The sequence below is a fragment of the Agreia sp. PsM10 genome, from assembly GCF_030433855.1.
GTDB lineage: Bacteria > Actinomycetota > Actinomycetes > Actinomycetales > Microbacteriaceae > Agreia.
The window spans coordinates 115344-170511 of the sequence record NZ_JARUXC010000002.1 but is presented as its reverse complement, the minus strand read 5'-3'; the positions used below and the strand labels follow the sequence as shown (position 1 = coordinate 170511).

Here is a 55168-nt window from a genome sequence, read left to right as displayed (position 1 = left end):
GAGGTCGTCGATGAGGCTCTTGTCGATCTTCAGGATGTCCATGGGGAAGCGCACGAGCGCGCCCACCGACGAGTCGTCGGACCCGTAGTCGTCGAGGGCGATGATCACGCCGGCATCCTGCATCACCTCGGCCTCGCGTCGCAGGTCGTCGGTGACCGAGCGCAGGGACCGCTCGTTCAGCTCGATGCAGAGCGACACGTTCGGGTGCGACTTCGCGACCTCGCGGATGAACGGGCCGAGGTGCTCCTCGCCGATCTGCCCCAGCTCGAGGTTCACGGTCATGCAGGCGATGCTCGGCTCGAGGGCGTGGAACTTCTCCGCCGCATCCATGGCCTTCACGATGATCTGCCTCGTGAGCTCGTCCATCAGGCCGAGGCTCTTGGCGCGGGCGACGAGAGACGACGGCGAGATGGGGCCGAGCTCGGGATCGATGTAGCGCACGAGGGCTTCGAACGCCCAGATGCGGCCCTGGTCGATGCTCACGATGGGCTGGAAGGCGAGCGTGAGCCTGTCCTCCGTGATGGCGCGGGCGACGATGTCGTTGGTTCGTGTGGAGCGATGCGACGCGATGCTCACGCTGCTGCCCTCGGCCGGTCCGCCCTGACGCCTCGAGCGCTTGACCTGCAGCATGCTGCGGTCGGCGTCGACGACGAGCAGCTGCGCATCGATCTCGCGGTGTCCCGAGAAGGCGAGGCCGGCGCTGACGACGGGCCGGAACTCCTGGCCGTCGAGGGTCAGCGGTCGTCCGATGTCATGGATGATGCCGTCGGCGAGCTCCTTGCTCTGCGCCACGGTCTGCAGCTCCGTGAGGATCGCGACGAACTCGTCGCCGCCGATGCGCGAGACGAAGTCGCGGCCTCCCACCGAGCTGCGCAGACGATCGGCCACGGCCTTCAGCAGCTCGTCGCCCGTGTGGTGGCCTCGCGAGTCGTTGAGCTTCTTGAAGTTGTCGAGGTCGATGAAGAGCACGGCGATGCCCGAGTGGTACGACCGGTTCTCGTTCGCCTCGATCAGCGCGGCCTGGAAGGCGCCGTAGTTGGGCAGTCCGGTGAGGGGATCGCTGTTCGCCCGGCGCTCGAGACTGTCGACGTCGTGCTGGATGCGCGCCGTCTCGCTCGCCATATGCGCCAGGGCGGTCAGGGCCTGCTCCTCCTCGCGCCCGAGGGGAAGGGCGCCGAGCCGCCTCGACGCGACGATGTACTCGTCGGTGCCGGGCTCGAGGCGAACCGGCGCGCCGATCTCACCGGGGCCGGGCGGCTCGTCCCTGACCTCGGTCTCGCCCGCCTGCAGCACCATCTGCGCCCGCACCTCGAGCGCCCTGCGCAGGCCCGTCTCCGTGGCCCAGGGCAGCTCGACCGCCGCCGTGACCACACCGCTGAGCCGCCGGTGCACGGCGCGGAAGCGGACGCGTTGCGCGATCACGAGGAACAGCGTCGCGACGAGGAGGATGACCGCGGGGGTGAGTCGCGCATCCGGATCGTGTTCGAGCCACGGGATGACCGCGCTGTCGACGGCATTCATCAGCGTCGACACGACGGCCACGAGGAGCACCACCCCGAAGAAGCGCATGGGGCTCAGCGCCGACAGACCGAATCGCTGGTCGAGCCCCCAACGTCCTCGCGCGCGGATGAACTCCAGCAGTATCGCGATGCCGAAATAGCACAGGCTGGCGACCGTGTAGCTGACGAGCTGCCAGACTCCCGCACGGGTCAGCTCGTTGTGCACGACGACGAAGGCCACCCCGCTCACGGCACTGATACCGACCACGTAGAGGCCGACGGCGACGCTGCGCAGCACGATCGTCTGCGAGATCATGAGCCCGACCGCCCAGATCGCGACGGTGAGCAGGTATTCGGATGCCGGTCGCGAGATCGCGAGGAGCGTCACGGCGACCCCCAGCATGGGGAGTCCGCTGATGCGCCCGATCGGCATGCGCAGGTGCGCGCACATGATGCATCCGAGCACCGTGACCAGCTCGACGGTCCAGGAGTCGGGCGGGGTCACGATGACCCCGACGACGGCGTAGACCAGCACGACCCCTGCGAGCACGATGAACGGCGCGACGAAGATGCGGTCGAACAACGACAGTCTGAAGCGATCGACCATGAGCCCGGGTCCCCTTTGGCGCGGCGCCCTGCCCCTCAGGATGCGAGGTGCAGTGCCTTGGCGGTGCTCGACAGCACCTTTCGGGCCGTCGCCGGCGAGTCGGTCAGTCTGGTTCCGAACGACGGGATCATCGTGCGGATCTGCGGAACCCACCGGAGGTAGTCGTCGGGGAAGCACCGCTCGAGCACATCGAGCATGATCGGCACGGCTGTGGACGCCCCCGGCGACGCGCCGAGGAGACCGGCGATCGACCCGTCGGCAGACGCGATGACCTCTGTTCCGAACTGCAGCACTCCCCCGCGCTCCGAGTCCTTCTTCATGACCTGCACGCGCTGTCCGGCCGTGATGAGGTACCAGTCCTTCGGGTCGGCCGTGGGCATGAACTCCTGCAGCGCTGCGAACTTCTTCTTCTTGCCCGCCAGCAGCTCGCCGATCAGATACTTCATCAGATCGAGATTGTCGCGCGCCACGGCCAGCATCGGGCCGAGGTTGTGCGCCCGGATCGATCCGGGCAGGTCGAGCCAGGACCCCTTCTTGAGGAACTTGGGGCTGAACCCGGCGTACGGTCCGAAGAGCAGAGACGGTTCTCCGTCGACCACGCGGGTGTCGAGGTGGGGAACGCTCATCGGCGGCGCTCCGACGGCGGCCTTGCCGTAGACCTTCGCCCGGTGCTCGGCGACGACGGCCGGGTTGTCGGTGCGGTAGAACTGGCCGCTGATCGGGAAGCCGCCGAAACCGCGGATCTCGGGGATGCCGGACTTCTGGAGCAGATGCAGGGCGCCGCCGCCGGCCCCGACGAAGACGAAACGGGCGTTGACGGTGGTGGGGGTCGACCCGACCAGCTCCTTGACGGAGACGTTCCACGTTCCGTCTTTCTGGCGCCTCAGGTTCGACACCGAGTGCTCGGTCTTGAGGCTCGCTCCCCGGCTGGTGAGGAAATCGAAGAGGTGCCGCGACAGGGAGCCGAAGTCGACATCGGTGCCCGCGGTGATGCGGGTCGCCGCGACGAGCTCGTTTTTCTTGCGGCGACGCATCAGAGTCGGCGCCCACGTGTAGATGACGGCCGGGTCTTCGGTGTACTCGATGCCCTCGAATAGCGGCTCGTCTCGAAGCACTTCGTAGCGCTTGCGCAGGTACTCGACGTTCTTCTCGCCCCGCACGAACGTCATGTGCGGCGTCGAGTTGATGAAGGTCGACGGGTCTGGGATGTCGCCCTTCTCGACCAGGTACGACCAGAACTGCCGGCTCACCTGGAACTGCTCGTTGATCGCGACGGCCTTCGACGCCTCGACGGTTCCGTCGGGCAGTTCGGGCATGTAATTCAGCTCGCAGAGCGCCGCATGGCCCGTTCCCGCGTTGTTCCACGGGTTGGAGCTCTCACCCGCGACATCGCCCAGCCGTTCGAAGATCCTGATCGACCAGTCGGGCTGGAGGATGGAGAGGAATGTGCCGAGCGTGGCGCTCATGATGCCGCCACCGATCAGAACGACGTCTACGGGTTTGCCTGCTGCGCTCACATCTCCCATGATACGGCCGCCCGACCGCCCGACGAGTCGAAGCGGAAGGTCACGGCGAGGCCGCCGTCGACGGCGATGACCTCGACCTGGTCGAAGACGAGACGCACCATGCGCACGAACGGCGTCAGGGAGGGCGGCGGCAGTGCACCCGGCCGGGCCGCGAACGCGACCGAGCCCCAGGCATCCGTCTCTCGTCGCTCGAGAACGAGCGACGGCCTGGCCGATGCGCCGATCTGCTCGACGATCTCGCGAATGAGCGCGCGCAGGGCCGCGGTCTGGCGATCGTCGAGGTGCGCGGCCACCCGGTCGTCGTCGCTGTAGCTCTCGACCGCGTCGGCCAGAGTGCCCTGCGAGATCCGCTCGACGATCGCCCTGCGGAGCACCGACGCCAGTTCTGCCGCCCTCACGGCGTCGTCGGGCCCCATCGACCCCGTCCGCTCCAATCGGGTGAGGAACGGCACCACGTCTCGTCGCAGCGATCCGAGCTCGCCCATCGCATCCGTCTCGGCGAGGCGCGTGAGCACGGCGCCGACATGCTGCGTACGCTCCGCGTCGGCGTCGCGCCTCGACTGCTCGAGGCTGCCGATGAGGCTGCGTGCGTAGGCGGCCGAGCCGAGGCCGATGGCGATCGAGGGCGTCGCGGCGGTGAGGGCCAGGATGCTGAGGGTGACCGTGGTGGTCGAGCTCAGGTTCTGCACGATCGCCAGGGCGAAGGTCACTCCGACGGCCTGGAGGGTGAACCACACGATCTCGGCGGATCGGCGGTACGGCGCACCGAGGATCAAGGCGAGACCGAGGCACACGCCACCCCAGTCGTCTCTGATGAGCGCGTTCGAGCCGAACTGGCTCAGCGCGTTGAGCACGCTCGCGAGCATCACCCCGCCCAGGAAGATCTGAAAACGCCCGAGGGAGACGAGAGGGCCGAACGGGTCGGCCGCTCTGATGAAGTACACGTACGACGCCGCGAGCACCAGTTGCGCCGCGGCCGCCACGACGGGAAGAGAGATCTGGTCGCGCCCCGACTGAGTGAGCGAGAGCGCGATCGACAGGGCCACGCTCACGACGCCCACGGCGATCACGAACATGCGGGCCGTCACTCTGGAGACCGGATCGAGCTCGGCCGCGGTCGGCTGCGCCGCGCCCGTCATGCGCCGGGCTTCGGAACGGTGAGGAGCACCGAGGTGCCCGCGCCGGGTCGCGACCAGACCGTCGCCGATCCCCCGACCCCGAGCATCCGGTCGTACACCGAGATGCGCAGGCCGAGACGGTCGGCCGGCGTCGACGACGAGACGAAGCCGCGCCCCGAGTCGGCGACCATCGCGGTGACCTCGTCGCCGGACACCGCGATGGCGAGCTCAGCGATCGACACCCCCGCATGAAGGATCACGTTGACGAGACACTGCTCGACGGCCCCGACGAGCGCCTCCTCCGCGATCGGGTCGAGTGCCGTCAGCTCGGCGGCGTCGCCGGACACGATCACCCGCAGGCCCAGCGCACCCACCCGGTCGAGCACGTGGGCCAGCCTGCTCTCGCTGGTCGACTCGATCAACCCCGGGATGGCGATCGTGCCCGGGGTGCGCATGAGGTCGTCACTGCGTTCGAGCAGTTCGAGGTCGCGGCGGATCACAGCGAGATGACTGTCGGGGATGGTGCCGGGGGCCAGCATCGCGAGGGCGTGCAGATCGCCGAGAACCGTGTCGTGCAACAGGCTCGAGGCGTGACCGAGCAGCCGCGCCTCCTCGACGATGCTCTGCTGCGTCTTCGCCGCCCGGTCGAGGGCGGGAGCCTGCTGCACGGCTCCCCGGCGGGCGACCCAGAGCACGACGAGCAGCAGCGAGATCGCGATGAAGGAGCCGAACGCCGTGAAGTCGAGCACGACCTCCCGCCCCCCGAGGTGGGCTCCGAGAAGCGCGGCGCTCGAGGCCGAGGCATAGCCGAGTCCGCAGACGACCAGGCACGATGTCAGCGAGCGACGGCCGACCCCCGAGACCGTCGCGGCCACCACGGGCAGGCTGAGCACGATGCTGTCGGACTTCTGACCCGGGGTGAGCAGGGGCTCGACGCTCAGTGCGTAGGCGAACGCCGCCGCGCACACGACCATGAGCCCGATGACCGTCTCGACCCGACCATGCAGGCGTTGCAGAGCGTAGGCGCCGCCGCCCATCACCGCGAGGGATGCGATGGGGACCGCCGCGCGCCACGGATCGGCGTCGCCACCCGTCTGCGGGTGGAAGGAGGCCAGCACGCCGACGATGATCGCGACCGCGGCGAGCAGGATCAAGGACAGCCACACGGCGGCACGGGTGAGAGCCCGAGACGTGAAGACGCCTTCGGCATCGGTGCCGAGCAGGAGACCGGTCAGGACACGAGCCCGTCTTCGGCCGCTCTGCGGATCAGGTCCTGTTTCGAGTGGGTGGGTCGGCCGGAGGCCGCATAGTGATCGCGGATGCGGGAGAGGTGACCCTTGACGACCTCGAACGAGAGGCCGAGCTGCAGTCCGATGTCGACCGGGCTCAGCCCGTCGGCGTACAGCCGCAGGGTCTCGAGCTCTGCGTCGACGAAGGCGCCCGCCTCCTGCGCGCTGGACCACGCCGACCGGACGGCGTCGACGACCGCGTCGGCGGGAGAGGACTTGGGCACGAAGGCGGAGGCCCCGGCCGCCAGCGACCGCTCGCGGATCTCGTCGGTCTCGAGGGCGCTGACGACCACCACGAGCGCACCGGCGGCCAGACACGTTCTCACCCGCGTCTCGATCGAGATCGGCTCCTGCAGCTGCAGGTCCATGACCACGACGTCGGGGGCGAAGGCGGGATGCCGGATGAGTTCGAACCATCCCGTTGCGCTGATGACGATGTCGAGGTCGGGGGCGTTGCTGCGCATGTACATGGTCAGCCCGTCGAGCAGAAGCTCGTGGTCATCGACGATGCCGACGCGACACGGTCGCGCAGTCGATTGCGTTTTCACGTTCTCCCCCTGAGTTGACGCACTCGCGCGGGACGACTCCCCCCAGAGGCGCGCGATGCCTTCACACTACTCGCTCTGGCACGGATTCGCTGGGGCGAACCGATCACTACAGCCCGAGTCGATCGAGTTCGTCCGACATCCGCCGCGCCATCTCGGCGTATCCCTCGTCATCGGGGTGCAGGCCGTCGGCGGCCATCCATTCGGGATGCCCTTCGATCCAGTGCGATGCCCCGTCGATTCGATCGGCTCCGATGGCGCGCGCCTCGTCTGCGACCCACGCGCTGATGGTCTCGAGGCTCTGCGGGCGCTCGTCCGTGTACCAGAAGGGCTCGACCACGATGATGCGCGCGTCCGGCAGCACCGCACGAAGGGCGGTGAAGTCGGCGACGATGGCCGCGTGCACCTCGTCGGACCGGGCGGGCATCGAGAAATTGTCGTTCAGCCCCATGGTGACGAAGACGATGTCGGGGTCGGATGCGATGACGAGGTCGACGAGATCGCCGTCCGGCGGCAGGAGGTCACGGTTGTTGACGAAACCGAGGCCGTTGACGCTGGGATTGACCTCGTTCCAGCCGCGATCGGCGCTGATCACCGTCGACCACCGCTTGCTCGGATCGCTCGCCCCGGTACCCAGCGTGTAGGAGTCGCCGTAGAAGGCGACCACGGGTCCGCCCGGCGCGACGTTGCCGGTACTCGACTCCGCCGGCGACTCCGAGCCACGGGATCCGAACACGATTCCCCCTCCGACCACGACCGCGAGCACGGCGAGCACGCCGATGAGTATCGCCGGTCGCCGTGATGTCATGTTCGTCTATTCGGAGCGGTCGTTCCCGGAGATTGCCCCTCCGGCATTCACCCGACTGCGGGGCGAGGTGCTGCGAATCCCGATACGACGACGACGGTCCTTCGACTGCCGGAGATCGCGGCCCAGTCGCCGGTCGCCGTGATACAGGATCGTCTGCCAGTCGACCGGAGCATCCGGGTCGACGAGCGAACGCTCGGGCTGCTTCTTCGCCCTGCGGTCGACGTAGAGGAAGTTCAGGAATCCGAGCCAGACATCGACCACGGAGTTCCAGATGCCGATGTAGGCGCGGATCGCGCCGGCGGCCATCACGGCGTTGAAAGCGGCGAACAGGGCGTTGCCCCAGTTCTGCAGAACGATGTCGCGGTACAGCGTGAAGAGGGAGAACAGCACGATGAGGTAGGGCGTGAGCACGTAGAGCGCGGGGGCGGCCGTGCGGTTCTTGACCTTCGGCGTACGTACGAACGGGATCTTCTCGCCCGTGATCATCTGCTGGAACGACTTGAAGACGCCCGCGAGGTTGACCGGCAGCAGCACGAGGTTGAAGCCGTAGATGCGGAAGATGTCGCTGAAGCGATGTCCCGCGGTGCGCAGGTCGCTTCCCATGGCGATGAAGTACGGCAGGGCGGCGAGGAAGACGAAGGGGCTGAGGAGCCGACTGTCGTAGGGGTACGCCAGCAGGAACAGCAGACCGAAGCTCGCCCAGGCGATCGAGGCCATGTAGTTGGTTCTCAGCAGGACCTCACTGAGCAGCACGCGGTCGCGATTGAAGCGGCGCTCCCTGAGCTGATCCCAGAACTTCGGGAGAATGAGCAGTCCGCCGTTGGCCCAGCGTCGTCGCTGCACGATGAGCGAGCCGAAGTCGGGCGGGGTGGCGCTGTAGCTGAGGCGCTCGGGGTAGTTCACCAGCGTCCAGCCGTGCGTGCCGAGGTCGATGCTCGACTCGGTGTCCTCGATGACCGTGCGGTCCTGGATGTACGTCTTGACCTCGAAGCCGGCGACGACCTCGACCTCGACGATGTCCTCGAGGGCGCGCTTGCGGATGACCGCGTTCGCGCCCACCCAGAACGTGGCGTTGTAGTAGGTCATGCCCTGATGCAGGATGTGCTGCAGGTCCGTGGTCGCGCCGGCGACGCGCTCGATGCGCGTCGGGGCGCCACGGAACGCGGAGTAGGGCGTCTGGGTCACGGCCACGCGTGCGTTCTCGGGCTGCTCGAGCAGATAGACGAGTCGAACGCAGTAGTCGCGCAGCAGCAGCGAGTCGGCGTCGAGGGTCAGCAGATACGTCGTCTCGGGGATGACCAGATCGGCCGAGGCCTCGTCGTCGGCCGGCCGGAGAACGACGCCGTCCGCGGTCTCCTCCGCCGCCCACGCGCCGCCCATGAGGCCGATGTAGGAGTTGAGGTTCATCGCCTTGTTGGCCTCGTGCGAGAGCGACGCGAACTTCTTGCGCTCGAAGTAGTCGAGCTTCGCGGTGAAGATGCGGGAGAGCCGCAGAGCAAGCGTGATGAGGCGGTCCGCATCCGGGTACGAGTCCTGGTCGAGTGCGCCGCCCAGGGCCACGATGGTCAGCCGGAGCTCGCGAGCCAGTCCCATGACGACCTGGTCGACGAAGAACTCGTCGACGTGATCGCCGACCTGTTCGGTATCGGCCATGGCCTCGAGCCATTCCGCCGCCGCCACGTAGTCGTCGACCAGCGCCTCGACGTCGTCGCGCAGCACCGTGTCGTCGGTGGCGAAACGCGCCGTCATCGACGCGACCGAGCGGCGGAATCGCTCGCCCGGAACTCTCAGAGCGCCCTCGATCTGGGCGGCGAGCGCGCGGGTCGCCTCGAGCGTCTCGGCCTTCTCGGGATCGCTGGGGAAGGGCGGGTCGTCGAGGAGGAGCACGATGCGCAGGTCGGGGAACTCCTGCAGGGCGGCCGACCACAGGGTGGCCCGCACCACGAGGGTCTCCTCCGCGTAACTGGGAACCAGAACCGTGATGCCGTCGGAGTACTCGGCGAAGTGACGGTCGAGCTCTCCGCGTGGAACCCGCACGTGACTGCGGAACCGGTAGAGGGCTCCCTGCCTGGCGAGCAGATACATCAGCGCGGAGAACGTGAGGATCGTGACGACGATCAGGTAGCTGACCGCTTCGACCGTGAAGCGGAAGCCGGCACCCGGATTGTTGACGAGCTCGCGGAGCACCGTGGTGATGACGTAGATCAGCCAGAATCCGATCGTGGCCACGATGGCGAGGCGCCCGAGGGTGACCTTGCGAGCGCTCGGCTTCGGGTGGACGATCGACAGCGGTTCGCTGCGCCTCTCCGACCCCCACTGCCGTCGCCGGCCCTTTGTTCCGTCCGCCATGGCACATCTCCCCGGGAAGTTCTGAATGTCCTACAAAGTTGACAGTGTCTCACGTTTTTGTGCGAAAGTGAGTACTGATCAATTTTTAGGGGAACTCTTGTCCACACGCTTTCCAGGCCGCCGTCTGTCCGTACTGCGGCTGTCCGGTGTCTTCATCCTCATCGCAGGTCTCGTCTTCTCCGGCTTCCAAGGGTGGAAGTGGTTCCAGGACGCGAACTCGGTGACCGCCAAGGCCTGGATGGCCGGTTATGTCGACGTCACGGCCACGCCGAGTTTCGCCTTCGAGAACCCGACCGACTCGGCCGGCGACAACGTCGTGCTGTCGTTCGTCGTCGCATCCAAGACCGACCCCTGCAGCCCGTCGTGGGGCACGTACTACTCGATGGACGAGGCCGACCAGGCCCTCGACCTCGACCGGCGCATCGCCCGACGCGACCAGCAGGGCGGCGATGTCATCGTGTCGTTCGGCGGACTCCTCAACGACGAGCTGTCGACCGGCTGCACCGACCCGGACGAGCTCAAGAAGGCCTACGAGTCGGTCATCGACCGCTACTCGCTCAGCACCATCGACCTCGACATCGAGGGCGCGAACCTCACCGACACCGCCTCGGGCGACCGGCGCGCGGCGGCGATCGCGAGCATCCAGCAGGAGCGCGCCGGCACCGACTCGCCCCTGGCCGTCTGGCTCACGCTCCCGGTCGCCCCGTCGGGACTCACCACCGACGGCACCGACGAGGTCACCCGCATGCTGTCCGCCGGCGTCGATCTCGCGGGCGTCAACCTGATGACCATGGACTACGGCGACAGCCGCGAGACGGGGCAGTCGATGCTCGACGCCTCGATCGACGCCGCGAACTCGGTGCACAGCCAGCTGCGCACCCTGTACGACCGACAGGACATCTCGCTCGGCCCGGTCGAGCTGTGGAACAAGATCGGCCTCACGCCGATGATCGGCCAGAACGACGTGGCCGGCGAGATCTTCACCCTCGACGACGCCAAGGCGCTCAATGCCTTCGCTGTGAAGAACGGGGTCGGCCGCATGTCGATGTGGTCGCTCAACCGCGACACCACCTGCGGATCGAACTACCCGGACGTCACGCGCGTCAGCGATTCATGCAGCGGCGTCGACCAGGGCGACCTGACGTTCGCCTCCCTCCTCGGCGACACGCTGACCGGCTCGCCCGAGTCGGCGGCCGGCGCCGTGACCACGTCGGTGCCGACGTCGAAGGAAGACCTCACCGACGATCCCACCACGAGCCCGTACCAGATCTGGGATGCCGACTCCGCGTACCAGAAGGACACGAAGGTGGTCTGGCACCGCCAGGTGTACATCGCCAAGTACTGGACGCAGGGCGACATTCCCGACAACCCCGTGCTGCAGGCGTCGGAGACGCCCTGGGAGCTCGTGGGCCCGGTGCTGCCGGGCGAGACGCCCGTGCCGGTGCCCGTTCTCCCCGCGGGAACGTACCCGGAATGGCAGGGAACGAGCATCTACACGAAGGGCGACTTCGTGATGTTCGACGATGCGGCCTACGAGGCCAAGTGGTGGACCCAGGGCGACAGCCCCCAGGCCGCCGGCAGCGACCAGGACGCGTCGCCGTGGCGGCCCCTCACCGACAACGAGGTACGCACGATCCTCGGCATCCCCACCGTGGGCACCGGTGACGTCGGCTAGCGCCGGCGCTTGCGGTCGGGCTTGCCGTTCGGCCCGTAGATGATGATGCCGGCGACCGGGATGAGAGCGAACCAGAGCCAGCTGTAGCTCCAGCTGAGGGCGCTGCCGGTCACGAAGAAGAGGGCGAGCGACACGAACGGCACGATGGCCATGACGGTCGCCCCGACTCGGCTCACCTCGGCCGGCTGCGGGTCCTTCCATCCCTCGGTCGCACTCGGGGTCGTGGGCTGAACCACGGGCGAGCCGGCCGGCCGGGCCACGCTCTGGATGTCGGGGGCGCCGTACGCGGGCATGGCATCGCTGGGCGCGGGGTCGGCGAACGTCGTCGGCGCGGGGTCGGCGAAGCCGGTCGACGCAGGCCGCACGGCGTCGCTCACCGACGCGGGAAAGGTCGTGGCGGGAAGGTCGTCGAACAGGGGGGCGAGATCGCCCCTCGTCACCGCGTTGCGCGCGGCCTTGCTGCGCTCGGCGAACTCGGCCTCCGAGAGGCGCCCCTCCGCCACGTGCTGACGGAGCTCGGTGACCGCACGATCACGTTCGGCCGTGCTGAGGCGATAGCTGGGATTGCCCGAATAGTCCGGAATGCTCATGAGGCCATTGTGTCAAGGCCTGTCTCCGCGCGCATCCACCGTCGAGTGGATGCGCGCGAGACGGCGACGCAGACGGCCTAGACGGCGACGGAGACCGAACGCTGGGCCGCGATGTACTCCGCGATCTGCACGGCGTTCAGCGCGGCACCCTTGCGCAGGTTGTCGTTGCTGATGAACAGTGCGAGCCCGCGGCCGGCAGGCGCTCCTTCGTCGGCGCGGATGCGGCCGACGTAGCTCGGGTCGTTGCCCGCGGCCTGGAGGGGCGTGGGCACCTCCGACAGTTCGACCCCCGGTGCCTTCGACAGCAGCTCGGTGGCGCGCTCGGGGCTCAGCGGCTCGGCGAATTCGGCGTTGATCGACAGGGAGTGCCCCGTGAAGACCGGAACACGTACGCAGGTGCCGCTGACGAGGAGCTCGGGCAGCTCGAGGATCTTGCGGCTCTCGTTGCGCAGCTTCTTCTCTTCGTCGGTCTCGTTCGAACCGTCGTCGACGATCGAACCCGCGAGCGGGATCACGTCGAAGGCGATGGGCCGCACGTAGGTCTGGGGCTCGGGCATCGAGACCGCGTCTCCGCGGTGCACGAGCTGCAGCAGATCGGGGTCGGCGACGGCCGCGCGCGCCTGGCCGGCGAGTTCTTCGGCTCCCTTGAGGCCGCTGCCCGACACCGCCTGGTAGGTCGAGACGATGAGCCTGGTCAGGCCGGCCTCCTCGTGCAGCACCTTGAGCACGGGCATCGCGGCCATCGTGGTGCAGTTGGGGTTGGCGATGATGCCCTTGCGCGCGTCGGCGATCGCGTGGGGGTTCACCTCGCTCACCACGAGAGGAACGTCGGGGTCCATGCGCCAGGCGCTCGAGTTGTCGATGACGAGCACGCCGGCGGCCGCGAAGCGCGGGGCCTGGGCGCGCGAGCCCGTGGCTCCCGCCGAGAAGAGCGCGATGTCGAGGCCTGACGGGTCGGCGGTCTCGATGTCCTCGACCACGACCTGCTCTCCCCGGAACTCGAGAGTCGTTCCGGCGGAACGGGCTGTGGCGAAGAATCGGATGCTCGAAATCGGGAAGTCGCGTTCCTCGAGCAGGCGGCGCATGACTGTGCCGACCTGTCCGGTCGCTCCGACAACGCCAACGTTCAATGCCTGTGCAGCCACGGTATGTTCCTCAGGTGATGGGCGCGGCCATCTGCCGCAAACTCCTACTTTACCAAGCCGCCCGTGCTCGCCGCGGGTGTTGCCGAACACGACGGATGTTACTGGGCGACCGGCAACATCCGTCGCCCCGGGCAACACTCACCGCCCTGTGATTCTGGGGACACCGATTCGCAGGAGACGCCGGGCGATCTCTGGCGGGTTGCGAAGTTCGGGCGGGCCCCAGCGGGTGACTCCGTTGTCCTCGTCCCGGAGGTGGTCCTCCCGGATCTTCTCTTCGTATATGACGTCTCCGGCGTTCTCCCCGAGCCTCATTGCCTGCTTCAGGTATTTGCCGAATCCGTCGAACTCTGCGATCGCGTTGTGCTCCGGCCACTCGTGATCGGTGTAGTAGAAGCCTCCCCTCGGATTCACGTGCTGGACCTGAAGGAGAGGCTCCGGAAATCCGAGCGCGATGATCGCGAGCCTGCTCAGCGTTTCTCCGGCATTGTCGGCACCGACCCGGGCCGCCTCGATGGCCCGCCCGGCCCGAGCGCGGCCGTTCGTGCGGGGCGAACGGAGAAGACCGTCGAGGAGTTTCTCTCGCGTCAGAACATGACGGCCGGCACGTCTCTTATGCAGCGTGAAGTCGATCGCCGCGACGGCGACAGGAAAAGGCATGGTTCGCGCCAGATCGATCGCCGTGCGCTCGAGGCTCGTGACGAGCACCCCGTTGCGCTCGGTCACATCACCGTCGTGCATCGCCTGACGATGAACAACCACGCCGTTCTTGCTGCGCGAATGCGAGGTCGCGTCGGCGACCACGTGCACCTCTGCGGGCCACGGGCGGTCGGCGAGCGGAAGGCCCCAGATGGCAGCCGCCGAGGCATGACCGAAAACCGGATGCCGGTGGGTCGAGTCGACGGCCAGCACGTTCGCGAGGTGGCGGCCGTACGTGTCGAAACCGGCCCAGGAGCCCGAGGCCACATAGACCCCTCGGCGGACTCGGCGCGTGTCGGTGCCCGAGGAGCGCTGGAGCTGGCGAAGCGCATCGGGATCGAGATCGCGGGCGAGGAGGAGATCACGCGCGCGGGGAGTCCGGGTCGGCGAAGCTGTCATGCGCTCCAGAATGACGGGAGCAGCGGCAGCAGGGCCTGCGATCAGACCCGTCGGTGCACAACTCGGCGGAGTCGGGGGACGGTGAGGAGTGTCCGATGCCTGAGTCCGGACCGAGGCGAATGTTGCCGAGCGCGACGGATGTTGCCGGGCGACCGACAACATCCGTCGCCTCGGGCAACACTCGCGGGTGCGGCCGACACTCAGCGGCCGGTTCCTCCGTGGACTACGGCCTCGGTGTCGCCGTCTAGGCCGAAGGCCGTGTGCACGACGCGCAGGGCGTCGTTGATGGTGTCGGCCCGGGTCACGACCGAGATGCGGATCTCGCTCGTGGAGATCATCTCGATGTTGATGCCGGCCTCGTAGAGGGCGGTGAAGAGTCGGGCCGAGACACCCGCGTTGGTGCGCATGCCAGCGCCGACGAGAGCGAGCTTGCCGATCTGGTCGTCGTACTGCAGCGACGCGAAGCCCACGTCGGACTGGTCGGCGCGCAGGGCGGTGAGCACCGTCTGGCCCTCGGTCTTCGGCAGCGTGAAGGAGATGTCGGTGAGCCCCGTGGAGGCCGCCGACACGTTCTGCACGATCATGTCGATGTTGGCGCCCGTCTTGGCGACCAGGTTGAAGATCTGCGCCGCCTTGCCCGGGATGTCGGGGACTCCGACGACGGTGATCTTCGCTTCGCCCAGGTCTGTCGCGACTCCGGCGATGAGTGGCTCTTCCACGGCGTTCTCGCTCTCTGTGGGGAGACCCTCCGCGGGGTTCTCCGATGGGTTGTAGACGATGGTGCCCTCGTTGTTGTTGAACGAGGAGCGCACGTGCAGGGTGACTCCGTGGCGACGGGCGTACTCCACGGCACGGATGTAGAGCACCTTCGCGCCGTTGGCCGCCAGCTCGAGCATCTCTTCACTCGTGATGCGGTCGATCTTCCTGGCCCTCGGAACCACGCGGGGGTCGGCGGTGAAGATGCCGTCGACGTCGGTGTAGATCTCGCAGACATCGGCGTCGAGGGCTGCGGCGAGCGCCACGGCCGTCGTGTCGGAGCCGCCTCGGCCGAGGGTCGTGATGTCTTTGGTGTCGCGGTTGAACCCCTGGAAGCCCGCGACGATCGCGATCGCGCCCTCGTCGAGCGCCTCGCGGAGCCGCACCGGGGTGACGTCGACGATGCGCGCCGAGCCGTGCCGGGCATCCGTGATCATGCCGGCCTGGCTGCCGGTGAACGAGCGGGCCTCGTGACCCAGGCTCTTGATGGCCATGGCCAGCAGCGCCATGGAGATGCGCTCCCCCGCGCTCAGCAGCATGTCGAGCTCGCGCGGCGCCGGCATCGGCGTGACCGCGTGGGCCAGGTCGAGCAGTTCGTCGGTGGTGTCGCCCATGGCCGAGACGGCGACGACGACGTCATTGCCCGCTTTGCGCGTCTCGACGATGCGCTTGGCGACACGCTTGATGCTCTCGGCGTCGGAAACCGATGATCCGCCGTACTTCTGCACGATCAAGCTCACGTAAACACTCCTGATATGACGAGGATGGGCCCAGCGTGCAATCTTAGCGGGCGCGCGGGGTCACGCCTTGGCCTTGTCGTAGCTGTCGACCACGGCGACGGTCACCGGGAACTGCACGGGCACGGCGCCGAACAGCAGCCTGCCCGCGTCTTCCGCGGCCGCGCGCACCTCGGCCGCCACGGTGTCGGCGAGCGCGGCGGGGGTGTGCACCACGATCTCGTCATGCAGGAAGAAGACGAGGTGGGGCCTGTCACGCAGCGGGAGCCCGGGGCCGAGGAGAACGAGCCGTCGCCGGAGCCCCGCCATCCACGACAGGGCCCACTCGGCCGCCGTTCCCTGGACCACGAAGTTGCGGGTGAATCGTCCCCAGCTGCGGCGCGCGGTCTTGGCCCGGGTCTGCACGGCCTCGCTCGCGCCCTCCTGCTGGGCGTCGTCCTGAGCCTCGCGCCACTGCGCCGACGGGAGAGGCGAGCTGCGGCCCAGGTGGGTCGACACGACGGCGCCGCTCTCTCCAAGGCGCGCGGCCTCTTCGACGAACCGGATGGCATCCGGATAGGCCCGCGCCAGCCGCGGAAGCATACGACCGCTCTCGCCCGTGGTTCCGCCGTACATCGCGCCGAGCATTCCGACCTTGGCGTGTGCGCGTGTATCGACGGCACCGGATGCGACGATGCCGTCGTAGAGATCACGGTCGCGCCCGGCCGCGGCCATGGCTCGATCGCCCGACATGGCCGTGAGGATGCGCGGCTCGAGCTGCGCGGCATCGGCGACCACGAACATCCAGCCCGGATCCGCGATGACGGCGCCGCGAACCTGGTGCGGCAGCTGCAGCGCTCCCCCGCCGTCGGCGGCCCACCGGCCGGTGACGACTCCGCCGGGCACGTAGACGGGGCGGAACCGACCGCCTTCGACCCAGCTGTCGATCCAGTTCCAGCCGTTGGCGGTGAGCAGGCGAGACAGCTTCTTGTAGGCGAGCAGCGGTTCGATGACCGGATGCTCGTGGCGGGCGAGCTCCCAGCGGTTCGTGCTCGAGACATCGATGCCGGCGCGACGCAGCGACTTGACCAGTTCGACGGGCGAGTCGGGATTCGCGGTCGGATCGTCGATCGCGGCGCGGATCTCGACGAGCAGTTCGTGCATGCGCGCGGGCCGCTGGCCCGGCTGGGGTCGTTCTCCGAGCAGGTCGACCAGGAGCTCGTTGTGACGGGCCGCATTCCAGGGCAGGCCGGCGTGCTGCATCTCGATCGCGATGAGGCTGCCGGCCGACTCTGCCGCGAGGAGCAGCGACAGGCGGTTCGGATCGGGGGCTCCGGCGACGGCCGCCCGCTGCAGCCGGAACTCCTCGACGGGGTCGAGGCCGGCCTCGTCGTCGCGACCACGCTGCACCCCGAGCTCGAAGAGCGTGTCCGGCTGGCCTTGCTCTGCCCAGGTGGCCGGGGCGTCCCAGGGGGAGACGGGAGCGAGGGCCAGCTCCGACGAGGCCGTCGCCGACGAGGCTCGCAGGATCGCGTGGCACAGACGCAGGTCGACGCAGCGTTCGACCACCACGTCGTGCGCCAGCAGTTGCGGGTACCAGCGACGGGTGTCGTCCCAGACCCAGCGCGGCGACAGCCGCTCCCGACGTGCTACCTCGTGCGGGAACCGATCGCGCGCGACCGTCTCCGGCTGGCCGAGCAGCCTGCCCGCGTCGTCGAGCTCGGTCAGGATCACGGCATCGTCGCCTGCACCGGCCGTATGAGCACCGGCCGTACTGGCACCGACCGCGATGTGCACGATCAGCTCTCGACGAGCCGACGCCCCTCGAAGGCACGACCGAGGGTGACCTCGTCGGCGTACTCGAGGTCGCCTCCGACCGGAAGCCCGGAGGCGAGGCGGGTGACCCGGATCTGCAGGGTGTTGAGCAGGCGGGACAGGTAGGTGGCCGTGGCCTCGCCTTCGAGGTTGGGGTCGGTGGCGATGATCACCTCGGTGATGTTCACGTCGGCCAGTCTCTGCATGAGCTCGCGGATGCGCAGGTTGTCGGGGCCGATGCCGTCGATCGGACTGATCGCACCGCCCAGCACGTGGTACAGGCCGCGGAACTCGCGAGTGCGTTCGATGGCGACCACGTCTTTGGCCTCTTCGACGACGCAGATGACCGTCTGCTGCCGGCGCGGGTCGCGGCAGATGGAGCACGTCTCCTGTTCGGACACGTTGCCGCAGATGGAGCAGAAGTGCACCTTGTCGCGCACCTCGATGAGCACCTCGGCCAGCCGGGTGACGTCGAACGATTCTGTCTGGAGGATGTGGAACGCGATGCGCTGTGCCGACTTCGGGCCGATGCCCGGGAGTCGTCCCAGTTCGTCGATGAGCTCCTGGACGATGCCTTCGTACACTTAGCCGTCGCTTCTCTGCGTGTTGCGGGGAGCCACGGGCTGCTCCTCGATGAAATTTGCGCCCAGGATCTCGCGGACGACGGCCTCGCCGTAACGCTGACGACCGGAATCGGTGGTGGCGACAGGAGCGGCTCGCGGGGCCGGGGTCTCGGGTCGAGCCTTGGCGAGCGTGGGCACGGGGGCCTGAACGGGCGCAGACGACGCGACGGGCGCGGATGCCGGCTCGGGCGCACGGAAGTCGGGCTCGGGTTCACGATCTTCTTCGGGCACCGGCTCGACCGCTGCATCGGGCGTGGGATCGGACTGCGGAATGGCGACGACGGCCCAGGAGCTGGTGACCGCTGTCGGCTTCTGCTGGTCGCGACCCGCTTCGGCCCGGCCGGAGGCCGGTGCTGCCGCCGACGGTGCGGATGCGGGCGCCGGGGTCGGGGTCGGCTCGGGCGCCCGGGTGGCGGTGGCCGCGGGCGCCGCCGAAGCACCCGGATGCTCGACGCGGGCGATGTACTTGACCCGCACGCCGAGCAGGTCGAGGATCGCCTGCCGGAGGATCTCGCTGACGCCCTGGCCGGGAGCCTGCTGCTGCTTGAACTGGGCGACGTCGTTCTCACTGGGGAACGCCAGCGTGAGGACGTCGTTCTCGAAGGCGCGAACGGTCGCCGTGTAGACGACGAGCCAGGCGCTGCGCTTGGCCTTCTGAACTGCCTCGAGGATCTCCGGCCACGTGTCTCGCACCTGCTGCAGCGTGACCGGCCCAGCGGGGGCGACAGGTTGCACCGGGGCGGCGGGCTCGGCCTGCTGCTGCGGCTCGACCTGCTGAGGTTCGGTCTTCTGCGGTTCGGCCTGCTGCGATTCGGGCTGCTGCGGGGAGGCGACGGCAGGATCAGCCGCCCGCGCGGGTGCCGCCTCGGACGCGGACGGCGCCGTGGCCGCACGCTCGACGGCGGGTTCGGGTGCGAGTGAAGGAACCGTCGCGGGTGCGGATACGGCTGTCGGTTCGGGGGCAGCGACCACGGCGGGGGCGGCGCGCTGAACCGGCGCCGCGGCCCGCGGCGCATCAGTCGTCTCGACTCCGACACGACGCTCGAGGCGTTCGATGCGGGCGAGCGAGCCGCGCTCGGTGTCGTCGCTGGCGGGCACGAGCACCCGGGCCACCATGAGCTCGAGGTGCAGGCGGGGGCTCGTGGCGCCCGTCATCTCGGTGAGCGCCGCGTTGACGATGTCGGCCGTGCGCGAGAGCTCGGCGTGGCCGAACTGCTGCGCCTGGTGGTGCATGGCCTGCAACTCGTCGGTGGGCACTCCGCGCAGGACGGCGCCGGCCGCCTCGATGCTGGTGGTGGCGCTGACGATGATGATGTCGCGAAGGCGCTCGAGCAGGTCTTCGACGAAGCGGCGCGGGTCTTGGCCGGTCTGGATGACGCGGTCGACCGCGCCGAATGCGGCTGCCGCGTCGCGCACGCCGATGGCGTCGATGACCTCGCCCAGGAGGGCCGAGTGGGTGTAGCCGAGCAGGGCGACGGCACGCTCGTATTCGATCGTGCTGCTCTCGGAGCCGGCCATGAGCTGGTCGAGGAGCGAGAGGGTGTCGCGGGGAGACCCTCCGCCGGCGCGCACCACGAGCGGAAGGACGCCCGGGGCCACCTTCATGCCCTCGCTGTCGCAGAGCTGCTGAACGTATTCGAGCAGCTGCGCCGGCGGGACGAGTCGGAAGGGGTAGTGATGCGTGCGCGAGCGGATGGTGCCGATGACCTTGTCGGGCTCGGTCGTGGCGAAGATGAACTTCACGTGCTCGGGCGGCTCTTCGACGATCTTGAGCAGGGCATTGAAGCCCTGCGGGGTGACCATGTGCGCCTCATCGAGGATGAAGATCTTGAAGCGGTCGCGTGCGGGAGCGAAGACGGCACGTTCGCGGATGTCTCGCGCGTCGTCGACGCCGTTGTGGCTCGCGGCGTCGATCTCGACGACATCGAGCGAGCCGCCGCCGTCGCGACCCAACTCGACGCAGCTGGGGCACACGCCGCACGGGGTGTCTGTGGGACCCTCTGCGCAGTTGAGGCAGCGGGCGAGGATGCGCGCCGACGTGGTCTTGCCGCAGCCGCGGGGACCGGAGAAGAGATAGGCGTGGTTGACCCGGTTCGTGCGGAGCGCGGTCATCAGCGGATCGGTCACCTGCGACTGGCCGATCATCTCGGCGAACGCCTCAGGTCGATAGCGGCGATAGAGGGCGGTGACCATGCAGCAATCGTAACGGTCGCCACCGACACCCCGCCCGCCGCATCCGGAGCCTGTGGACGGAACACTGTAAGAGGATGGAGGGATGCAGATACGCCCTTTCACTCCCGAAGACACCGATGCCGTGATCGAGCTGTGGACCTCCGCAGGGCTCGTGCGCCCGTGGAACGATCCGCGCAAGGACATCGAGCGCAAGCTCACCGTGCAGCCGGAGCTGTTCCTCGTGGGAGAGTCGGACGGCGTGGTCGTGGCGGCCGCGATGGTGGGGTACGACGGACACCGCGGGTGGGTCAACTACCTGGCCGTCTCACCCGGATCCCGGGGCCTCGACTACGGCCGCCGCATGATGGAGGAGGCGGAGCGGCTGCTCATCGAGCTCGGCTGCCCGAAGCTCAACCTGCAGATCCGCAGCGACAACGCCTCGGTGCGCGCCTTCTACGAGCACCTCGGCTACACCGAGGACGCCGCGGTGAGCTACGGAAAGCGCCTGATCGCCGACTGAGCGTGCGAACTTGTCCACCTACGAGGGCCACCTCGTCCTATAGCGACGAGCACCACTCCTCAGCTGTACAAGTTTTACCGCGCTCGTCCACAGAAGACCGCCTGAACCGGCCAGGGGCACCCATTCAGGTCGAAACTCGTGCAGATGACACACATCATCGACGTTCTCTCCGCGCATGGCGGACTTGCCCACTCTTCCACCCTTCAGGCCGACGGAGTCAGCCTCGCGATGACGCGTCTCGCGGTGGCCCGCGGCGACATCGTGCGGATTCGTCAGGGGTGGTTCGCCCTCGACACCGCTCCTCAGGCGCTGGTGAACGCCGTCAAAGTCGGCGGGCGGCTGAGTTGCGTGAGCCTGCTTCGGCTTCACGGCGTCTGGTGTGTCGACGACCGCCTGACCCATCTCAGCCACACCCGGCGCCTCACGAGACTCCGTGCGCCTAATGGCACTCCCCTCACAAGACCTGAGCGATGGGGCATCCGACTCCACCCGGCTCGGGGCTCGCATGATGCCGCTCGGATCGTCGACAGCATCGACGAGGCGCTCCTGAGCGTCTTCTCATGTCAGGCTCGCGACGACGTGATCGCCTCCATCGACTCAGCGCTGAACCTCGGCCTTACGACGATGGACCGCCTGTCGGCTCTGCCGTTGTCGGCCGAGTACCGAACTTATCTGGAGCTGGTGGACTCCGCCGCGCAGTCGGGCCTCGAGTCGAAGGCCCGCCTGGGCTTTCGGCGGCGAGGCATCCGGTGCCGCTCGCAGGTCTTCATCAGAGGGGTGGGAACGGTCGACCTGCTGATCGGCGATCGACTCGTGATCGAGTGCGACGGCATCACCTGGCACAGCTCGGCCAAGGCTCATGACGAGGACTGCCGCCGCGACCTCGAGCTTCATCGCCTCGGATACATCGTGATCCGAGTCACCTATCGTCAAGTGATGTTCGACTGGGCGAGCATCGACGAGGTCGTACGCGGATACGTGTCCAGGCGGGAACACCGCTGGGCGGCACGCCATCGCCGAGCAGGCCTGAGGTCGACTTGTACGGTCTGAGCGGCCACCAGGTCGTATAGCGACGAGGAGGCCGCCTATGGCGTACAACTCAGATCACGGCGAGGGTCTGCCGCGCGATCTCCAGTTCTTCGTTCGTGGGAATGACCAGCACGGCGACCCGTGACGCATCCGTCGAGATGAGCCGTGCACCGCGCTCGGGCGACTCATTGCGCTCCTCATCGATCTCGACGCCCAGGATGCCGAGGCCCTCCAGCGCTCCCGCCCGGACGAGCGGGGTGTTCTCCCCCACTCCCGCGGTGAAGACGATCGCGTCGAGACGGCCGAGGTGCGCCGCATAGGCGCCCACGTACTGCTTCAGCCGGTGCAGGTAGACGTCGAGAGCCGCCTGCGAATCGACGTCGCCCGAACGCGCGGCGGCGATCATGTCGCGCATGTCGCCGTGGCCCGAGAGACCCAGGATGCCGCTGCCGCGGTTGAGCAGCGTGTCGAGGTCGTCGAACGTCTGGCCCGTCTTGCGGTGCAGGTGGAAGAGCACAGCGGGGTCGAGGTCGCCCGACCTCGTGCCCATGACCAGTCCCTCGAGGGGCGTCATTCCCATCGACGTCTCGACCGACCTGCCGTCGGAGACGGCGCAGGCCGACGCCCCGTTGCCGAGGTGCAGCACGATCGTCTTCGTGTCCTCCAGCGACCGCCCGAGGAACTCCGCCGCGGCCTCCGACACGAACTTGTGCGACGTTCCGTGGAACCCGTAGCGACGAATGCGGTGCTGGTCGGCGAGCGTCTTGTCGATGGCGTAGGTGTAGGCGGCCGGCGACAGCGTCGAGTGGAACGCCGTGTCGAACACCGCCACGTGCGGCACGTCCGGGAACGCCTTTTGCGCCGCCGTGATGCCCTGCAGGTTCGCCGGGTTGTGCAGCGGCGCGAGGTCGGCCAGGTCTTCTATGTTGATCTTCACGAGATCGGTCACGATCGTCGCCTCGAAGAAGCGCTTTCCGCCGTGCACGACGCGATGGCCCACGGCCACGGGCGGATGCTCGTCGAGCGACGGTCCGTTCGCCCGGAACGCGTCGAGCATCACCTGGAACCCCTGCGAGTGGTCTCGGATCGGCAGGTCGAGCTCGCTCGAGCCGTCGGGGGTCGTGTGCTTGGAGTGCCCGGTCTGGTCACCGATGCGCTCGACGAGGCCGGAGGCGAGCACCTCTTCGGTCGTCATCTCGATGAGCTGGTACTTGAACGACGACGAACCGGAGTTCACCACGAGGATCGCGCTCACGCGGACACTCCTTCTGCTGCGACGGTTTCGACGGGCTGAGCCGCCGCCTGGATCGCCGTGATGGCGATGGTGTTCACGATGTCGGCGACGAGCGCGCCGCGCGACAGGTCGTTGATCGGCTTGTTGAGGCCCTGGAGCACCGGCCCGATCGCCACGGCGCCCGCGCTGCGCTGCACCGCCTTGTAGGTGTTGTTGCCCGTGTTGAGGTCGGGAAAGATGAACACCGTGGCGCGACCGGCCACCTCGCTGTCGGGCATCTTCGTGGCCGCCACCGCGGCATCCGCTGCGGCGTCGTACTGGATCGGCCCCTCGACCAGCAGGTCGGGGCGCCGCTCGCGCACGAGGCCGGTGGCGGCGCGCACCTTCTCGACCTCGGCGCCCGAGCCCGATGTCCCCGTCGAGTACGAGAGCATCGCGATGCGCGGGTCGACTCCGAACTGCGTGGCCGTGGCGCTCGACGAGATGGCGATGTCGGCGAGCTGCTCGGCGGTGGGGTCGGGGATGACGGCGCAATCGCCGTAGACCAGAACGCGGTCGGCGAGCGCCATGAGGAACACGCTCGAGACGACGGATACGCCGGGCTGGGTCTTGATCACCTCGAACGCCGGGCGGATGGTGTGCGCGGTGGTGTGCGCGGCACCCGAGACCATTCCGTCGGCGAGACCCAGCTTCACCATCATCGTTCCGAAGTACGAGACGTCGGTGATGGTGTCGCGTGCCTGCTCGACGGTGACGCCCTTGTGCGCTCGCAGTCGGGCGTACTCCTCGGCGAACGGCTGGCGGTACTTCTCGTCGAACACGCTCACGATGTGCGCGCCCTCGAGGTCGAGTCCGAGACCGGCCGCCCTGGTGCGCACCTCGTCCTCCTCCCCCACGATCGTGAGTTCGGCGATGCCGCGGGCCAGCACGGTGCTCGCGGCCCTCAGCACGCGGTCATCGTCGCCTTCGGGGAGCACGATGTGCCGGCGCACGTGGCGGGCCTGGTCGATGAGGCCGTACTCGAACATGAGCGGCGTGACGACGGTCGATGAGCTCACGTCGAGCAGTTCGAGCAGTTTCGCTCCGTCGACGTGCTGCTCGAACAGGGCCAGTGCGCTGTCGTACTTGCGCTGCGAGTCGGCGGCGAGACGCCCACGGGTCGACGTGATGCGCAGCGCCGTGTCGTAGGTTCCGAGGTCGGTCGTGACGATCGGCAGGGTCGAATCGAGACCCGAGATCAGGCGGGTGATCGGTTCGGGCAGATCGAAGCCTCCGTTGAGGATGATGCCCGACAGCGACGGGAAGGTCCCCGAGGCGTTGGCCATGAGAACCGCGAGGAGCACCTCGGAGCGGTCGGCGGGGATCACCACGACGGCGCTCTCGGTGAGCCGGGGAAGCACATTGACCATCGACATGCCGGCGACGACCACGCCCAGCGCCTCGCGATTGAGCAGGCTCGCATCGCCCGAGAGCAGCGAACCGTTGGTGGCCTCGACGAGGTGCTGCATGGTGGGAGCGACCAGAACGCGGTCCTCGGGGATGGCCCAGATGGGAACGGATGCGGGCGCGTCGATGGCGGAACCGATCGCATCCCGGATCTCGTCGAGCCGCTCGGGATCGGCGCGGTTCGACACGATGCCGAGCAGGGTGGCGTGCGCCAGCTTGAGCTCGACCTGGGCCAGCTCGGTGAGCTGGCGCATGTCGTCGGGCGTGCGGGACTCGGAGTAGCCGAGCGTCTCGGACGAGCCCTGACCCTTGCGCCCACCGAGCACCAGCAGCACGGGCGCGCCCAGGTTGGCCGCGACGCGGGCGTTGAACGACAGCTCGGAAGGGCTGCCGACATCGGTGTAGTCCGAGCCGAGGATGACCACCGCGTCGCACTCTCGCTCGACCGCCTTGTAGCGCTCGACGATGACCGACAGGGCGGCATCCGGATCGTTGTGCACGTCGTCGTACGTGACGCCGATGGTCTGCTCGTAGCTCAGCTCGACCCCGTCGTGCGCGAGCAGCATCTCGAGCACGTAGTCGCGCTCGGCGACCGAGCGGGCAATGGGCCGGAAGACGCCGACCCTCTGCAGCGAGTGGCAGAGGGTATCGAGCACACCCAACGCGATCGTGGATTTGCCGGAGTGTCCCTCGGCTGATGCGACATAGATGCTTCTCGACACTTCAGTCCTTTTACGTTTCGTTGCTTGGGCCGTTCTCACCTTATTCGCCCACGGTGAGACGCGCCCGGGAGTGCGCCCAGCTTGGGAAGGTGTTCACGCACGCCGCCGAAACACAAAGAAAAGACCCCCCGCGCACCCGCCAGAGCCCGGTTACCCTTGCTACGTTTCCGTCCTGGGGGAGTTGGCCTGGATGGCGCCACGCGGGGAGCCGTCAACCACTTTACGCGAGGTTGTGCGCCTCTCGCGAACTGAGGTGTACTTGATGCATGCGTATTGCAATTGCGGGGGGTCACGGCAAGATCGCCCTGATTCTCCAGAAACTCCTCAGTGACGCCGGCCACGAGGCCGTGGGCCTCATCCGAAACCCCGAGCAGGCCGGCGATCTGCTCGTCGCCGGCGGCATCCCCGTCGTGCTCGACCTCGAGCAGGTCTCGGCCGAGACCCTCGCCGCCGATCTCGCCGGGGTGGATGCCGTGGTGTTCGCCGCCGGGGCCGGTCCCGATTCCGGGGCGGCTCGAAAGCTCACCGTCGACCGGGATGCGGCCGTGCTGCTGGCCGACGCGGCCGTGATCGCCGGCATCCGGCGTTACGTGATGATCTCGGCGATGTCGGCCGACTCGTTCGAGCCCGACTCCGACGATGTGTTCCAGGTGTACCTGCGGGCCAAGAGCGAGGCCGACTCGGCCGTGCGCCAACGCGACCTCGACTGGACGATCATCCGCCCGGGCGGCCTCACCGACGACCCCGGAACGGGCCTCGTGCACCTCGCAGAGAGCACGGGCCGAGGCTCGATCCCCCGCGCCGACGTGGCTGCGCTCGTGTACTGCAGCCTCGTCGACGGGGTGGGCCTGCACGCCCAGTTCGAGGCGATCGAGGGCGACGACCCGGTGGCCGAGGCGCTCACCATGGCGCGGTACTAGCGCCTTCCTCCCGGCGCACACCCCGAACGTACAGGCCACGAACGCACAAACCCCTGATCGAAGGAACAACCTTCGATCAGGGGTTTCGGCGGTGGCGGAGAGATTCGAACTCTCGATAGGTTGCCCTATACACGCTTTCCAAGCGTGCCTCTTCGGCCGCTTGAGTACGCCACCTTGCGTTCTTGACGAACCTGACTATCGTAACCGATGACGTGCACGGCATGCGACATGAGAGAACGGCGAAAGCCGTCACGATCCGGAGGCAGACATGGCCTACGTACCCAATGAATTACTGAGCCGCCTCGTCGGATTCCGCCTGTACTCGGTTCACTTCGTCATGGACTACGTGCAGCTCGGCTTCGACAGCGAGACAGACGAGACCGCGTCGATGAACTGCGATGTGTGGCCGGACGTCACTCTCGAGGGCAAGGTCTTCCGCGAGGCCGATCTCGGATACGCCGACGCGCTGAGGCGGCTCATCCCCGGCACTGTCGTCGAGACCCGCGAGAGCACCGGTCTCGGCCTGCTCCTGCTCTTCGACAGAGGTTCCATCGGATTTCATCCGAGAATCGAGGAGATCCACGCGGAGATCGCAATGCTCAGCGGTTTCAGCGACGGCGCCTGGATGGTCTGGCGACCGGGCGAGGACTCGTTCGAAGACGTGAGGTGAATGCGGCTGCGCCGGGGAGTCGGCGCATGATCGAATGGAGTCATGTTCATCGAGAGCAAGCATGACGGCCACTGGAACCTCGAACTATGCGCGAACTATCGGCGCGACAAAAAGGGGGTGTTCCATCTCGTCTTTCCCGTACCGGGCGGTAATTTCGATCTGGCTCCCGACCATCCTCAGTACCGGCAGGCAGTGCAGTATCTGCTCAGCAGGACACTCCCGCACGATCGCCCCGAAGACGCCGCGATCCCAGCGCTCTGATGGCACCCCGCCGAGACGATGTCACCGCCCTCGAACTGGTCGGAGGTCCTGAGGCCCTCACGCACCCGCTCTCCGACTATGACCCGGCGTGGGCGGGCCGTTACCTCGAACACCAGCGGCTCATCGGCGAAGCCCTCGGCACGGTCGACGTCGTTCACGTGCACCTCTACGAACGGGGTGCGCCCGCCATCGACGAGTACCTGTTGCTTCGCGACCATCTCCGCTCGAATGCCGACGACCGCGCGCTCTATGAGCGGACGAAGCGTCGACTGATGAGCAGGCAGTGGAACGACATGAACGACTACGCCGACGCGAAGACCGACGTGATCGCCGCGATCAAGGAGCGCGCGAGGATGGCGTCCGGACTCTGACCTCGGCAGAGGATCATGCTTCCCACAAAGTATATTCCATGGAATAATCTTTCCCTGGGATCGCTTGACTCCTGCATGAAGAGAATCACCGGCACGCCGTCGCTCGGCGCTCGTGCCCTCACGGCATACCGACACTCCGCCCACGCGGTGCTGTCGACGAACGGCTGGCTGACGCCGAGACGAGAGGACGACGACGTGGGTACCTACCTGACGATGTTCACCCAGCTGGTGCAGACCGAGATCGCTCTCTGGAACGCACTCGACGAGAGGCTCGCCGCCGAGACCGGACACACGCTGGGGCAGTTGCAGGCCGTCACCGCCATCGCCTCCCTCGACGGGCCGGCCCGCGTTCAGGACATCTCCGCGGCGATGTCGATCACCGTGGGAGCCACGAGCAAGCTGGTCGACCGGCTCGAAGCATCCGGTCTCGCCGTGAGAGCAGCCAACCCGAACGACCGCCGGTCGTCGATCGTGTCGCTCACCGAGGCGGGCTCGCGCTTTCTCGACACCGCGAGCGCGATGGCCGAGACTCACCTCGCCGACGCGCTGGGCGGCATCCTGACGAACGGGCGCGAGGCCGCTCTCACCGACGAGCTATCGTCGCTGCGCTCCCAGGTCGCGTCCGCGTGAGTGCCACGATGCGGGCGGTCGTCATCGACGCCCCGGGCGGGCCGGATGCGCTGCAGGTTCGGCAGGTCGCCCGACCGCAGGCGGCGCCCGGTGAGATTCTGATCAAGGTCGAGGCGTTCGGCCTCAACCGCTCCGAGCTCCACTTCCGCTCCGGCGTCGCCTACAGCGGCAGCTTCCCGAGGATCCCGGGAATCGAGGCGGTCGGACTGGTCGCCGAGGCGCCGAACGGTGAGTTCCCCATCGGAACGCAGGTGGCGGCGTTGATGGGCGGCATGGGCCGCGAGTTCGACGGGGGCTACGCAGAGTACGTCGTCGTGCCCGCACCGATCGTCGTGCCGTTCACGAGCACCCTGGCCTGGGAGATCCTCGGCGCCATCCCCGAGATGCTGCAGACAGCAGCGGGCTCACTCCGTGTCGGATTGCAGGCGGTCGACGGGCAGTCGATCCTCATCCGCGGCGGCACCTCGTCTGTGGGCCTGGCCCTGGCGATCCTCGGCTCGTTGCGCGGCATGACGGTGTTCTCCACAACCCGCAACCCCGCCCGGCGCGAGCTGCTGAAGGCGGCGGGTGTCGATCACGTGATCATCGACGACGGCGCCGTTCACGACGCCGTGCGCGCGATCGCTAGAGAAGGCGTGGATGGCGCGGTCGAGCTCGTGGGCACCAATGTGATGCGTGACACCCTGCGATCGGTGCGCGCGGGCGGCACGGTCTGCTTCACCGGAATGCTGTCCGACGAGTGGACGATCCCCGACTTCTACCCCATGGACTGGCTGCCCAACGGCGTGCGCCTCACCGCCTATTCGGGCGACGCCGCCGACCTCACCCCGTCAGAACTGCAGGGGTTCATCGACGCGATCGCCGACGGCAGGGCGAAAGCGCCGATCGGTCGGGTCTACCGCCTCGACGAGATCGTCCAGGCGCATCGCGACATGGAGAACGGAGTCGCCGGCGGCAAACTCGTCGTGCTGACGTCGTGACGAAGGCCGGACGTGCTGTCTACTTCAGCCATTCGTGGGCGAATACCGTGGCGTCCTCGAGGGTGGCCGATCGGAGATGCCTGGTACTGAAGGCGTCCTGCGGCATCGAACCCCGCCGCGGCAGCCCGGTGTACGGCAGTAGGTGACGCACCCAATCGCGCTCCACCCTCGGGCTGCCGAACGGACCGTTGGCCACGATGAAGCGCTCCCTGCGGCCGGGACCCGTTCCCAGGTCGAGCGTGCTGACGCCACGGAAGATCATCGTGCGTGCCAGAACGACAGACGACAGCGGCTGCGCCTCTCCGCCGTTGATGCGGATGAGACCGCTGCGCTGATCGAACTCGGCGTACTGGTTGAGACCGATCAGAAGCGGGATGACGATGGCCGGGATGAGGAGGAACATCAGCATGAGCGGCGTGTGTTCCGGGTACGCGCTGAGGAGCCCGAGGACGGTGCCGACGAGGGTGGCACCGATGCCCAGGACGAGGCTCACGACGATGCCACGCCACGGGGTGGGGCGGCCGAATCGCACGACGGGATCCGGCCCGGTTCCAGCGTCGCGCGTCATTCACCCGACTTTAGGGCACGGGAGCGCGGGCGCGTCATCTCCAGCCCGACAGCTCCCCCACGAGCAGGGCCCGAGTGCGAACCAGCATCCCGCGCACGGTCGTGCTGGGGATCCCCAACTCCGTTCCGATCGCGGCGTAGCTCAGGTGGTCGATCTGCCGCAGCTCCCAGCACCGTCGCTGCAGATCGGGCAGCGTCGCCAGAATCCGGTGCGCGTCGACCACGAGCGCTCGCCGCTGTGCCACGGCGTACGGTCCCTGGTGATCGGATGCCGTCGGCTCGTACTCGAGATCGGCCCGCTTTCGATAGGCGGCCGAACGCAGGCGGTCGTAGCAGCGTCGCCTGACGGTGGTGACGAGCCAGCCCCGGATCGCGTCGCCCTCGAGAGGACGACCGGAGTGGGTCCAGGCCGCGAGAAAGGTCTCCTGCACGACGTCGTCGACGTCGGCATTGCATCCCAGCAATCTCCGGGCCGTGGTCTGCAGCAGCCCGGTGTGCCGATTGACGATCGCGGCGAAGGCCCGATCCTCGTCGTGAGGCGCCGTCGCCGGGAGGGTCGTGGTGTGCATGCGGGCTCCGGGGCTCGAAAAAGAAGGTACATGCGTGATTCGGACACGGGCGGGGCGTCGTTTGCCTGCTATCTCACCCCAATATGAGGGGTGGTCTCTCGCGAAGGCGTCGACCGCAATAGGCTTGTCTGTGGCCCGCCTCGCACCGCCGCGAGAGTCGCGGGCCACGCGCCACCGGCACTTACGGAGAACCCCTTGACCGAATCCGCTCCCGTCGATCCCACTACGACAGACGCCTGGAAGAACCTCGCCGCCATCGCCGAAGGCTTCGCGCCCGATCTCCGAGCCTGGTTCGATGGTGACGCCGGCCGAGCCGAGCGCTACACCTTCCAGGCGGCAGACCTCACCGTCGACCTCTCGAAGGGCCTCGTCACCGAGGAGATCCTCTCGAACCTGCTGCAGCTCGCGACCGACGTCGATGTGGCCGGCCGCTACCAGGCCATGATCGCCGGCGAGCACATCAACGTCACCGAAGACCGCGCGGTTCTGCACACGGCGCTGCGCCGGCCGAAGAACGGCGAGGGACTCGTTCCGCCCAAGGGTTTCATCGTCGACGGGCAGGACATCGACGCCGACGTGCACGCCACCCTCGACAAGGTGTACGCGTTCGCCGACAAGGTGCGCACGGGCGAGTGGACCGGCGTCACGGGCAAGCGCATCGAGACCGTGGTCAACATCGGCATCGGCGGATCCGACCTCGGCCCCGTGATGGTCTACGAGGCGCTGAAGCCCTACGTGCAGCAGGGCATCGAGGCCCGATTCGTGTCGAACATCGACCCCAACGACGTCTACGAGAAGACGGTCGGGCTCGACCCGGAGACCACGCTGTTCATCGTCGCGTCGAAGACCTTCGGCACCCTCGAGACGCTGACGAACGCGCGCCTCGCCCGTGAGTGGCTCTGGGCGCAGCTGGGCGCAGCCGGCGTTCTGGAGGACACCGACGAGGCCCGCACCGACGCCGTGGCCAAGCACTTCGTGGCCGTGTCGACCGCGCTCGACAAGGTCGCCGCATTCGGCATCGACCCCGAGAACGCCTTCGGGTTCTGGGACTGGGTGGGCGGGCGCTACTCGGTCGACTCCGCTATCGGCACCTCGGTCGTCATCGCGATCGGCCCCGACAACTGGCGCGAGTTCCTCGCCGGATTCCATGCGGTCGACGAGCACATGCGCACGGCTCCCCTCGAGCAGAACGTGCCCGTGCTGATGGGCCTGTTGAACGTCTGGTACACCAACTTCCTCGGCGCGCAGAGCCACGCCGTGCTCCCCTACGCCCAGTACCTGCACCGCTTCGCCGCCTACCTGCAGCAGCTCACGATGGAGTCGAACGGCAAGAGCGTGCGCTGGGACGGCTCGCCCGTGACCACGGACACGGGCGAGATCTTCTGGGGCGAGCCCGGCACCAACGGCCAGCACGCGTTCTACCAGCTCATCCACCAGGGCACCCGCCTCATCCCCGCCGATTTCATCGCGGTGGCCAACCCCGCGCATCCGCTGAAGGACGCGACCGGCGACGGCGCAGGCGTCGAGCCGGGCCAGGATGTGCACACGCTGTTCATGGCCAACTTCTTCGCGCAGACGAAAGCCCTCGCCTTCGGCAAGACGGCCGACGAGGTGCGCGCCGAGGGCACGAAGGAGTCGGTTGTTCCCGCGCGCGAGTTCGCCGGGAACCGGCCCACGACGTCGATCCTGGCGCCGGCGCTCACGCCGAGCGTCGTCGGTCAGCTCATCGCCCTGTACGAGCACATCGTCTTCGTCGAGGGCACCGTCTGGGGCATCGACTCGTTCGACCAGTGGGGTGTCGAGCTCGGCAAGCAGCTGGCGCTGCAGATCACGCCCGCCGTCGCCGGCGACGCGGCCGCCCTCGAGACCCAGGACTCGTCGAGCAAGTCGCTCATCGCGAAATACCTGGAGCTGCGCAAGTAGTGCGCAGCTAGGAGCAAAGGAGAACCGACCATGGCCGGTCGCATCGAGATCGATCTGTTCAGCACGCTCGACGGTGTGATGCAGGCCCCGGGCGGGCCCGAGGAGGACCCGTCCGGCGGATTCGCCTTCGGCGGATGGCAGGCGCCGATGAACGACGAGGCCGTGGGCGGGCAGGTCATCGAGGGCATCCGGCGCATGGATGCGCTCCTGCTGGGCCGGCGTACGTACGACATCTTCGCCGCGTACTGGCCGAACCAGCTCGTGGGCGACGGCGGTGTCGAGAACGAGATCGCTGCCGCGTTCGATGCCATCCCGAAGTACGTGGCGTCGCGCGGGGAGCCGGAACTGCCGTGGCGGGACTCCCACCTGCTCGGCCCCGATCTGCCATCCGAGATCGACGCACTCCGCGAGCGCCACCGCGAGGTGCACGTGATCGGCAGCATCGACTTCGCGCGCACCCTGGTGGCCGCAGGCCTCTTCGACCAGCTCAACCTGTGGGTCTATCCGATCGTGCTCGGCGCGGGCAAGCGTCTCTTCCCGGTCGACGGACCGGCCATGAGGCTCGAGCCTCTCTCGTCATCGACGGTCTCCGACGACGGAACGCTCCTCCTCAGATACGGTCCGACGGGCGAGGTGCCCGCGACGGGCGATATGACGTGAAGGAGTCGTAGGCTGACACCATGAACCTCGACGACATTCCCATCACCACCACGACCGGTGAAGAGACCACCCTGGGCGCCTACGACGGCGTCAGGCTGATCGTCAACGTCGCTTCTCGCTGCGGCCTCGCCCCGCAGTACGAGAAGCTCGAGACCCTGCAGAAGACCTATGGAGATCAGGGCTTCACCGTGCTCGGCTTCCCCAGCAACCAGTTCCTCCAGGAGCTCTCGAGCGACGAGGCGATCCAGGAGTACTGCTCGACGACGTGGGGCATCACGTTCCCCATCTTCGAGAAGATCCGGGTCAACGGCCGCAACGCCCACCCCCTCTACAAAGAGCTGACCAAGACGCCCGACGTCGATGGCAAGAAGGGCCGCATCAGCTGGAACTTCGAGAAGTTCGTGGTCACCCCCGACGGGGCGGTTCACCGGTTCAGCCCGCGCACCGAGCCCGACGACCCCGCCATCATCGGGTTGATCGAATCGTCGCTGCCCACGCCATCGCAGTAGCAGCGGTGCGGAACGATCCGGCGACCGTCTCCCCGGAGCACCGCGCGGAGGCGCTGAAGGAGCGCGTGTACGTCACCTTCACGAGCCTCGCGGTCGTCTTGGCGATGCAGTCGCACTCCACGGAGGAGCTGAGCGCCGGCGAGGCGGCATCGACCCTGAGCATCACGGTGGTCGGCACCCTGCTGGCGGTCTTCGTTGCCGACGTCGTCTCCCACCTCGCCGTGCACGCGACCGTGCCGACGTCCGCGGAGATCCGGCGCATGGCCGCGGTGAGCTTCGGTGCCTTCGCCACGGTCGTGCTCCCTCTCGTCTTCATCGGGTTCGCCGCTCTCGATCGCTGGAGCATCGACGCGGCCCTGCGCGCATCCACCATCGCGCTCACCCTCTCGCTGATCGCCATCGGCTTCCTCGCCGTGCGCCGCGTGAAACTCGCCTGGTGGCAACGCCTCGTCGTGCTGGGTGCGGAGTTCGCCGTCGGCGCAGCGGTGGTGGGTCTCGAACTGCTGGCGCACGGCTGAGCACTCGTAGGCTTGATGCATGGGCGGCCCCACGGAACCTCGTGACTCGCGACTGAACGTCGCCCGATACCAGGTCGACAAGCTCACCCCCGAGAGCGAGCGCGACGACGCGGCCGACGCCGGCCAGCCGACCATGGAGCAGCGCGCGCAGATCGTCGAGATCTCGATCCAGCAGGCCGTGCGCCGGGGCGACTTCGATGATCTGCCCGGTGCGGGCAAGCCTCTCACAGGCCTGCAGAACGCCTACGACCCGAACTGGTGGATCAGGCAGAAGATCGAGCGCGAGCGCCTCACCGGGCTGGGACCGCCGGCGCTGACCCTGCGAACGGAGGACGCCGGACTCGACGGGCGTCTCGATGCCGCCCCCTCCGAGGAGGCCGTGCGCGGCATGCTCACCGACTTCAATGCGCGCATCATCGAGGCCCGCCGACAGCTGCAGGGCGGTCCGCCGGTCGTCACGCGTCCGCGCGATGTCGAGACGGAGGTGCTCCGCTGGCGCGAACGGCGGGATGCCCGCTACCGGGAAGACGCGGAGGCTCGTCAGCGCGAGGAGGCCGCATACAGGGCCCTCGGATGGCGGGAACGCCGCCGGGTGCGGCGGTCGCAGCGCTGAGACGGGGCGCACACTTGCCGCTTCGGCGATCGTTTGTCACACTGGACGAGGTTCCTGTTTCCCAGTGTGAGGTCTCTCCGGTGAAGTTCTTCGACGGTTTCGCGCAGTCCGCGCGCTGACTCGTCGACTCGCCGCGTGTGCGGCTCCGGTGTCAGCGCTTCATCGACACCTCGGGAGCAGCATGTCCACCATCGGCACCTCATCCATCGTCCTCTCCGACGTCGGCCTCACCTGGCCCGACGGAGAACGTGCCCTCAGCGGCGTGACCGGCACCATCGCATCCGGTCGCACCGGCCTCGTCGGCGTCAACGGCAGCGGCAAGTCGACCCTGCTTCGACTTATCGCCGGCGAGCTCGCACCCACCACCGGAACGATCACGACCCGCGGCGATGTAGCGTACCTGTCGCAGTCGATCACCCTGCGGACGCAGGCGACGGTCGCCGAACTCCTCGGTGTCGCCGAGAGGCTCGCCGCCCTCCGCGCCATAGTGGCGGGCGACGCATCCGAGGCGAACTTCGACGCGCTCGCAGACGACTGGGATGTCGAGACCCGCGCCGAGGAGGCCCTGCGGGAGATCGGCCTCGACGCGGGTCACCTCGACCGACGCATCGGGGAGGTGTCGGGAGGCGAGGCGATGCTCGTCGCCACCGCCGGACTGTGGTTGCGCCGCGCGCCGATCACCTTGCTCGACGAGCCGAGCAACAACCTCGATCGCGGTGCGCGGAGCCGCCTGGCGGCCCTGATCGGGCGCTGGCCGGGAACGCTCGTGGTGGTCAGCCACGACACGTCGCTGCTCGAACTCATGGATGCGACGGCCGAGATCCATGATTCCCACCTGTCGGTCTTCGGAGGGCCCTACAGCGCCTGGCGCACGCATCTCGAGGAGGAGCAGGGCGCCGCCATCCAATCGGCGCACACGGCCGAGCAGGCCGTGAAGGCGCAGAAGCGACAGCGCATCGACGCCGAGACCACGCTGGCCCGGCGCGCACGCACCGCCAGGACCAACCGCCAGAACAAGGTCGGCTCGAAGCTCGTGATGAACCAGCGGGCATCAGACGCGCAGGTGTCGGCAGGCAAGCTGCGTTCCGGAGGCGACAAGCAGGTGAGGTCGGCGCAGGAACGGCTCGACGAGGCGGACGCCCGCGTTCGCGACGTCGAGCACATCGTGATCGATCATGCCGACCCCGACGTGCCGCGCTCCCGTCGCGTCGCCGAGCTGCACGGCACGAATCGCTCGTTCGTTCTGCAGGGCCCCGAGAGGGTGGCGATCGTCGCGCCGAACGGCATGGGGAAGACGAGTCTGCTCCAGTCGCTGGTGCAGGGAACACCTGCGCGCCCGAACAGCGTCGCGGGCGCGCTCCTGGTGTCGCGCGTCGGATATCTGCCTCAGCGAGCCATCGACCTGAACGACGACACGACCGTGCTCGAGGCGGTGCGTGCCGCCGCCCCGACGGTGCCCGTGGCCGAGGTGAGAAACCGTCTGGCACGCTTTCTGATCCGCGGCGCGATGGTCGACCGGCCCGTGCGTTCGCTGTCGGGCGGAGAGCGCTTCCGGGTCTGTCTGGCACGCCTGCTGCTGGCGGACCCGCCACCGCAGCTGTTGGTGCTGGATGAGCCCACGAACAACCTCGACACGATGAGCATCGACCACCTGGTGGACGCCCTCACCTCGTACCGGGGAGCGGTGATCGTGGTGAGCCACGACGACGCGTTCCTGCAACGCCTCGGTCTGTCGGCCGCGCTCGAACTCGGGCCATCCGGCACGATCGACGAGCGTACGATTTAGGCTGACCTTAACCACGGGAATCGGCCTGTGCAACCCCATTGCACCGGCAAGGCCTGGCACACGAGAGTGGACACATGAGAGAGCTTCACTATGGGGGCGGCATCCTGATCGTCGGTTACGAGGTCTGCACCGCCGTCTTCGACTACGCCCTCGCACTCGTGCGATCGGGCCGGTCCGACCTGATCACCGTTCCCGTACTGGTGAACGGCGAGGTCGACGAGTCGAACCTGCTGCTGGGGCCGACCACCCAGATCTTCTGCACCCCTGCGGGCGTGACCCACCCCGACCTCGACGACCCCGCGGTCGTCAGCGATCTGCGCGCACGCATCGACGGACTGCACCGACCGATCATGGCGCTGTCACCCGACACAGCGACCTATCCGGACTTCGAGTTCGAATACTGACAGGCGGGCCGATACAGTTCAGTGCATGTCGCTGCAACTGATCCGCCTCATCGCGCCGACAGAGGTGCGTCCTGGCTGAGCAGACGCCGGGAGACCTCGCTCGGCTGGTCACGTTCAGTGACGCCGTGGTGGCGATCGCCGCCACGCTGCTCGTTCTGCCGCTCGCCGAGAAGGCGACGCAGGGCGGCGCTCCATCGCTCGGCGACATCGTCGCGTCGAGCGGCGGCCAGATCCTGCTCCTGCTCCTCAGCTTTCTCGTGATCTGCCGGTTCTGGCTCAACCATCACGACATCATGCGGGAGCTCGTCACGTTCGACTCGCCGCTCTTCTGGGCGAACGCCGTCTGGCTCTTCTCGATCGTGCTGCTGCCGTTCACGACCAGCCTGATCGGCACATCCGACAGCCGCGATCCCGCCACGACCGGCGTCTACATCGGCAACATGCTCGTCACCTGCCTGGCGGCCCTGGCGATGCAGTGGCACGTCACCCGCACGCCCGCACTGCAGTCTGCGCAGAATCGGGGCACGGCCAGGCTCAAGGCCGACGTCGTCACCGCGATCACGATGGCCGTCGCCCTGCTTTTGGCGGTTCTCGTGCCCGTCATCGGGCCGTGGGCACTGCTGCTGCTCGCGTTCGACGGGCTCGTCGCGCGAGGCATCCACCCGAGAACGAGAACGCCGGGTCCGCCGCGTCGATGACGCTGCGAACCCGGCGCGGGCTCAGCTCGAGGTCGGTGCTCAGGCCACCGACTGCTCACGGCGCGGGAGCTTCCAGCCCGGACGCACGTAGTGGCAGGTGTAGCCGTTCGGGTACTTCTCGAGGTAATCCTGGTGCTCCTCCTCGGCCTCCCAGAACGCGCCCGCGGGCTCGACCTCGGTGACGACCTTCGCGGGCCAGAGACCGGATGCGTCGACATCGGCGATCGTGTCGAGCGCGACCTGCTTCTGCTCGTCGGAGGTGTAGAAGATCGCCGAGCGGTAGCTCTCGCCCACATCGTTGCCCTGACGGTTCCTGGTCGACGGGTCGTGGATCTGGAAGAAGAACTCGAGCAGGTCGCGGTAGCTGATCTGCGAGGGATCGAAGACGATCTCGAGCGCCTCGGCGTGGGAGCCGTGGTTGCGGTAGGTGGCGTTCGGGGTGTCGCCGCCCGAATAGCCGGTGCGGGTCGAGATCACTCCCGGGCGCTTGCGGATCAGGTCCTGGACGCCCCAGAAGCATCCGCCGGCCAGGATTGCGGTTTCGGTTGTCGTGGTCATCGTGAGATCTCCTCGGTGCTCGTGGATGCTGTGCTCATCGTCGATGTACTGGTCGTCGATGCGTTCGAGAACAGGCTCCGGTAATCACCGTAGCCCTCCTTCTCGAGGTCCGCCTCTGCGACGAAACGCAACGACGCGGAGTTGATGCAGTAGCGCAATCCTCCTGCCTCGGCGGGACCGTCGTCGAAGACGTGACCCAGGTGGCTGTCGCCGTGGGCGGAACGCACCTCGGTGCGCACCATGCCGAACGCCTTGTCGGTCTTGACCACGATGTTCGTCGGGTCGATCGGAACGGTGAAGCTGGGCCAGCCGGACCGGCTGTCGTACTTGTCGGTCGATGCGAAGAGCGGCTCACCAGAGACGACGTCGACGTAGAGCCCCGCGTCCTTCTTGTCCCAGAACTCGTTCCGGAAGGCGGGCTCCGTGGCGTCGTCCTGCGTGACGCGGCGCTGCTGGCGGGTGAGGCGGGCTAGCGCCTCGGGGGTCTTGCTGTACTGGGCTGACACTGTCGTCTCCTCGTATGGTGCGCGGCTGGCTGCCGCGACTATCAGGTAGAACAGGCGCGTGCCGCCGGATGTTCCGGGGTCGGCAAACACTCAGGAACGGGCGTTCACGACGGCCGCGGCCCGACTCAGGAACGGTTCGTCGCCCCGCGCCCAGCGGGCGACGACGGTGTCTGCGCGGGGTCGATCCCGAGCGTCGAGCGACCGCAGGAGCGGCCCGATCACATCGCGTGCGAGCACGTCGGCGATGTCCGCGAGGATGCTCGAACGCAGGAATCCCTCGAGCCTCGTGAGGTCGGAGACGACGAGCATCGGCAGGTTGCCCTGCAGCAGGATGATCGCGGCCAGCCGGCGCTCGTACACGGCGGCGGACCAGAGCAGCGAGCTCAGGGCGGTGATGTCGTCGTGCGCGAGGGCGGGATACCGCCGCAGGGTGTCGCGCAGCGTCGCCCGGATGGCGCCGACCGACGTGCCGTAGTAGTCGATTCCGTCTCCGAGGCGGGCGCGGTGCTCCTCGGCGCGCTGCCACGACGACTCGTACTGCAGTGCCTCGTCGATCGCGTCGGCGGCTTCGGCCAGGTGGTGCGACGCCACTACTCGCTCTCGGCGACCAGGGTGCCCATCACATCGAAGAACGCGTTGTACCCGATGGCGGTCTGGTCGAGCTGGCCCTGGTCGAAACCCGGGGACTCCTGCGACATGATCATCTCGGTGCCGTCGCCGACCTCGGAGAGATCGACCGTGATCACGCCGCGTGCATCGAGCGCGGGGTTGTCTGTGATGGTCATCACGAGATGCGACGGCGCATCGACCTCGAGGTATTCTCCGACCCAGCTGATCGACGTGTCGTCGGGCAGCTTCATGACCGCCTTCCACGACCCGCCGGGTCGCACGTCCATCGACAGGGTCTCGGCGGGAACGTCGACGCCATCTGTGCCGAACCACACGGCGAACTTCTCCGGGTTCGTCCAGGCGTCGAAGACGGCCTCGCGAGGCGCGGCGAACGAGCGGGTGATGGTGAGTTCTGCCATGGTCGTGCTCCTCGTCAGTGCTGGTCTGCGTGCAGTGAACGGTAGCGCATCGAGACGGCTCCGTTGCCGAATGCGCGCACGTCGACGAGCTCGAGGTCGAGGCGCGCTGCGCGGGGGAAGAAGGGCGTGCCGCCGCCAACGGACACCGGATACGCGAAGTAGATGTACTCGTCGACGAGTCCGGCGGTGATCGCCTGCACCGCGAGGCTCGCTCCCCCGATGCTGATGTCGTCGGCGGATGTGCGCTTCAGCTCCGCGATCGAGCTCGGGTCGAACGACCGCTCGATCCGGGTGCGGTCGGTGGATGCCTCGGCGAGCGTCGTCGAGAACACGACCTTCTGCGCCGCACGCCAGATGCGCGTGTAGTCCTGCATGACCGGCTCGGGGTCGGACTCGGCCTCGGGTGAGGCCCAGAACGACATGACGTCGTACATGCGGCGCCCGTAGAGGTAGGTGCCGATCGGCCGGGCGACGTCGTTGGCCGCGGCATGCACCTCGTGATCGGGTTCGGCCCAGTCGAATCGACCGTTCTCGTCGGCGACGTAACCGTCGAGCGACCCGATCCCGAAATACAGCAGCTTCGCCATGGTCAGGACACTACTCGTCTACTCGAGCAGCCGCACCTGATCGTTCTGCGGCGTTCCACGCTTCGTCGATGCGGGCTCGATCGGCGCGTCGAGCGGCGGTTCGGTCTTCTCGCTCCGAACGAACCCGATGCCCACGAGGATGAGCACGCCCCCGAGCAGCTGCGGGATCGTCAGCTGCTCGCCGAGCAGCAGCCAGGCGTAGAAGGTCGCGGCCACGACTTCGAGCAGACCGACGAAGGAGGCGAGCCGGGAGCCCAGCATCTCGCTGGCCGTGATGCTCGTGGCGTAGGCGATCGCGGTCGACACGACGCCGACGATCGCCAGGGGGATCCACCAGGGTGCCGTACCGCCGAACAGGGCCACCTCGCCGAAGGTCGCAGTGAACGGCACGAGGCCGGTCAGGCCGACGGCGCCGAGCGCGACCCCGCCGATGACCAGCCCGGCGGCCGCGAGGGCGACAGGAGGAAGGCCGTCGCTCGGCTGCGCGGCGACGAGGTAGTAGACAGCGCATCCCACCATCGCCGCGAGCGCGAAGCCGAGTCCGAGCGCGTCGAAGCTCGCCGAGCCTCCCGGCGACACGACCATGACCAGGCCGACCAGGGCGACGACCGAGCCGATCAGAACGACGGCCTTGGGCATCCGGCGCGTGCGCGCCCAGGCGAAGGCGACCAGCAGCAGTGGGGCCATGTACTCGATGAGCACGCCGGTGCCGACCGGGATGCGCTGGATGGCCGCGAAGTACAGCAGCTGGGTGCCGGCCACGCCGATGAGCGCCATGGCGAGAACCCTGCCCCGCGAGCGCCAGAGCGCAGACCAGCGGCCGCGCAGCATCACGATGGCGACGGGCGAGAGCACGATGCCGCCGACGAGGGCGCGCACCGTGACCGCCGCCGCGGGGCTCCAGCCGGCCTCGAGCAGCGGCTTGACCAGGGCGCCGGAGCTGCCGAACGTGGCCGCCGCGATGACCGCGATGACGAGACCGGCTGAGGTCTGAGACCGTGGCATGGCATTCCCTTTCGAACCGCTGTTGATGCTCCTTGATCCAGACGCTAGTCTCAGAATGAGTAAGGAGTCAATTTGCATCTAGCCCCTGACACCGAGGACATCCTGGCGTTCATCGTGGCGCTCGGCAACACGGTCGCCTCCGCGTCTCGCAGCGGCACCGACGAGATCGCCACCCCCGCCCGCTTGACCGAGCTCCTCGACGCCCACGGCTACACCGGGCGGTTCGACCGCGACGAGCGGGAGCTCGCCGAGGTGCACCGCGCACGCGCCCGCCTGCGGCACGTCTGGGGCCTGAAGCGCGACGCGGCGGCCGACGAGGTCAACGAGATTCTGCGGCAGACGCGGGCGCTCCCCCAGCTGGTGCGGCACGACGCCTTCGACTGGCACCTGCACGCGTCGGCCGACGACGAGCCCCTGGCCGATCGCATCCTGAGCGAGGCGTCGCTCGCGTTCGTCGATGTGATCCGCACCGACGAGATGACGCGCCTGCGCTCGTGCGGTGCCCCCGACTGCGAGGGCATCTTCGCCGACCTGTCGCGCAACGGCTCGAAGAGGTTCTGCAGCGTGCGCTGCGGCAACCGGGTGAACATGATCGCGTTCCGCGAGCGGGCGGCGGCCGACAGCGCCTAGCCTTGGCGCATGGCCAGAACCATCTCCACCAACACCACCGTCGACCGCGACGAAATGCTCGTCTTCGTTCGCCCCCGGCACCGGATGCTCGTCGCCACGACGCGCGCAGACGGCCGGCCCCAGATGTCGCCCGTCTCGGGCGGCGTCGACGAGCTCGGTCGCATCGTCGTCTCCACCTACCCCGGGCGGGCCAAGACCCGCAACGCCGAGCGCCGATCGGCCGCATCGGTGCTCGTGCTCTCCGACGACTGGAACGACGCGTGGATCCAGGTCGACGGCGATGCCGAGGTGCTGCACATGCCCGAGGCCGCAGACGCGCTCGTCGACTACTACCGCAGCATCGCGGGCGAGCACCCCGACTGGCAGGAGTACCGGGCCGCCATGGCCATCCAGAACAAGTCGCTGCTGCGCATCACGCCGACCAGGTGGAGCCCGATCTCGACCGGAGGATTTCCGGCCGACGTGGCCGCCCGGCTCGACGCCGAGTGAGCGCGAGACCGCCCGACGCCCGCCTCAGAGCACGCCGAGGTGGTCGAGCAGGATGCGGGTGCCGATGAGGATCAGGATGAGCCCGCCGGCGATCTCGGCCGGGCGGCGGAACTTCACGCCCGCGCGATGACCGATCAGGATGCCCGCAAACGTCAGCACGAACGTCGTCACCCCGATGAGCACGGCCGTCTCGGCGATCGAGATCGACAGGAACGCGAACGACAGGCCCACCGCGAGCGCGTCGACGCTCGTGGCCACCGACAGCACCAGCAGCTCCCTGATCTTCAGGCGGTCGTCGACCTCCTTGTCTTCGGGGTTCGAGAACGCCTCCCACAGCATCTTTCCGCCGATGAGGGCGAGCAGCCCGAAGGCCACCCAGTGGTCCACGCCCGTGATGTAGCTGGCGAACTGGGTGCCGAGGAACCACCCGATCACGGGCATGAACGCCTGGAACAGGCCGAATGCCGCGGCGATGATGAGGGCGTTGCGCAGGTTGAAGCGGCGCATGTGCAGGCCCTTGCCCAGTGCGACGGCGAAGGCGTCGGCCGAGACTCCGAGCGCGACGAGGAAGAGCGACCAGAGGGCCATGCGAGGGGAGACCTTTCCCAAGGAACGAGCGATGAACTGCTCGCCGTTGAGATCTCCAGCCTGCCAGCCGCGCTCACTCCGAATCGTCGAAACGCCCCGATTCACGGGATTTCGGGCCGCCTAAGCTGTGGCATCGACACCCGTGTGCGCGCGCGGGCCGTCGTCGTTCCAGGTCTTGATGATCGCCCACCCGACGGCCGCGATCGGCACGGCGAGCACCGCTCCGGTGATGCCGCCCAGGATGGTACCGGCGGTGAGGGCGACGAGGATCACGAGCGGGTGCAGCTTGAGCGACTGCGCCATCACGACGGGCTGCAGGAAGTTGCCCTCCAGCTGGTTCACGGCGATCACGATGATGATCACGATCAGGGCGATCACCGGCCCGTTGGCCACGAGGGCCACCAGGGCCGCGAGCACGCCGGCGGCGGTCGCTCCGACGATCGGGATGAAGGCCGTGACGAAGACGATGACGGCGAGCGGCAGGGCGAGGGGCACGCCCAGGATCGCGAGGCCGATGCCGATACCGGCCGCGTCGACGAAGGCGATGATGGCCGTGCCGCGCACGTAGCCGCCCAGCACCCGCACAGCGGTCGCGCCGATGCGCTCGCCACGGGCCTTGCGGTGGCCGCGGAACGGCCGCAGGAAGAAGGCCCAGATCGCCGGCCCGTCCTTGAGGAAGAAGAACAGGATCACGACGGCCAGCGCCGCTCCCGTGGCGAGCTCTCCGACGACTGACGCGCCGGCGAGCGCTCCCGACCCGGCCTGGCTGCTCGTGGCGAAGTCGATGAGGGCCTGCTTGGCGGACTCGATCTGGTCGGCATCGACCGGGATCGGCCCGTTGGTGATGAAGTTCTGCAGCTGGTCGAGGCCGTCCTTGGCCGACGACGCCAGCGTGTCCCACTGGCCGCGCACGGCGAAGACGATGAGGGTGACGAGGCCGCCGATCACGACGATGCCGGCGAGCAGGGTCAGCCAGGTCGCCAGGATCGCCGACATGCCGCGGTTCTTCAGGAAGCGCATGATCGGGGACGCGGCGGCCGTGATGATCAGCGCGATCAGCACGGGGATGACCACGAGCTTGAGCTGCACGAGCGCGAACACGACGACCACCGCCAGTGCCAGCACGATGAGGATCTGGCCGCTGCGGATGGCCAGGGACCCCATCTTGTCGGTGAGCAGGGATCGCAGTGAGGGAGCCGTCGTGGGCTCGCCGGAGGGAACGGTCATAGAGACACCCTAGGGAATGATCGGACCGGCGCACCCCCTGGACAAGCGCCCCTATACTTGCCCGGTGCCGAACCGCCCTCATCCTCCGACCGGCTCCTCGGCAGCCTCGGCGCGGGCCGGAGGTCGCGCGCTCGCCCTAGTGGGCATCGTTCTGGTCGCGGTCAATCTGCGCACGGCCGTGGCCGCCCTCTCGCCGATCTTCTCCCAGATCAGCGTCGACGTTCCCGTCGACAGCGTGGGCGTGGGCGTACTGGGAACGCTCCCTCCCCTCTGCTTCGCCGCCTTCGGGCTGCTGGCCCCCGTTCTGAAGCGGCACCTGCGCCTCGAGACCCTGCTGATCGCGGCGCTGGGCGCCATCCTGATCGGTCACCTCGCGCGGGGACTGGCACCCGACTACCCCGTGCTCGCCCTGGCGAGCGTGCTCACCTTCGCCGGAATGGGTGTGGCCAACGTCGCCCTGCCGCCCATCGTCAAGAAGTACTTCCCGGCGTCGATCGGGGCGCTCACCTCCGTCTACGTCACGATCATGGCGCTGTTCAGCCTGATCCCTCCGCTCGTCGCCGTGCCCGTGGCCGATTCCATCGGCTGGCGGGTCAGCGTCTCGATGTGGGCGGTGCTCGCCCTGGTCGCGATCGTGCCGTGGCTCGGCCTCTGGATGCGCGACCGCCGGTCGACGGCGGCGGCCGCACCGGCGGCATCCGATTCGCGGCTCGACGCCGAACTGCTGCCGGAGGTGTCGCCGACCCTCGCCGGGAGGGTCTGGCGCTCGCGGTTGGCCTGGTCGATGGGGCTGCTGTTCGGCGCCACCAGCCTCAACGTGTACGCGGCCTTCGCGTGGCTCCCCGAGATCCTCATCGATCTCGCCGGGGTGTCGCCCGCGCAGGCCGGCGTTCTGCTGTCGCTCTATGCGGGCATGGGCATCCCGTTCTCGCTCCTCGTGCCTGTGCTCGCGAGCCGCATGCGCTCCGTCTCGCCGCTCATCGCGCTCGGCCTGGTGTTCTACGTGCTCGGCTACGGCGGCCTGCTCATCGCGCCGGCCGCCCTCCCGTGGGTGTGGGTGGCGCTCGCCGGAGCCGGGCCCCTGCTGTTCCCGCTTGTGCTCGTGCTCGTGGGGCTCCGAAGCCGCACGCCCGAGGGAACCGTCGCGCTCAGCGGATTCACCCAGGGCATCGGCTACGCGCTCGGCGCCCTCGGACCGCTGCTCGTCGGCGTGCTGCACGAGCTCTCCGGCGGCTGGACCGCGCCCCTCGTGTTCCTGCTGCTCACGCTCGTGGTTGTGGTCGTCGCGGGCAGGGTCGTCGCACGGCCCCGGATGCTCGAGGACGACTGGCACCGCAGCCACAGCGTTCCCTGAGCTTGTCGAAGGGTGGCCTCGATACGCTCCGGCGAAATGGGAGGAGATGAGCGCATCCGACCCGAATACTGCGTCGATGTGGCGTATCTCCTCCCCTTCGCCAGGCTGGGCGGAGATTTCGAGCTACCGGCCGCCTATTCGTCTCGGCACGTGCGAATCTCCGCCCGAAGTGGCCTCGATACGCTCGTGCCTCGCTACTCGACCGGCGCGGTGCGCGCGGCGGGCGCAGCGGGTGCAGTGCGCGCGTAGCTCACGAAGCGGTAACGGATGCCCGTGCGCGAGACGAGCCACTCGGTCTCGTGTGCGACCTGCCACAAGGCGCGATCTATCGTCGGGGCTCTGGTGTCGCCCGCCACATCGAGGTCGACCTCGGTGACCTCGATACGGGATGCCCGGGGCAGGGTCTGCGCGTAGATGTCACCGCCGCCGATGACCCAGACGGGAGCCGACGGATCGTCGCGACCCGTCGCATCCAGAACCTCGTCGAGCGAATGCGCAACATCGGCGCCTTCGGCGGCGAAGTCGCGATCGCGGGTCAGCACGACGTTGCGGCGGCCGGGAAGGGGCCGGAAGCGCTCGGGGAGGGACTGCCAGGTGCGGCGGCCCATGACGACGGTGCCGCCGAGGGTGACCTCTTTGAAGTGCGCGAGGTCTTCGGGCAGGTGCCACGGGATCGTGCCGTCGCCGCCGATGACTCCGCCGCGCGCCTCGGCCCAGATGAGGGCGATGCTCATACGGCGACAGGGGCCTTGATCGCGGGGTGGTGCACGTAGTCGACGATCTCGAAATCGTCGTAGCGGTAGTCGAAGATGCTGTCGGGCGTGCGGGTGATGCGCAGGGTCGGCAGCGGGTAGGGCTCGCGCGTGAGCTGCTCGGTGACCTGCTCGACGTGGTTGTCGTAGATGTGGCAGTCGCCTCCTGTCCAGACGAAGTCGCCCACCTCGAGGCCGGCCTGCTGGGCGACCATGTGGGTCAGCAGCGCGTAGCTCGCGATGTTGAACGGAACGCCCAGGAACAGGTCGGCGCTACGCTGGTACAGCTGGCACGACAGCTTGCCGTCGGCCACGTAGAACTGGAAGAGGGCGTGGCACGGAGCCAGCGCCATCTCGGGGATCTCTGCGACGTTCCACGCCGACACGATGATGCGCCGCGAGTCGGGATCGGTCTTCAGCGTCTCGATGACCTGCGCGATCTGGTCGATGTGGCCGCCGGACGGCGTGGGCCACGAGCGCCACTGCACACCGTAGACGGGGCCGAGCTCGCCGTCGGCGTCGGCCCACTCGTCCCAGATCGTGACACCGTTCTCGCGCAGCCAGCCCACGTTGCTTTCGCCACGCAGGAACCACAGCAGCTCGTAGGCGATCGACTTGAAGTGAACCCGCTTCGTGGTGATGAGCGGAAAGCTCTCACTCAGATCGAAGCGCAGCTGGGCACCGAAGACGCTCGTCGTTCCCGTGCCCGTGCGGTCGGACTTCGCGGCTCCCGTCTCGAGCGTGTGGCGCAGAAGATCTTCGTACGGAGTCTGAAGTGTGGGCACCCTGCGATCTTAAACCACCGGCTGCCCGCGTGGGACGAGCTATCGACGAACTATCGTGGTCAACGATGATCACTCGACGAGAAGCCGCCCTCCGCCTCGACATCTCTGTGGAGATGGCTCGAAAGCACGGCATCGCCGGCAAGATCTCCGAAGCGGAGCTCGACGAGCTGAACGACAATCCCCCGCCGTGGCTCGCTCAGTCGCGCGCCAACCGCACGGGCAAGAAGGCCGTGTGGGTGCGGCTGCGGTGCGACGTGTGCGGCTTCGAGGAGTCGGTCAGGCCGAAGAAGTGGTGGCCCGAATTCACCTACCTGACCTGCGATCACCACAGCATCGGCGACATCCCCCTGCCTGCCGAGGGCCTCAAGCGCAGCGAACTCGACGGCATCGGCTCGCGCTTCATCGCGATCATCGACGCCTGACCTTCCTCCGAGTTCCCTCCGTATGCCCCCCGTTCGGGGCTGATCGACGGCAGGGTGGAGATCAAGAGAAGGGAACCACCATGCCCGAGAGCACCATGTCCGGATTCATGCCCGTCATCTTCTGGGTCATCGGCGGCATCGTCGTCGTCGTCGCCATCTTCGTGATCATCTCTGCGGTCACGAACGCGGCTCGTGTCCGCAGGGCGGGCCACAACCCGCTGACCCTTCAGACAGACATCGCCACGAAGCTGCTCGACAGCGATGCGCTGAGCTCCCAACCCACGGTGGAGGCGCGACTGCAGAAGATCGAGCAGCTGCGCGCTGCCGGCACCATTACGGGCGAGGAGTACGACACGGCCCGCTCCCGCCTTCTGACGCAGCTCTAGCCGCGCATCCTGCCCGGTCGCCCCTGTCGAGTACCGTGACCGCATGGGTGTGATGAACGAGCTGATCGACAGAGCCACTGTTCTGCGACTGATGACTCTGCTCCGCGAGGCCGATTCCTCGCGCGACTGGGCCGCTGTGGAGGAGTCTGCCGATCATGTGGACGGTCTGCAGCTGCGCGCTCGCAGCGACCTCGTCGCGGCGGCCATCCTGCGTGATAATTCGGGCCCCGACGACGACCACTCTGCGAACTCCGAGCGGCTCGCCGCAACCGTTCGCCGGGCCCTGCACGCGAGCGCGCTCGCCGGCTGGATGGTCTGGCCCGTGTCCGAGGCGGTCGCCTCGGCAGCGCTTCTCGCCTGGTCGAGTCGAACACCTCGCGACGGCGGCCCCTTCGACGACGGTCTCGACCTGCTCTCCGAGCTGACGCCGCGCCTCACCTCCGAGTTCGCGATCCGGCGGTTCCTGGCGGCCGACCTCGACCGCGCCATCGACCGGATCCTGCCCTGGACCCTGAGCGACGACGAGCACGTTCGTCGGCTGGCCACCGAGGGCACGCGTCCGTTCCTGCCCTGGGCCGTGCGCGTGGCGGCGCTCACCGCCCGACCCGAGAAGACGCTGCCGATCCTCGATGCGCTCCGCCGTGACTCGAGCGACTACGTGCGGCGCTCGGTCGCCAACCACCTGAACGATCTCAGTCGGCAGAACCCGGCGCTCGTGGTGCAGACGGCAGAACGATGGATGCGCGAGCCCGACGAGAACACCCGCTGGGTGGTGCGGCACGGGCTCCGCACCCTGGTGAAGAAGGCCGACCCGGGAGCCCTCGCCCTCATGGGCTTCTCCAACACGGCCGTCATCGTCTCCGAGATCTCGGTCGTCGACGACACGGTCGTCCTTCCCGGCGCGCTCGACTTCTCCTTCACCGTCACGAACGACGCAGGATCAGGCGTGAGACTGGCGATCGACTACATCGTGTCCTACGTCAAGAGCTCCGGAGCGCTGGCCGAGAAAGTGTTCAAGCTCACCACCCGAGACCTGGAGCACGGCGAATCCGTGGAACTGCGCAAACGACATGCGATCCACCAGATGACCACCCGGGTGCACTACGCGGGCACGCACCTGATCGAGTTGCAGATCAACGGCCGCCGCTACTCGCGTCGATCGTTCGAGGTCGTGCTGCCGCCGCGCTGATCGACGCTGTGATCGACGCGGTGGGAGACGGCTGCCGCGGCCGCGGCGCGACGCCGCAGCATGCGCGGCAGCACGACCCAGAGCATGCACACGACGGCGAGCACACCCGCACCGGCGAGCACACCCCCGACGCGTCCGAAGACGAAGTCGAAGATGAGCATCGCGGTGCCGGCCAGGGTGATCGCCACACCGGCCATCGTGACCTGCAGAAGACGATCGGTCGAGGCCACGATCGTGGCCTTCGCACGCTGGCGGAAGAGCACCCGGTGCAGGCTGACCGGAGCCAACCCCATGACGGTCGTGAGGATGGTTGCGACGACGAGGCAGGCGTAGACGGTTCTCTGATAGTCGTCGAGGTCGGAGAATCTGCTCTGGAACACCGCCGCCAGCAGAAAGCCGGTGAGGATCTGGGTTCCCGTCTGAATGACGCGCAGCTCCTGCAGGATCTCGTCCCAGTTGCGATCCAGTCTCTCCGTGCGAGTCTCGTGTCGACCGTCGTCGGGATCCGCGTCCTGGTCGGCGGCGTTGCCGGTGATGTCGTTCACGTGCGCTCCTTGTTCTGCCGTCAGGCTACCGAAGCACGAGTTCGAAGCACAGCGACTGGGGCATGACCTCGGCGTAGGGCGCGTACACCGGGATCGGCGTGAATCCCAGGCTGGCATACAGGCCGACCGCCTCGGGCTGCCGGTCTCCCGCCTGCAGGATGAGGCGGCGTGCACCCCCGCGGCGGGCGATGGCGATGATCTCCGTCATCACCGCTCGGCCCAGCCCGCGTCCACGCTGCGAGCCGTCGACGATGACCCGCTTGACCTCCCATTCGCGACCAGAATCGGTGCTGAGCATCCGAAGACCCGCGTGAGCCACCGCGACGCCGGCGTCGACGAGCAGTACCGTGTCGACGACCGTCGTCTCGTCGACCGCGAGCGCACGGTCGATCTCGGCCGACAACTCGGCGTCGGCCGGGCTGTCGAGGCCGTAGCGCACGTGCATCTCCGCATCCATGATCGCGCGCATGGCCAGCGCCCGAGGATCGGTCCATTCGACGTGCTGAATCTCGACTGCGTGAGGTGCGGGCATCCGACGATTCTCGCAAACACACCGGCCCCGGACAAAAGCGGTCACAGCACGGGTGAGCGCTCCTCGTCAACCCCCGACTGCGTTGCTGAGTTTCCGTCGTATACCCCTCTACGATCGCAGGTAGGGGTGACCGGCATCCACTGGGGATGGAGGCTGCACGATGAGCGAGAAGACGGCGCACCACCCGTACTCCGTGCTGCACGACCGCTACCGCATCGACTCCTTCGTCGGCAGAGGCGGAATGGCCTCCGTCTATCGCGCGCACGACCAGATGCTGGGTCGAGACGTGGCGGTGAAGCTCTTCGAGCCCGCACCGGCCAACACCGAGGAACTGGCGCGCCAGCATCACGAGCTCGCCGTGCTCGCCAGCCTGAACCACCCGAGCCTCGTCACCCTCCACGATGCGGGAATCGATCGCACCGACCCCGAGAACCCGCGTCGGTTCCTGGTCATGGAACTCGTCAAGGGCAAGAACCTCAAGGAGGCGCTCGCCGAGGGGCCGATGACCCGTCGCCAGGTCGCCCAGCTCGCCTACGACCTCGCAGAGGGACTCGAATACGCCCACCACCACGGCGTGGTTCACCGCGATGTGAAGCCGGCCAACATCCTGCTGGCCGAATACACGAGCCACGGCGTGCGCACCCGGGCGAAGCTCGCCGACTTCGGCATCGCACAGTCGCCCAACAGCCTGCCCGAAAGCAGCGGCTCCGCCACGGGAACCGCCGCCTACCTCAGCCCGGAACAGGCCCGAGGCGAGGCCCTCGGCCCGGCGAGCGACGTGTACTCGCTCGGTCTCGTGCTGCTCGAAGCGCTCAGCGGCCAGCCGTCGTTCACCGGGCCGAAGCTGCAGGCCGCGATGGCGCGGCTCATCGACGATCCCGAGGTGCCCGACGACCTGCCCGTCGACTGGCGGATCGTGCTCACCGGCATGACCGCGCGCGCAGTCGCCGACCGGCCGGCCCTGGGCGACATCATCCTGTTCTTCCGCCGCGCCTTCCTGACCGACTCGGCCCGGCATGGAGCACCCGAGGCCTCGGTGCTGCCGAACGACGAAGCAGCCCGCCTCGCCGCCGTCAGGCGCTACGACGTGCTCGACACCCCCGCCGACGGCACCTTCGACCGCATCACGGCACTGGCCGCCCGACTCTTCGACGTTCCCGTCGCCATCGTCAGCATCGTGGATCTCGACCGCATCTGGTTCAAGTCGCATCACGGCCTGGAGATCTCGGAGACGGGCCGCGACGCGGGTCTCTGCGCCTCCGCCATCCTCGGCGGCGAGGCATGGGTGGTGGATGACGCGTCATTCGACCCGCGGGCGATGGCCAATCCGCTCGTGGCCGGGGAGTTCGGACTGAGGTTCTATGCCGGCGTTCCCCTCACCACGCGCGACGGACACAACCTCGGCACGCTCTGCGTTCTCGACTTCGAGCCCCGCGAGACGAGCCCGGAGGAACTCGAGACCTTGACGGACCTCGCCGCGATGGTCATGAACGAGCTCGAGCTCCGCCTCGAACTGCGCCGCGCCGCCGGCGCCACGGAGACGGTGAGCCGCTAGAACCCCGAAGAGGCGTCGTCGAGCAGCGCGATCTCCGAATCGGTGAGTTCGAGGCGGGCGCCTTCGAGCAGGTCGGGCAGCTGATCGACCGTGCGGGCACTCGCGATCGGCGCGACCACGGTCGGGCGAGCCAGCAGCCAGGCCAACGCGACGCTCGCGATCGCGACGCCCCGCGCATCCGCCACCGTCGCCAATGCGGAGACGACGCCGAGGCCATCGTCGGTGAGGTAGCTCTTCGCGCCCGCCCCGCGACTGCTCTGGTCGAGATCGGCCGTCGTGCGGTACTTGCCGGTCAGGAACCCGCTCGCGAGTCCGTAGTAGGGAAGAACCCCGAGGTCGTTCCGCTCGGCGACGGGAGCGAGGTGCTGCTCGAAGGCGGAACGATGAACGAGGTTGTAGTGCGGCTGCAGGGCGACAGGGGGCGCGAAGCCGTTTCGCCGGGCGATGCCGACCCACTCGGAGACGCGCTCGGCCGTGAAGTTCGAGATGCCGACGTAACGCACCTTCCCGGCGGTGACCAGCGCATCGAAGGCGGCGACCGTCTCTTCGAGAGGAGTGTTCTCGTCGTCGTAGTGCGCGTAGTAGAGGTCGATGTAGTCGGTGCCGAGACGCGCCAGGCTCGCGTCGGCCGCCGCGGCGACCGTGCTCGCGGAGAGGCCGCGGAACTCGGGATGCTGGCTCACCTTGGTGGCGATGACGACATCCGATCGGTTGCCCGCGTCCGCCATCCATCGGCCGATGATCGTTTCTGACTCGCCACCCGAATTGCCCGGGACCCAGGCCGAGTATGCATCGGCCGTGTCGATCAGGTCTCCCCCGCCGGCGACGAAGGCGTCGAGCACTGCCCGTGACGACGATTCGTCGCTCGTCCAGCCGAACGTGTTGCCCCCGAGAGCCAGGGGGAAGACGGTGAGATCCGATGAACCGATCGTTGACACGGCGAACTCCTTCGACTGTTGCACATCACTGATGACCACCACGTACCTTAGGACGGACCAGCCCGCACGGCGGGACGGAATCGTTCCGCAGACAAGATACCCCCGAACCGCTCTCGATCGGATGAGAGGGGGTGATCTAGGAGGTGAAAGATTCACCGCGGGAGACTCCCACGCTTCCCCTGTGACCGAACTGACGGTAATAGCGAGTCCCGGGAAGTTACCTACAGTGTCTAACGATCTGAGTCAAGCAGGTGCTGCAAAGGATACGTGTCGCCTATCATTGCCAGCGTGACTGACCCTCGAATCAAAAGAACCCGCCTGCACGTCCTCGAGACGACCCGTCGTATGCTCTCAGAGCGCAACGGCGAGACGATCACCCTGAGCAGCCTCGCCAAGGAGGCGGAGGTCTCCCGACGCACTCTCTACGTGCACTGGGGCACCATCGAGCAGGTCATCAGCGAGGCCGTGAGCCTCGCGCCGGGCGGCGACGGATTCGACCCCGAGGGCCTGTCGAACCGCGAGCGCGTCGTGCACTTCCTGACCAGCGTGCGCGACGGCATCCACGAGCCGATCACCAAGGTGGCTCTGACCTCGCTGATCCACCACGCGACGCAGGAGGACAAGGCCGTCGCATCGATGGACGACATGAGCGACAAGCGCCTCGAGCAGCTGCGTCAGCTCATCGGACCCGTCACCGAGGAGCAGTTCGCCCAGCTCGTCGGACCGGTCTACTTCAGCGAGCTGGTGCTGCACAAGCCTGCATCCGACACGCTCATCGAGAGCCTGGCCGATGCCGCTGTCGAGCTGGTCGGCGCCGGAGAACCCGCAGCTTCGAAGTGATCTGACCCGCCGATTCGGCGTGTCCTCATTAATGCGGCTGTCCTACACCGCACCGGGCGATCTACGATGGCCGAAGGCGGGGGCGCCGAGCCCCTCCTCTCCTTCGGAGCATGAGGAATGGGGTCGCGCGGTGATACAGAACCCCGTCTCGCGCGCCGAACGCCTCCTCCGGCCGGTGGCCCAGTTGCACGGGCAGACGCGTCTGGTCACCGCCGCCCTGCTGATTCCCGTCTTCGCCGCGGTCTTCTGGTTCACCATCCCCCGCGGAACGTGGCCCCGCGTGCTGGTCGCGCTGCTGGTCGTGACCGTCGTCTACGCGCTCGCGTCGTACCTGCTCTCGCGCGTGTCGATCCGCATCTCACACGACTGCGTGAACGAACGCGGCTTCTTCACCACCAACAGGGTCGCGAGCAAGCGCATCGAGAGCGTGCTCATCCTGACGGTGTATCGGGGTCAGTCGCTCGAGACCGTTCAGCAGCTCTTCCTGCTCGACACCACCGGCGATGCGCTGTTGCGCATGCGCGGTCAGTTCTGGTCGGTCGACAGCATCGAGGCCATGGCCTCCGCGTTCGACGTGCCGGTGCGCCGCGTGGAGGAGCCCATCACCGGGGCCGCGCTTCGCCGTGACTATGCGCCGATTCTCTACTGGTTCGAGCGGTGGCCTTTATTGGGCGCCGCCGTCTCCGCGGGTGCGATCGCCGGACTGTCTCTCGTGCTCATCCTTCTGATGTCGCCGGAGAACCTCGTCGTCGGCTAACCCTCAGCGACGAACCTCAGCGTGAGGGTGAGCGTGTGTCCCTCTTCGCCATTCGCGTAGAGAGCCTCGCCACGGGCGCCCGCGAGTTCTGCTGTGCCCGAGCCCGGCACGATGCTGCCGAAGCTGTGGCCGTCGTCGCCCTCGGCGAGCCCTCCGTGCTGGATGACCAGCGACCCGGCGCGGCCGCCGATCACACCGGTGAACAGCTCGGAGGCCACATAGCCGGCGCCGACGGGATTACCGGCCATCAGCAGCTCGGCCGTGCTCTCCCCTTCGATGTCGCCGGTGAAGACCTTGGTCACCGTCACGCGGGCGAGCTCGTTGCGCTCCCCCTCGTCGCCATAGGGGGACTGCTCCCAGCCGATGATCTCGAAGGGGGCGATGAGGGGAGCGTCGTCGGTCATGTGGCGATCCTAGAGCGTCATGCCCATCAGCGCACCGACCTCGGGCTCGGCCGGCAGCGCGACGAAGCCGAGTCGAGAGTAGAACGCGACCGCCGACGTGTTCGCCGGATCGGCGACGAGGTGCAGACCCCGCACACCGCGGGTCCGCAACGCGTCTACGAGGGTCTGAATGAGCATCCGGCCGAGGCCCTGCCTCTGCAGCTCGGGAAGCAGGTCGACGTGCAGGTGGGCGGGATACTCGTCGACCCCGGGCACGAGCATGCGCTCGGGACTCAGCCCGGCCGCGAGCACCCCCTGCGGACCGTCGGCGGGTGCGTCGTCTGGCACCTCGTGACGCGCAGCGAAGGCTGGAAGCCACTCGGCGCGATACCGCCGGACGAACTCACGCGTGTCGGCGGTGCCGAGAATGTAGCCCGCGACCCGCTCGCCCGTGTCGACGACGAACGCGAGCGTCGGGTCGAAACGGAGATACGGCGCCGCGTACACATCCGCGAGGATCGCGGGGTCTCCGTGGCCGATACGGACGCAGACATCGAAGACGTGCGATTCGTCGCCCTCGCGAAACGGCCGGATGCGCGGCTCGGCCATCAGCGCCGTCGTGCGTTGCCGAAGATGCCGCGCATGACCTCGGTGAGGATGGTCTTGGTGACGGGCGAACCGAGCACCTGCTCCATGGGCGTCTTCGACGATCGGCGGGTCGACGACGATCTCGTCGTGGTGCGGCGAGGCTGAC

General features: G+C 67.9%; 60 protein-coding genes, 1 tRNA gene and 1 other RNA gene (2 of these 62 only partly in view). 26 read left to right on the top strand and 36 right to left on the bottom strand.

Annotation, left to right across the window (positions count from 1 at the left end):
• The 7 genes from QCD70_RS02890 to QCD70_RS02860 all read right to left on the bottom strand — a co-directional run.
• On the bottom strand, nucleotides 1-2106 hold the 5' portion of the coding sequence (locus tag QCD70_RS02890; protein ID WP_301213641.1) for a putative bifunctional diguanylate cyclase/phosphodiesterase. 222 nt of this gene lie to the left of the window's left edge; only the first 2106 of its 2328 coding nucleotides appear in the window; the start codon lies at nucleotides 2104-2106; its stop codon lies off the left edge, out of view.
• 35 nt (nucleotides 2107-2141) lie between these two features.
• Nucleotides 2142-3632: a malate:quinone oxidoreductase gene (locus QCD70_RS02885; protein WP_301213640.1), complete on the bottom strand. Its 1491-nt coding sequence runs from the start codon at nucleotides 3630-3632 to the stop codon at nucleotides 2142-2144.
• On the bottom strand, nucleotides 3620-4771 hold the full coding sequence (locus QCD70_RS02880; RefSeq protein WP_301213639.1) for a hypothetical protein: 1152 nt from the start codon (nucleotides 4769-4771) through the stop codon (nucleotides 3620-3622). The genes QCD70_RS02885 and QCD70_RS02880 overlap by 13 nt, the downstream gene beginning before the upstream one ends.
• Complete coding sequence (locus QCD70_RS02875) at nucleotides 4768-5916, bottom strand: sensor histidine kinase (protein WP_301213638.1); 1149 nt, start codon at nucleotides 5914-5916, stop codon at nucleotides 4768-4770. Before QCD70_RS02875 ends, QCD70_RS02880 begins: the two co-directional genes overlap by 4 nt.
• 65 nt (nucleotides 5917-5981) lie before the next feature.
• Nucleotides 5982-6587, bottom strand: coding sequence for a response regulator transcription factor (locus QCD70_RS02870; RefSeq protein WP_301213637.1), 606 nt, complete (start codon nucleotides 6585-6587; stop codon nucleotides 5982-5984).
• Between the two features lie 106 nt (nucleotides 6588-6693).
• Nucleotides 6694-7392 carry an SGNH/GDSL hydrolase family protein gene (locus tag QCD70_RS02865; RefSeq protein WP_301213636.1) on the bottom strand — a complete coding sequence of 233 codons (699 nt, stop codon included), beginning with the start codon at nucleotides 7390-7392 and terminating at the stop codon, nucleotides 6694-6696.
• A gap of 6 nt (nucleotides 7393-7398) precedes the next feature.
• The gene (locus QCD70_RS02860) at nucleotides 7399-9741 is read right to left on the bottom strand and encodes a glycosyltransferase family 2 protein (protein ID WP_301213635.1); all 2343 of its coding nucleotides are present in this window, start codon (nucleotides 9739-9741) and stop codon (nucleotides 7399-7401) included.
• A 97-nt stretch (nucleotides 9742-9838) separates the two neighbouring features.
• Between QCD70_RS02860 and QCD70_RS02855 the strand changes: the two genes are divergently transcribed.
• Nucleotides 9839-11416 (top strand): chitinase, encoded by a 1578-nt coding sequence (locus QCD70_RS02855; RefSeq protein WP_301213634.1) that lies wholly within the window; start codon nucleotides 9839-9841, stop codon nucleotides 11414-11416.
• Here the strand turns inward: QCD70_RS02855 and QCD70_RS02850 are convergent.
• The 7 genes from QCD70_RS02850 to QCD70_RS02820 all read right to left on the bottom strand — a co-directional run bounded on the left by QCD70_RS02850 (nucleotide 11413) and on the right by QCD70_RS02820 (nucleotide 20349).
• The gene (locus QCD70_RS02850) at nucleotides 11413-12006 is read right to left on the bottom strand and encodes a DUF1707 SHOCT-like domain-containing protein (RefSeq protein WP_301213633.1); all 594 of its coding nucleotides are present in this window, start codon (nucleotides 12004-12006) and stop codon (nucleotides 11413-11415) included. The two genes, QCD70_RS02855 and QCD70_RS02850, sit on opposite strands and share 4 nt — an antisense overlap.
• Before the next feature lie 77 nt (nucleotides 12007-12083).
• Nucleotides 12084-13151 carry an aspartate-semialdehyde dehydrogenase gene (locus tag QCD70_RS02845; protein WP_301213632.1) on the bottom strand — a complete coding sequence of 356 codons (1068 nt, stop codon included), beginning with the start codon at nucleotides 13149-13151 and terminating at the stop codon, nucleotides 12084-12086.
• 138 nt (nucleotides 13152-13289) lie between these two features.
• On the bottom strand, nucleotides 13290-14246 hold the full coding sequence (locus tag QCD70_RS02840; protein ID WP_301213631.1) for a type IV toxin-antitoxin system AbiEi family antitoxin domain-containing protein: 957 nt from the start codon (nucleotides 14244-14246) through the stop codon (nucleotides 13290-13292).
• A 200-nt stretch (nucleotides 14247-14446) separates the two neighbouring features.
• Nucleotides 14447-15742, bottom strand: a complete 1296-nt coding sequence (locus QCD70_RS02835) for an aspartate kinase (protein WP_301213629.1) — start codon at nucleotides 15740-15742, stop codon at nucleotides 14447-14449.
• 60 nt (nucleotides 15743-15802) lie between these two features.
• Complete coding sequence (locus tag QCD70_RS02830; RefSeq protein ID WP_301213628.1) at nucleotides 15803-17515, bottom strand: bifunctional 3'-5' exonuclease/DNA polymerase; 1713 nt, start codon at nucleotides 17513-17515, stop codon at nucleotides 15803-15805.
• A gap of 2 nt (nucleotides 17516-17517) precedes the next feature.
• The gene (gene recR, locus QCD70_RS02825) at nucleotides 17518-18117 is read right to left on the bottom strand and encodes a recombination mediator RecR (RefSeq protein ID WP_044441714.1); all 600 of its coding nucleotides are present in this window, start codon (nucleotides 18115-18117) and stop codon (nucleotides 17518-17520) included.
• Nucleotides 18118-20349 (bottom strand): DNA polymerase III subunit gamma and tau, encoded by a 2232-nt coding sequence (locus QCD70_RS02820; RefSeq protein WP_301213627.1) that lies wholly within the window; start codon nucleotides 20347-20349, stop codon nucleotides 18118-18120. It lies immediately after the preceding gene.
• Between the two features lie 82 nt (nucleotides 20350-20431).
• Between QCD70_RS02820 and QCD70_RS02815 the strand changes: the two genes are divergently transcribed.
• Complete coding sequence (locus QCD70_RS02815; protein WP_301213626.1) at nucleotides 20432-20848, top strand: GNAT family acetyltransferase; 417 nt, start codon at nucleotides 20432-20434, stop codon at nucleotides 20846-20848.
• A gap of 144 nt (nucleotides 20849-20992) precedes the next feature.
• Nucleotides 20993-21898: an endonuclease domain-containing protein gene (locus QCD70_RS02810; RefSeq protein WP_301213625.1), complete on the top strand. Its 906-nt coding sequence runs from the start codon at nucleotides 20993-20995 to the stop codon at nucleotides 21896-21898.
• Nucleotides 21899-21947: 49 nt separating this feature from the next.
• On the opposite strand, the gene QCD70_RS02805 is transcribed toward QCD70_RS02810, so the two are convergent.
• The 3 genes from QCD70_RS02805 to ffs all read right to left on the bottom strand — a co-directional run bounded on the left by QCD70_RS02805 (nucleotide 21948) and on the right by ffs (nucleotide 25492).
• Nucleotides 21948-23132: an acetate/propionate family kinase gene (locus QCD70_RS02805; protein WP_301213624.1), complete on the bottom strand. Its 1185-nt coding sequence runs from the start codon at nucleotides 23130-23132 to the stop codon at nucleotides 21948-21950.
• Entirely contained in the window at nucleotides 23129-25279 is a 2151-nt protein-coding gene (pta, locus tag QCD70_RS02800; RefSeq protein WP_301213623.1) for a phosphate acetyltransferase, read from the bottom strand. Before pta ends, QCD70_RS02805 begins: the two co-directional genes overlap by 4 nt.
• 116 nt (nucleotides 25280-25395) lie before the next feature.
• Nucleotides 25396-25492: signal recognition particle sRNA small type (ffs, locus tag QCD70_RS02795), an RNA gene on the bottom strand.
• A gap of 53 nt (nucleotides 25493-25545) precedes the next feature.
• On the opposite strand from ffs, the gene QCD70_RS02790 reads away from it, so the two are divergent.
• A complete protein-coding gene (locus QCD70_RS02790; RefSeq protein ID WP_301213622.1) occupies nucleotides 25546-26199 on the top strand; it encodes an SDR family oxidoreductase in 654 nt (217 codons plus the stop codon).
• Between the two features lie 89 nt (nucleotides 26200-26288).
• On the opposite strand, the gene QCD70_RS02785 is transcribed toward QCD70_RS02790, so the two are convergent.
• A tRNA-Ser gene (locus QCD70_RS02785) sits at nucleotides 26289-26373 on the bottom strand.
• 94 nt (nucleotides 26374-26467) lie between these two features.
• Between QCD70_RS02785 and QCD70_RS02780 the strand changes: the two genes are divergently transcribed.
• The 5 genes from QCD70_RS02780 to QCD70_RS02760 all read left to right on the top strand — a co-directional run bounded on the left by QCD70_RS02780 (nucleotide 26468) and on the right by QCD70_RS02760 (nucleotide 29111).
• Entirely contained in the window at nucleotides 26468-26869 is a 402-nt protein-coding gene (locus QCD70_RS02780) for a hypothetical protein (RefSeq protein WP_301213621.1), read from the top strand.
• 42 nt (nucleotides 26870-26911) lie between these two features.
• Nucleotides 26912-27130: a hypothetical protein gene (locus QCD70_RS02775; RefSeq protein WP_301213620.1), complete on the top strand. Its 219-nt coding sequence runs from the start codon at nucleotides 26912-26914 to the stop codon at nucleotides 27128-27130.
• Complete coding sequence (locus QCD70_RS02770; RefSeq protein WP_301213619.1) at nucleotides 27130-27501, top strand: GrpB family protein; 372 nt, start codon at nucleotides 27130-27132, stop codon at nucleotides 27499-27501. Before QCD70_RS02775 ends, QCD70_RS02770 begins: the two co-directional genes overlap by 1 nt.
• A 75-nt stretch (nucleotides 27502-27576) precedes the next feature.
• Nucleotides 27577-28131 carry a MarR family winged helix-turn-helix transcriptional regulator gene (locus tag QCD70_RS02765; protein WP_301213618.1) on the top strand — a complete coding sequence of 185 codons (555 nt, stop codon included), beginning with the start codon at nucleotides 27577-27579 and terminating at the stop codon, nucleotides 28129-28131.
• Complete coding sequence (locus QCD70_RS02760) at nucleotides 28128-29111, top strand: zinc-binding dehydrogenase (protein WP_301213617.1); 984 nt, start codon at nucleotides 28128-28130, stop codon at nucleotides 29109-29111. Before QCD70_RS02765 ends, QCD70_RS02760 begins: the two co-directional genes overlap by 4 nt.
• A 19-nt stretch (nucleotides 29112-29130) precedes the next feature.
• Here the strand turns inward: QCD70_RS02760 and QCD70_RS02755 are convergent, their stop codons facing one another.
• Nucleotides 29131-29679: a hypothetical protein gene (locus QCD70_RS02755; protein ID WP_301213616.1), complete on the bottom strand. Its 549-nt coding sequence runs from the start codon at nucleotides 29677-29679 to the stop codon at nucleotides 29131-29133.
• Nucleotides 29680-29713: 34 nt separating this feature from the next.
• Nucleotides 29714-30247 (bottom strand): RNA polymerase sigma factor, encoded by a 534-nt coding sequence (locus tag QCD70_RS02750; protein WP_301213615.1) that lies wholly within the window; start codon nucleotides 30245-30247, stop codon nucleotides 29714-29716.
• A 195-nt stretch (nucleotides 30248-30442) separates the two neighbouring features.
• Between QCD70_RS02750 and pgi the strand changes: the two genes are divergently transcribed.
• From pgi to QCD70_RS02710, 8 genes are all read left to right on the top strand, one after another.
• Entirely contained in the window at nucleotides 30443-32170 is a 1728-nt protein-coding gene (gene pgi, locus QCD70_RS02745; protein WP_301213613.1) for a glucose-6-phosphate isomerase, read from the top strand.
• Between the two features lie 30 nt (nucleotides 32171-32200).
• Entirely contained in the window at nucleotides 32201-32830 is a 630-nt protein-coding gene (locus QCD70_RS02740; RefSeq protein WP_301213612.1) for a dihydrofolate reductase family protein, read from the top strand.
• Nucleotides 32831-32850: 20 nt separating this feature from the next.
• Nucleotides 32851-33339, top strand: coding sequence for a glutathione peroxidase (locus QCD70_RS02735; RefSeq protein WP_055923896.1), 489 nt, complete (start codon nucleotides 32851-32853; stop codon nucleotides 33337-33339).
• Nucleotides 33340-33344: 5 nt separating this feature from the next.
• On the top strand, nucleotides 33345-33857 hold the full coding sequence (locus QCD70_RS02730) for a hypothetical protein (RefSeq protein WP_301213610.1): 513 nt from the start codon (nucleotides 33345-33347) through the stop codon (nucleotides 33855-33857).
• Between the two features lie 19 nt (nucleotides 33858-33876).
• Entirely contained in the window at nucleotides 33877-34470 is a 594-nt protein-coding gene (locus QCD70_RS02725; RefSeq protein ID WP_301213609.1) for a J-domain-containing protein, read from the top strand.
• Between the two features lie 181 nt (nucleotides 34471-34651).
• The gene (locus tag QCD70_RS02720) at nucleotides 34652-36256 is read left to right on the top strand and encodes an ABC-F family ATP-binding cassette domain-containing protein (protein WP_301213608.1); all 1605 of its coding nucleotides are present in this window, start codon (nucleotides 34652-34654) and stop codon (nucleotides 36254-36256) included.
• Nucleotides 36257-36330: 74 nt separating this feature from the next.
• Nucleotides 36331-36660 (top strand): hypothetical protein, encoded by a 330-nt coding sequence (locus tag QCD70_RS02715; RefSeq protein WP_301213607.1) that lies wholly within the window; start codon nucleotides 36331-36333, stop codon nucleotides 36658-36660.
• A gap of 71 nt (nucleotides 36661-36731) precedes the next feature.
• Nucleotides 36732-37358 (top strand): TMEM175 family protein, encoded by a 627-nt coding sequence (locus QCD70_RS02710; RefSeq protein WP_367316687.1) that lies wholly within the window; start codon nucleotides 36732-36734, stop codon nucleotides 37356-37358.
• A gap of 39 nt (nucleotides 37359-37397) precedes the next feature.
• Here QCD70_RS02710 and msrA read toward each other — a convergent pair whose 3' ends face one another.
• From msrA to QCD70_RS02680, 6 genes are all read right to left on the bottom strand, one after another.
• A complete protein-coding gene (gene msrA, locus QCD70_RS02705) occupies nucleotides 37398-37916 on the bottom strand; it encodes a peptide-methionine (S)-S-oxide reductase MsrA (RefSeq protein ID WP_301213606.1) in 519 nt (172 codons plus the stop codon).
• Nucleotides 37913-38422 carry a peptide-methionine (R)-S-oxide reductase MsrB gene (msrB, locus tag QCD70_RS02700; RefSeq protein WP_301213605.1) on the bottom strand — a complete coding sequence of 170 codons (510 nt, stop codon included), beginning with the start codon at nucleotides 38420-38422 and terminating at the stop codon, nucleotides 37913-37915. Before msrB ends, msrA begins: the two co-directional genes overlap by 4 nt.
• Nucleotides 38423-38512: 90 nt before the next feature.
• Entirely contained in the window at nucleotides 38513-39013 is a 501-nt protein-coding gene (locus tag QCD70_RS02695; RefSeq protein ID WP_301213604.1) for a DNA alkylation repair protein, read from the bottom strand.
• Entirely contained in the window at nucleotides 39013-39450 is a 438-nt protein-coding gene (locus QCD70_RS02690) for an SRPBCC family protein (protein WP_301213603.1), read from the bottom strand. The genes QCD70_RS02695 and QCD70_RS02690 overlap by 1 nt, the downstream gene beginning before the upstream one ends.
• A gap of 14 nt (nucleotides 39451-39464) precedes the next feature.
• Nucleotides 39465-40037, bottom strand: coding sequence for a dihydrofolate reductase family protein (locus QCD70_RS02685; protein WP_301213601.1), 573 nt, complete (start codon nucleotides 40035-40037; stop codon nucleotides 39465-39467).
• A gap of 18 nt (nucleotides 40038-40055) precedes the next feature.
• The gene (locus tag QCD70_RS02680) at nucleotides 40056-41042 is read right to left on the bottom strand and encodes an EamA family transporter (RefSeq protein WP_301213600.1); all 987 of its coding nucleotides are present in this window, start codon (nucleotides 41040-41042) and stop codon (nucleotides 40056-40058) included.
• A 72-nt stretch (nucleotides 41043-41114) separates the two neighbouring features.
• On the opposite strand from QCD70_RS02680, the gene QCD70_RS02675 reads away from it, so the two are divergent.
• Both QCD70_RS02675 and QCD70_RS02670 read left to right on the top strand, forming a co-directional pair.
• The gene (locus QCD70_RS02675) at nucleotides 41115-41672 is read left to right on the top strand and encodes a CGNR zinc finger domain-containing protein (RefSeq protein ID WP_301213599.1); all 558 of its coding nucleotides are present in this window, start codon (nucleotides 41115-41117) and stop codon (nucleotides 41670-41672) included.
• 9 nt (nucleotides 41673-41681) lie between these two features.
• Nucleotides 41682-42161 carry a PPOX class F420-dependent oxidoreductase gene (locus QCD70_RS02670; protein WP_301213598.1) on the top strand — a complete coding sequence of 160 codons (480 nt, stop codon included), beginning with the start codon at nucleotides 41682-41684 and terminating at the stop codon, nucleotides 42159-42161.
• A gap of 24 nt (nucleotides 42162-42185) precedes the next feature.
• On the opposite strand, the gene QCD70_RS02665 is transcribed toward QCD70_RS02670, so the two are convergent.
• Nucleotides 42186-42749 (bottom strand): manganese efflux pump MntP, encoded by a 564-nt coding sequence (locus tag QCD70_RS02665; protein WP_301213597.1) that lies wholly within the window; start codon nucleotides 42747-42749, stop codon nucleotides 42186-42188.
• A 120-nt stretch (nucleotides 42750-42869) separates the two neighbouring features.
• Nucleotides 42870-43976, bottom strand: coding sequence for an AI-2E family transporter (locus tag QCD70_RS02660; protein ID WP_301213596.1), 1107 nt, complete (start codon nucleotides 43974-43976; stop codon nucleotides 42870-42872).
• A 64-nt stretch (nucleotides 43977-44040) separates the two neighbouring features.
• Between QCD70_RS02660 and QCD70_RS02655 the strand changes: the two genes are divergently transcribed.
• Complete coding sequence (locus tag QCD70_RS02655) at nucleotides 44041-45330, top strand: MFS transporter (RefSeq protein WP_301213595.1); 1290 nt, start codon at nucleotides 44041-44043, stop codon at nucleotides 45328-45330.
• A gap of 194 nt (nucleotides 45331-45524) precedes the next feature.
• On the opposite strand, the gene QCD70_RS02650 is transcribed toward QCD70_RS02655, so the two are convergent.
• Both QCD70_RS02650 and QCD70_RS02645 read right to left on the bottom strand, forming a co-directional pair.
• On the bottom strand, nucleotides 45525-46064 hold the full coding sequence (locus QCD70_RS02650; RefSeq protein ID WP_301213594.1) for a dihydrofolate reductase: 540 nt from the start codon (nucleotides 46062-46064) through the stop codon (nucleotides 45525-45527).
• On the bottom strand, nucleotides 46061-46867 hold the full coding sequence (locus QCD70_RS02645) for a thymidylate synthase (protein WP_301213593.1): 807 nt from the start codon (nucleotides 46865-46867) through the stop codon (nucleotides 46061-46063). The genes QCD70_RS02650 and QCD70_RS02645 overlap by 4 nt, the downstream gene beginning before the upstream one ends.
• A 65-nt stretch (nucleotides 46868-46932) precedes the next feature.
• Between QCD70_RS02645 and QCD70_RS02640 the strand changes: the two genes are divergently transcribed.
• The 3 genes from QCD70_RS02640 to QCD70_RS02630 all read left to right on the top strand — a co-directional run bounded on the left by QCD70_RS02640 (nucleotide 46933) and on the right by QCD70_RS02630 (nucleotide 48864).
• Complete coding sequence (locus QCD70_RS02640) at nucleotides 46933-47289, top strand: hypothetical protein (protein ID WP_301213591.1); 357 nt, start codon at nucleotides 46933-46935, stop codon at nucleotides 47287-47289.
• An 80-nt stretch (nucleotides 47290-47369) separates the two neighbouring features.
• Complete coding sequence (locus tag QCD70_RS02635) at nucleotides 47370-47675, top strand: SHOCT domain-containing protein (RefSeq protein ID WP_301213590.1); 306 nt, start codon at nucleotides 47370-47372, stop codon at nucleotides 47673-47675.
• A 43-nt stretch (nucleotides 47676-47718) separates the two neighbouring features.
• Complete coding sequence (locus QCD70_RS02630) at nucleotides 47719-48864, top strand: DNA alkylation repair protein (protein ID WP_301213589.1); 1146 nt, start codon at nucleotides 47719-47721, stop codon at nucleotides 48862-48864.
• Here the strand turns inward: QCD70_RS02630 and QCD70_RS02625 are convergent.
• Nucleotides 48822-49409 (bottom strand): DUF6328 family protein, encoded by a 588-nt coding sequence (locus QCD70_RS02625; protein WP_367316685.1) that lies wholly within the window; start codon nucleotides 49407-49409, stop codon nucleotides 48822-48824. The genes QCD70_RS02630 and QCD70_RS02625 overlap by 43 nt on opposite strands.
• Before the next feature lie 25 nt (nucleotides 49410-49434).
• Nucleotides 49435-49941: a GNAT family N-acetyltransferase gene (locus QCD70_RS02620; RefSeq protein WP_301213588.1), complete on the bottom strand. Its 507-nt coding sequence runs from the start codon at nucleotides 49939-49941 to the stop codon at nucleotides 49435-49437.
• 160 nt (nucleotides 49942-50101) lie between these two features.
• Here QCD70_RS02620 and QCD70_RS02615 point away from each other — a divergent pair, with 160 nt between their 5' ends.
• The gene (locus QCD70_RS02615; protein WP_301213587.1) at nucleotides 50102-51496 is read left to right on the top strand and encodes a protein kinase domain-containing protein; all 1395 of its coding nucleotides are present in this window, start codon (nucleotides 50102-50104) and stop codon (nucleotides 51494-51496) included.
• Here the strand turns inward: QCD70_RS02615 and QCD70_RS02610 are convergent.
• Nucleotides 51493-52434 (bottom strand): aldo/keto reductase, encoded by a 942-nt coding sequence (locus QCD70_RS02610; RefSeq protein WP_301213586.1) that lies wholly within the window; start codon nucleotides 52432-52434, stop codon nucleotides 51493-51495. The genes QCD70_RS02615 and QCD70_RS02610 overlap by 4 nt on opposite strands.
• Before the next feature lie 288 nt (nucleotides 52435-52722).
• Between QCD70_RS02610 and QCD70_RS02605 the strand changes: the two genes are divergently transcribed.
• Nucleotides 52723-53274 (top strand): TetR/AcrR family transcriptional regulator, encoded by a 552-nt coding sequence (locus QCD70_RS02605; protein WP_301213585.1) that lies wholly within the window; start codon nucleotides 52723-52725, stop codon nucleotides 53272-53274.
• A 130-nt stretch (nucleotides 53275-53404) separates the two neighbouring features.
• Entirely contained in the window at nucleotides 53405-54031 is a 627-nt protein-coding gene (locus QCD70_RS02600; protein ID WP_301213584.1) for a hypothetical protein, read from the top strand.
• Here the strand turns inward: QCD70_RS02600 and QCD70_RS02595 are convergent.
• The 3 genes in view from QCD70_RS02595 to QCD70_RS02585 are tightly spaced (at most 9 nt apart) and all read right to left on the bottom strand, a layout consistent with a single transcriptional unit that may run on beyond the window.
• A complete protein-coding gene (locus QCD70_RS02595) occupies nucleotides 54028-54435 on the bottom strand; it encodes a DUF3224 domain-containing protein (RefSeq protein ID WP_301213583.1) in 408 nt (135 codons plus the stop codon). The genes QCD70_RS02600 and QCD70_RS02595 overlap by 4 nt on opposite strands.
• Before the next feature lie 9 nt (nucleotides 54436-54444).
• Nucleotides 54445-55023 (bottom strand): GNAT family N-acetyltransferase, encoded by a 579-nt coding sequence (locus tag QCD70_RS02590; RefSeq protein ID WP_301213582.1) that lies wholly within the window; start codon nucleotides 55021-55023, stop codon nucleotides 54445-54447.
• Nucleotides 55023-55168: the 3' end of a helicase HerA-like domain-containing protein gene (locus QCD70_RS02585; RefSeq protein WP_301213581.1), read on the bottom strand. Its footprint extends 1693 nt past the window's final position; only the last 146 of its 1839 coding nucleotides appear in the window; its start codon lies off the right edge, out of view — the gene reads right to left on this strand; the stop codon is at nucleotides 55023-55025. Before QCD70_RS02585 ends, QCD70_RS02590 begins: the two co-directional genes overlap by 1 nt.

Bases quoted from the DNA above. Each gene is read 5' to 3' on its own strand.
- QCD70_RS02885 (WP_301213640.1), bottom strand. From the start codon at position 3,632: ATGGGAGATGTGAGCGCAGCAGGCAAACCCGTAGACGTCGTTCTGATC.
- QCD70_RS02880 (WP_301213639.1), bottom strand. From the start codon at position 4,771: ATGACGGGCGCGGCGCAGCCGACCGCGGCCGAGCTCGATCCGGTCTCC.
- QCD70_RS02865 (WP_301213636.1), bottom strand. From the start codon at position 7,392: ATGACATCACGGCGACCGGCGATACTCATCGGCGTGCTCGCCGTGCTC.
- QCD70_RS02860 (WP_301213635.1), bottom strand. From the start codon at position 9,741: ATGGCGGACGGAACAAAGGGCCGGCGACGGCAGTGGGGGTCGGAGAGG.
- QCD70_RS02850 (WP_301213633.1), bottom strand. From the start codon at position 12,006: ATGAGCATTCCGGACTATTCGGGCAATCCCAGCTATCGCCTCAGCACG.
- QCD70_RS02840 (WP_301213631.1), bottom strand. From the start codon at position 14,246: ATGACAGCTTCGCCGACCCGGACTCCCCGCGCGCGTGATCTCCTCCTC.
- QCD70_RS02820 (WP_301213627.1), bottom strand. From the start codon at position 20,349: ATGGTCACCGCCCTCTATCGCCGCTATCGACCTGAGGCGTTCGCCGAG.
- QCD70_RS02815 (WP_301213626.1), top strand. From the start codon at position 20,432: ATGCAGATACGCCCTTTCACTCCCGAAGACACCGATGCCGTGATCGAG.
- QCD70_RS02810 (WP_301213625.1), top strand. From the start codon at position 20,993: ATGACACACATCATCGACGTTCTCTCCGCGCATGGCGGACTTGCCCAC.
- QCD70_RS02790 (WP_301213622.1), top strand. From the start codon at position 25,546: ATGCGTATTGCAATTGCGGGGGGTCACGGCAAGATCGCCCTGATTCTC.
- QCD70_RS02780 (WP_301213621.1), top strand. From the start codon at position 26,468: ATGGCCTACGTACCCAATGAATTACTGAGCCGCCTCGTCGGATTCCGC.
- QCD70_RS02775 (WP_301213620.1), top strand. From the start codon at position 26,912: ATGTTCATCGAGAGCAAGCATGACGGCCACTGGAACCTCGAACTATGC.
- QCD70_RS02770 (WP_301213619.1), top strand. From the start codon at position 27,130: ATGGCACCCCGCCGAGACGATGTCACCGCCCTCGAACTGGTCGGAGGT.
- QCD70_RS02765 (WP_301213618.1), top strand. From the start codon at position 27,577: ATGAAGAGAATCACCGGCACGCCGTCGCTCGGCGCTCGTGCCCTCACG.
- QCD70_RS02755 (WP_301213616.1), bottom strand. From the start codon at position 29,679: ATGACGCGCGACGCTGGAACCGGGCCGGATCCCGTCGTGCGATTCGGC.
- QCD70_RS02750 (WP_301213615.1), bottom strand. From the start codon at position 30,247: ATGCACACCACGACCCTCCCGGCGACGGCGCCTCACGACGAGGATCGG.
- QCD70_RS02740 (WP_301213612.1), top strand. From the start codon at position 32,201: ATGGCCGGTCGCATCGAGATCGATCTGTTCAGCACGCTCGACGGTGTG.
- QCD70_RS02735 (WP_055923896.1), top strand. From the start codon at position 32,851: ATGAACCTCGACGACATTCCCATCACCACCACGACCGGTGAAGAGACC.
- QCD70_RS02725 (WP_301213609.1), top strand. From the start codon at position 33,877: ATGGGCGGCCCCACGGAACCTCGTGACTCGCGACTGAACGTCGCCCGA.
- QCD70_RS02720 (WP_301213608.1), top strand. From the start codon at position 34,652: ATGTCCACCATCGGCACCTCATCCATCGTCCTCTCCGACGTCGGCCTC.
- QCD70_RS02715 (WP_301213607.1), top strand. From the start codon at position 36,331: ATGAGAGAGCTTCACTATGGGGGCGGCATCCTGATCGTCGGTTACGAG.
- msrA (WP_301213606.1), bottom strand. From the start codon at position 37,916: ATGACCACGACAACCGAAACCGCAATCCTGGCCGGCGGATGCTTCTGG.
- QCD70_RS02690 (WP_301213603.1), bottom strand. From the start codon at position 39,450: ATGGCAGAACTCACCATCACCCGCTCGTTCGCCGCGCCTCGCGAGGCC.
- QCD70_RS02685 (WP_301213601.1), bottom strand. From the start codon at position 40,037: ATGGCGAAGCTGCTGTATTTCGGGATCGGGTCGCTCGACGGTTACGTC.
- QCD70_RS02680 (WP_301213600.1), bottom strand. From the start codon at position 41,042: ATGCCACGGTCTCAGACCTCAGCCGGTCTCGTCATCGCGGTCATCGCG.
- QCD70_RS02670 (WP_301213598.1), top strand. From the start codon at position 41,682: ATGGCCAGAACCATCTCCACCAACACCACCGTCGACCGCGACGAAATG.
- QCD70_RS02665 (WP_301213597.1), bottom strand. From the start codon at position 42,749: ATGGCCCTCTGGTCGCTCTTCCTCGTCGCGCTCGGAGTCTCGGCCGAC.
- QCD70_RS02660 (WP_301213596.1), bottom strand. From the start codon at position 43,976: ATGACCGTTCCCTCCGGCGAGCCCACGACGGCTCCCTCACTGCGATCC.
- QCD70_RS02650 (WP_301213594.1), bottom strand. From the start codon at position 46,064: ATGAGCATCGCCCTCATCTGGGCCGAGGCGCGCGGCGGAGTCATCGGC.
- QCD70_RS02640 (WP_301213591.1), top strand. From the start codon at position 46,933: ATGATCACTCGACGAGAAGCCGCCCTCCGCCTCGACATCTCTGTGGAG.
- QCD70_RS02635 (WP_301213590.1), top strand. From the start codon at position 47,370: ATGCCCGAGAGCACCATGTCCGGATTCATGCCCGTCATCTTCTGGGTC.
- QCD70_RS02630 (WP_301213589.1), top strand. From the start codon at position 47,719: ATGGGTGTGATGAACGAGCTGATCGACAGAGCCACTGTTCTGCGACTG.
- QCD70_RS02620 (WP_301213588.1), bottom strand. From the start codon at position 49,941: ATGCCCGCACCTCACGCAGTCGAGATTCAGCACGTCGAATGGACCGAT.
- QCD70_RS02615 (WP_301213587.1), top strand. From the start codon at position 50,102: ATGAGCGAGAAGACGGCGCACCACCCGTACTCCGTGCTGCACGACCGC.
- QCD70_RS02595 (WP_301213583.1), bottom strand. From the start codon at position 54,435: ATGACCGACGACGCTCCCCTCATCGCCCCCTTCGAGATCATCGGCTGG.
- QCD70_RS02590 (WP_301213582.1), bottom strand. From the start codon at position 55,023: ATGGCCGAGCCGCGCATCCGGCCGTTTCGCGAGGGCGACGAATCGCAC.